The sequence below is a fragment of the Levilactobacillus enshiensis genome, from assembly GCF_007115095.1.
Classification (GTDB): Bacteria; Bacillota; Bacilli; order Lactobacillales; family Lactobacillaceae; genus Levilactobacillus; species Levilactobacillus enshiensis.
Genome location: NZ_SULH01000004.1, coordinates 1 through 57,671, shown reverse-complemented (window position 1 = coordinate 57,671; position 57,671 = coordinate 1). Strand labels below are relative to the sequence as shown.

The 57,671-nt window shown below is 49.3% G+C and carries 48 protein-coding genes and 1 pseudogene; 26 read left to right on the top strand and 23 right to left on the bottom strand.

Features of this window, described 5'->3' with window-relative positions:
• The first annotated feature begins 382 nt into the window (after positions 1-382).
• The 9 genes from FAY32_RS05265 (at position 383) to FAY32_RS05220 (ending at position 11,380) form a co-directional block, all read left to right on the top strand.
• The gene (locus FAY32_RS05265; protein ID WP_143462415.1) at positions 383-1,396 is read left to right on the top strand and encodes a glycosyltransferase family 2 protein; all 1,014 of its coding nucleotides are present in this window, start codon (positions 383-385) and stop codon (positions 1,394-1,396) included.
• A 13-nt stretch (positions 1,397-1,409) separates the two neighbouring features.
• Entirely contained in the window at positions 1,410-3,482 is a 2,073-nt protein-coding gene (locus FAY32_RS05260) for a glycosyltransferase family protein (RefSeq protein ID WP_143462414.1), read from the top strand.
• A gap of 228 nt (positions 3,483-3,710) precedes the next feature.
• Positions 3,711-4,571, top strand: coding sequence for a DUF3737 family protein (locus FAY32_RS05255; protein ID WP_143462413.1), 861 nt, complete (start codon positions 3,711-3,713; stop codon positions 4,569-4,571).
• A complete protein-coding gene (locus FAY32_RS05250; protein WP_143462412.1) occupies positions 4,568-5,737 on the top strand; it encodes a MalY/PatB family protein in 1,170 nt (389 codons plus the stop codon). Before FAY32_RS05255 ends, FAY32_RS05250 begins: the two co-directional genes overlap by 4 nt.
• A 568-nt stretch (positions 5,738-6,305) precedes the next feature.
• A complete protein-coding gene (locus tag FAY32_RS05240) occupies positions 6,306-7,259 on the top strand; it encodes a Dyp-type peroxidase (RefSeq protein ID WP_143462570.1) in 954 nt (317 codons plus the stop codon).
• A 375-nt stretch (positions 7,260-7,634) separates the two neighbouring features.
• Positions 7,635-8,864 carry an MFS transporter gene (locus FAY32_RS05235; protein ID WP_143462410.1) on the top strand — a complete coding sequence of 410 codons (1,230 nt, stop codon included), beginning with the start codon at positions 7,635-7,637 and terminating at the stop codon, positions 8,862-8,864.
• A 174-nt stretch (positions 8,865-9,038) separates the two neighbouring features.
• Complete coding sequence (locus FAY32_RS05230; RefSeq protein ID WP_143462409.1) at positions 9,039-10,412, top strand: DHA2 family efflux MFS transporter permease subunit; 1,374 nt, start codon at positions 9,039-9,041, stop codon at positions 10,410-10,412.
• A 349-nt stretch (positions 10,413-10,761) separates the two neighbouring features.
• Positions 10,762-11,049, top strand: coding sequence for a type II toxin-antitoxin system Phd/YefM family antitoxin (locus FAY32_RS05225; protein WP_143462408.1), 288 nt, complete (start codon positions 10,762-10,764; stop codon positions 11,047-11,049).
• Entirely contained in the window at positions 11,039-11,380 is a 342-nt protein-coding gene (locus FAY32_RS05220) for a type II toxin-antitoxin system YafQ family toxin (protein ID WP_143462407.1), read from the top strand. Before FAY32_RS05225 ends, FAY32_RS05220 begins: the two co-directional genes overlap by 11 nt.
• Before the next feature lie 118 nt (positions 11,381-11,498).
• On the opposite strand, the gene FAY32_RS05215 is transcribed toward FAY32_RS05220, so the two are convergent.
• From FAY32_RS05215 to FAY32_RS05205, 3 genes are all read right to left on the bottom strand, one after another.
• Entirely contained in the window at positions 11,499-12,749 is a 1,251-nt protein-coding gene (locus tag FAY32_RS05215) for an MFS transporter (RefSeq protein WP_143462406.1), read from the bottom strand.
• Between the two features lie 10 nt (positions 12,750-12,759).
• On the bottom strand, positions 12,760-13,188 hold the full coding sequence (locus FAY32_RS05210; RefSeq protein ID WP_143462405.1) for a hypothetical protein: 429 nt from the start codon (positions 13,186-13,188) through the stop codon (positions 12,760-12,762).
• A 299-nt stretch (positions 13,189-13,487) separates the two neighbouring features.
• Positions 13,488-13,964: a Rossmann-fold NAD(P)-binding domain-containing protein gene (locus FAY32_RS05205; protein WP_191988147.1), complete on the bottom strand. Its 477-nt coding sequence runs from the start codon at positions 13,962-13,964 to the stop codon at positions 13,488-13,490.
• Between the two features lie 556 nt (positions 13,965-14,520).
• Between FAY32_RS05205 and FAY32_RS05200 the strand changes: the two genes are divergently transcribed.
• The 5 genes from FAY32_RS05200 to FAY32_RS05180 all read left to right on the top strand — a co-directional run bounded on the left by FAY32_RS05200 (position 14,521) and on the right by FAY32_RS05180 (position 19,899).
• The gene (locus tag FAY32_RS05200) at positions 14,521-15,726 is read left to right on the top strand and encodes a betaine/proline/choline family ABC transporter ATP-binding protein (protein WP_143462404.1); all 1,206 of its coding nucleotides are present in this window, start codon (positions 14,521-14,523) and stop codon (positions 15,724-15,726) included.
• Positions 15,723-16,349 carry an ABC transporter permease gene (locus tag FAY32_RS05195; protein WP_143462403.1) on the top strand — a complete coding sequence of 209 codons (627 nt, stop codon included), beginning with the start codon at positions 15,723-15,725 and terminating at the stop codon, positions 16,347-16,349. Before FAY32_RS05200 ends, FAY32_RS05195 begins: the two co-directional genes overlap by 4 nt.
• Positions 16,350-16,361: 12 nt before the next feature.
• Entirely contained in the window at positions 16,362-17,291 is a 930-nt protein-coding gene (locus FAY32_RS05190) for an osmoprotectant ABC transporter substrate-binding protein (RefSeq protein WP_143462402.1), read from the top strand.
• A 55-nt stretch (positions 17,292-17,346) separates the two neighbouring features.
• Positions 17,347-17,955, top strand: a complete 609-nt coding sequence (locus FAY32_RS05185) for an ABC transporter permease (RefSeq protein WP_191988150.1) — start codon at positions 17,347-17,349, stop codon at positions 17,953-17,955.
• A gap of 591 nt (positions 17,956-18,546) precedes the next feature.
• The gene (locus tag FAY32_RS05180) at positions 18,547-19,899 is read left to right on the top strand and encodes a hypothetical protein (protein ID WP_143462400.1); all 1,353 of its coding nucleotides are present in this window, start codon (positions 18,547-18,549) and stop codon (positions 19,897-19,899) included.
• A 298-nt stretch (positions 19,900-20,197) separates the two neighbouring features.
• Here the strand turns inward: FAY32_RS05180 and FAY32_RS05175 are convergent, their stop codons facing one another.
• From FAY32_RS05175 to FAY32_RS05140, 8 genes are all read right to left on the bottom strand, one after another.
• Entirely contained in the window at positions 20,198-20,635 is a 438-nt protein-coding gene (locus tag FAY32_RS05175) for a hypothetical protein (RefSeq protein ID WP_143462399.1), read from the bottom strand.
• A 93-nt stretch (positions 20,636-20,728) separates the two neighbouring features.
• Positions 20,729-21,985: an MFS transporter gene (locus tag FAY32_RS05170; RefSeq protein ID WP_143462398.1), complete on the bottom strand. Its 1,257-nt coding sequence runs from the start codon at positions 21,983-21,985 to the stop codon at positions 20,729-20,731.
• A 16-nt stretch (positions 21,986-22,001) separates the two neighbouring features.
• The gene (locus FAY32_RS05165) at positions 22,002-23,207 is read right to left on the bottom strand and encodes an MFS transporter (RefSeq protein ID WP_143462397.1); all 1,206 of its coding nucleotides are present in this window, start codon (positions 23,205-23,207) and stop codon (positions 22,002-22,004) included.
• A gap of 157 nt (positions 23,208-23,364) precedes the next feature.
• Positions 23,365-24,015 carry a Crp/Fnr family transcriptional regulator gene (locus FAY32_RS05160; RefSeq protein ID WP_143462396.1) on the bottom strand — a complete coding sequence of 217 codons (651 nt, stop codon included), beginning with the start codon at positions 24,013-24,015 and terminating at the stop codon, positions 23,365-23,367.
• Positions 24,016-24,169: 154 nt separating this feature from the next.
• Positions 24,170-26,008: a hypothetical protein gene (locus FAY32_RS05155; RefSeq protein ID WP_158727545.1), complete on the bottom strand. Its 1,839-nt coding sequence runs from the start codon at positions 26,006-26,008 to the stop codon at positions 24,170-24,172.
• 6 nt (positions 26,009-26,014) lie between these two features.
• Entirely contained in the window at positions 26,015-26,527 is a 513-nt protein-coding gene (locus FAY32_RS05150) for a RodZ family helix-turn-helix domain-containing protein (protein WP_143462394.1), read from the bottom strand.
• Between the two features lie 35 nt (positions 26,528-26,562).
• A complete protein-coding gene (locus tag FAY32_RS05145; protein WP_143462393.1) occupies positions 26,563-27,633 on the bottom strand; it encodes a DUF916 and DUF3324 domain-containing protein in 1,071 nt (356 codons plus the stop codon).
• Between the two features lie 122 nt (positions 27,634-27,755).
• Complete coding sequence (locus FAY32_RS05140; protein ID WP_143462392.1) at positions 27,756-28,529, bottom strand: WxL domain-containing protein; 774 nt, start codon at positions 28,527-28,529, stop codon at positions 27,756-27,758.
• Between the two features lie 790 nt (positions 28,530-29,319).
• Here FAY32_RS05140 and FAY32_RS05135 point away from each other — a divergent pair.
• The 4 genes from FAY32_RS05135 to FAY32_RS05120 all read left to right on the top strand — a co-directional run bounded on the left by FAY32_RS05135 (position 29,320) and on the right by FAY32_RS05120 (position 31,053).
• On the top strand, positions 29,320-29,877 hold the full coding sequence (locus FAY32_RS05135) for a hypothetical protein (protein WP_143462391.1): 558 nt from the start codon (positions 29,320-29,322) through the stop codon (positions 29,875-29,877).
• A gap of 56 nt (positions 29,878-29,933) precedes the next feature.
• The gene (locus FAY32_RS05130; RefSeq protein WP_143462390.1) at positions 29,934-30,326 is read left to right on the top strand and encodes a tautomerase family protein; all 393 of its coding nucleotides are present in this window, start codon (positions 29,934-29,936) and stop codon (positions 30,324-30,326) included.
• 153 nt (positions 30,327-30,479) lie between these two features.
• On the top strand, positions 30,480-30,710 hold the full coding sequence (locus tag FAY32_RS05125) for an antitoxin of toxin-antitoxin stability system (RefSeq protein WP_143462389.1): 231 nt from the start codon (positions 30,480-30,482) through the stop codon (positions 30,708-30,710).
• Positions 30,703-31,053, top strand: coding sequence for a type II toxin-antitoxin system PemK/MazF family toxin (locus tag FAY32_RS05120; protein WP_191988146.1), 351 nt, complete (start codon positions 30,703-30,705; stop codon positions 31,051-31,053). The genes FAY32_RS05125 and FAY32_RS05120 overlap by 8 nt, the downstream gene beginning before the upstream one ends.
• Before the next feature lie 241 nt (positions 31,054-31,294).
• Here the strand turns inward: FAY32_RS05120 and FAY32_RS05110 are convergent, their stop codons facing one another.
• Together FAY32_RS05110 and FAY32_RS05105 are read right to left on the bottom strand one after the other, a co-directional pair.
• Positions 31,295-32,821 carry a hypothetical protein gene (locus tag FAY32_RS05110; protein ID WP_143462388.1) on the bottom strand — a complete coding sequence of 509 codons (1,527 nt, stop codon included), beginning with the start codon at positions 32,819-32,821 and terminating at the stop codon, positions 31,295-31,297.
• 221 nt (positions 32,822-33,042) lie between these two features.
• The gene (locus FAY32_RS05105) at positions 33,043-35,313 is read right to left on the bottom strand and encodes an ATP-binding cassette domain-containing protein (protein WP_143462387.1); all 2,271 of its coding nucleotides are present in this window, start codon (positions 35,311-35,313) and stop codon (positions 33,043-33,045) included.
• Positions 35,314-35,523: 210 nt separating this feature from the next.
• On the opposite strand from FAY32_RS05105, the gene FAY32_RS05100 reads away from it, so the two are divergent.
• The 3 genes from FAY32_RS05100 (at position 35,524) to FAY32_RS05090 (ending at position 38,090) form a co-directional block, all read left to right on the top strand.
• A complete protein-coding gene (locus FAY32_RS05100) occupies positions 35,524-36,054 on the top strand; it encodes a DUF1440 domain-containing protein (RefSeq protein ID WP_143462386.1) in 531 nt (176 codons plus the stop codon).
• A 76-nt stretch (positions 36,055-36,130) separates the two neighbouring features.
• Positions 36,131-37,447, top strand: a complete 1,317-nt coding sequence (locus FAY32_RS05095) for an MFS transporter (RefSeq protein WP_143462385.1) — start codon at positions 36,131-36,133, stop codon at positions 37,445-37,447.
• 31 nt (positions 37,448-37,478) lie between these two features.
• Positions 37,479-38,090 carry a sugar O-acetyltransferase gene (locus FAY32_RS05090; protein WP_143462384.1) on the top strand — a complete coding sequence of 204 codons (612 nt, stop codon included), beginning with the start codon at positions 37,479-37,481 and terminating at the stop codon, positions 38,088-38,090.
• Positions 38,091-38,656: 566 nt separating this feature from the next.
• Here the strand turns inward: FAY32_RS05090 and FAY32_RS05085 are convergent.
• Complete coding sequence (locus tag FAY32_RS05085) at positions 38,657-39,181, bottom strand: MarR family winged helix-turn-helix transcriptional regulator (RefSeq protein ID WP_143462383.1); 525 nt, start codon at positions 39,179-39,181, stop codon at positions 38,657-38,659.
• Between the two features lie 248 nt (positions 39,182-39,429).
• Here FAY32_RS05085 and FAY32_RS05080 point away from each other — a divergent pair, with 248 nt between their 5' ends.
• Positions 39,430-39,672 (top strand): hypothetical protein, encoded by a 243-nt coding sequence (locus FAY32_RS05080; RefSeq protein WP_143462568.1) that lies wholly within the window; start codon positions 39,430-39,432, stop codon positions 39,670-39,672.
• Positions 39,673-40,402: 730 nt separating this feature from the next.
• On the opposite strand, the gene FAY32_RS05075 is transcribed toward FAY32_RS05080, so the two are convergent.
• From FAY32_RS05075 to FAY32_RS05065, 3 genes are all read right to left on the bottom strand, one after another.
• Positions 40,403-41,905: a DUF4097 family beta strand repeat-containing protein gene (locus FAY32_RS05075; RefSeq protein ID WP_143462382.1), complete on the bottom strand. Its 1,503-nt coding sequence runs from the start codon at positions 41,903-41,905 to the stop codon at positions 40,403-40,405.
• Between the two features lie 2 nt (positions 41,906-41,907).
• Positions 41,908-42,261, bottom strand: a complete 354-nt coding sequence (locus FAY32_RS05070) for a PadR family transcriptional regulator (protein ID WP_143462381.1) — start codon at positions 42,259-42,261, stop codon at positions 41,908-41,910.
• Between the two features lie 755 nt (positions 42,262-43,016).
• Positions 43,017-43,904 carry an SDR family oxidoreductase gene (locus FAY32_RS05065; protein WP_143462380.1) on the bottom strand — a complete coding sequence of 296 codons (888 nt, stop codon included), beginning with the start codon at positions 43,902-43,904 and terminating at the stop codon, positions 43,017-43,019.
• Positions 43,905-44,025: 121 nt separating this feature from the next.
• On the opposite strand from FAY32_RS05065, the gene FAY32_RS05060 reads away from it, so the two are divergent.
• Entirely contained in the window at positions 44,026-44,637 is a 612-nt protein-coding gene (locus tag FAY32_RS05060; RefSeq protein ID WP_143462379.1) for a TetR/AcrR family transcriptional regulator, read from the top strand.
• A gap of 287 nt (positions 44,638-44,924) precedes the next feature.
• A pseudogene (locus FAY32_RS05055) lies at positions 44,925-45,686 on the top strand (transposase); the annotation flags it as partial.
• Between the two features lie 105 nt (positions 45,687-45,791).
• Here the strand turns inward: FAY32_RS05055 and FAY32_RS05050 are convergent.
• Positions 45,792-46,184 carry a cytidine deaminase gene (locus FAY32_RS05050; protein WP_143462378.1) on the bottom strand — a complete coding sequence of 131 codons (393 nt, stop codon included), beginning with the start codon at positions 46,182-46,184 and terminating at the stop codon, positions 45,792-45,794.
• Positions 46,185-46,400: 216 nt separating this feature from the next.
• On the opposite strand from FAY32_RS05050, the gene lepB reads away from it, so the two are divergent.
• Positions 46,401-46,985, top strand: coding sequence for a signal peptidase I (gene lepB, locus FAY32_RS05045; RefSeq protein WP_143462377.1), 585 nt, complete (start codon positions 46,401-46,403; stop codon positions 46,983-46,985).
• A gap of 147 nt (positions 46,986-47,132) precedes the next feature.
• Here the strand turns inward: lepB and FAY32_RS05040 are convergent, their stop codons facing one another.
• From FAY32_RS05040 to FAY32_RS05020, 5 genes are all read right to left on the bottom strand, one after another.
• Positions 47,133-47,405: a type II toxin-antitoxin system RelB/DinJ family antitoxin gene (locus tag FAY32_RS05040; protein ID WP_158727544.1), complete on the bottom strand. Its 273-nt coding sequence runs from the start codon at positions 47,403-47,405 to the stop codon at positions 47,133-47,135.
• A gap of 274 nt (positions 47,406-47,679) precedes the next feature.
• Positions 47,680-49,263, bottom strand: a complete 1,584-nt coding sequence (locus FAY32_RS05035; RefSeq protein WP_143462375.1) for an ATP-binding cassette domain-containing protein — start codon at positions 49,261-49,263, stop codon at positions 47,680-47,682.
• A gap of 302 nt (positions 49,264-49,565) precedes the next feature.
• Positions 49,566-51,260: an oleate hydratase gene (locus FAY32_RS05030; RefSeq protein WP_143462374.1), complete on the bottom strand. Its 1,695-nt coding sequence runs from the start codon at positions 51,258-51,260 to the stop codon at positions 49,566-49,568.
• A gap of 542 nt (positions 51,261-51,802) precedes the next feature.
• On the bottom strand, positions 51,803-52,681 hold the full coding sequence (locus FAY32_RS05025) for a hypothetical protein (protein WP_191988145.1): 879 nt from the start codon (positions 52,679-52,681) through the stop codon (positions 51,803-51,805).
• A gap of 312 nt (positions 52,682-52,993) precedes the next feature.
• On the bottom strand, positions 52,994-54,937 hold the full coding sequence (locus FAY32_RS05020; RefSeq protein WP_143462373.1) for an acyltransferase family protein: 1,944 nt from the start codon (positions 54,935-54,937) through the stop codon (positions 52,994-52,996).
• A gap of 661 nt (positions 54,938-55,598) precedes the next feature.
• Between FAY32_RS05020 and add the strand changes: the two genes are divergently transcribed.
• Positions 55,599-56,636 (top strand): adenosine deaminase, encoded by a 1,038-nt coding sequence (gene add, locus FAY32_RS05015; protein WP_143462372.1) that lies wholly within the window; start codon positions 55,599-55,601, stop codon positions 56,634-56,636.
• Positions 56,637-57,671: the final 1,035 nt, after the last annotated feature.

Below are 57,671 nucleotides of genomic sequence, written 5' to 3'. Positions count from 1 at the left end.
TAGTTTGTGTTAAGCAGTATATCTGAATACGTTTTCATTTGCACTCAATTTGCCTATTGGCATAGTTAATCCTGCTAAAGAATCCGTAAACTTTGAGACCTCTGACTACTTTTTGATTATCAGGTAGCTTATCATTCAAACTAAGGTGCCGTCTTTTCATGGGGAAAAGGATTGGACAACTAATTGACGGATGACTGCGCATCACGAACCGTTACAGGTGTTCGTCACAGATGACGCCGCCAGCCCTGACAATCGCGATGTATCTAAGTAATCGTCATCGTTAGTTAGCGGCTAACATCCGTTACTTTAATGACTGCCACCATCATTGGCACGTCACGCCAGCAATCGTCACTCATCTATATTTCTTTGGGGAGGAACAAAGATGCCGCAAACCAATCTACCAAGTCTAACTATCGTGTCCCCGTGCTATAACGAGGAACCGATGTTACCAACCAGCGCTCCGGTCCTACAAAATATTTTGGAACGCCTGATGCTCAGCCATCAAGTCGCTGACGACAGTAAAATTCTCTTTGTCGACGACGGCAGCCAAGATCAAACCTGGACACTCATTTGTGAACTTCAACACCACAATCCAATTTTTACCGGTCTCCAATTTAGTCGTAACTACGGTCAAGAAGCTGCGCTAATGGCGGGCATGCAAACGGCCTACCGCCACGCCGACCTCATCATTACCATTGACGCCGACCTTCAGGACGACCCCGCGTTGATTCCCGCCATGGTCACTCAGGCCAAACGCGGCAATGATATCGTCTACGGTGTTCGCAATGACCGCTCGACTGACTCCTGGTTTAAGCGCACCACGGCGAATGGGTTTTATTGGACCATGCGCCGCCTAGGCGTCAACTTAGTCCCGAATCATTCCGACTTCCGCTTGCTAACTAAACGCGTCGTGACGGCATTGATGCAATGCCACGAGGATAAACCCTTTCTGCGCGGTATCATCCCCCAGCTGGGCTTTCCCGCCACCAAACTCTACTACAAGCGTCAACCCCGACAGGCCGGCGTTTCCAAATACCCGCTACGACAGATGATTCGCTTTGCCTTAGATGGTATCCTGTCCTTCTCCATTGCCCCCATTCGGGCCGTTCTCTACGCTGGCATGACTATCTGTGGTGGGGCTTTTCTCATGCTGATTTGGATCATGGTTCAGCATTTTCGTGGTGCCGTGATCACTGGCTGGAGTTCTATTATGGCTTCACTGTGGTTCTTAGGCGGCTTCCAACTCATCGCTATCAGTATCATCGGCGAATATGTCGGTCGAACCTTCACCGAAGTCAAACACCGGCCTCGCTACATCATTCAAACGGATACCTATTCCGCCACTTTTCAATCCCGTACCACTGCTTTAAACGTTCACCAACACACAATGTCCTAAGGAGGTCTCGATCATGTCTAGTCGTCAGCACATCACCGCTACTCTATGTGGCTTAATTTGTCTTGCTTTGCTCTTTGCTGGCGGTCTGGCACTCTTCATGCCGGTGGATTTCCGTATCGACCACAATTGGCTAAGTCCTTTAGCCATCGCCCTGGGCACCGGCATCTATCTTGGTGTCTTGGGGTTAACCTTCCGAGCTCTTCACCGCATTTCCCCACGTCAGAGTCGGTGGGTCGCCGCGGGATTATGGGGGGTACTCCTCGTCGTTCAGTACTGGGTCGCCGTTTCCTGGATTGCCGCCCCTCGCGCCGACTTGTACTTCGTGCACCAACAAGCACTCAATCTCGTCCACGGCAGTACGACCTGGCCAGCCTACTTTCAAACGTACACGAATAACGTGTCGTTTACGATTTTCCTCAGTGGCCTCCTGCGACTAGACCATCTGATGACCGGGAGTTACGCCGGCACCTGGCTCAATCTGGTCCAGTTCATTTGGCTAGACTGTGGCTTTCTGGCAGTCTGGTTAGCCTTAAAGCGCCATAATCCAGCGCGGGCCAGCCTCTGGATCTGCATGTTACTGACGACCGTTCCACTATATGCTTACGCGCTAAATACCTATAGTGATACGTTCGTGCTTCCCCTACTTCTATTCGCGGTCGTCATCTTTGTCCAGCTCAAGCGCAGCACCCGCTGGCCAGCAACGACTGGTTGGGCGCTACTGTTAGGTATCACTATGACCGGTGCTTTTCTCCTTAAAGCCAATGAACTTGTCCTTATTATTGCAATTCTTCTATTGTTATGGCTGATTCCCTTGGCCCATCCCCAGCACTGGTTGGTTCGTCTCGGTACAACACTTCTCATGGCCGGTATTCTCTTCGCCGGTATTAGCGGTAATCACGCGCTCCAGCGAGCTAACGGTTATCAAGCCAATCCCGACAGCGCGCTACCTGCCACGAGCTGGATCGCTATGAGCTGGAATCCGGCGCGACACGGGGAATACGACCGTTTCGATGCCACTAAGATCATCCACCAACCGACCGCAACGGCGAAAAAGCAGACCGCTCAGCAACTCCTCGACGACCGGCTAGCCGCTCTCGGCCCCGCCGGCATCGTGGTCCACCTCTTCCGTAAGTCGCAACTGCTCTTGGCTACGGGAACCTTCGACGCCTTTCAAATCAACTCAGCCTTTGACCGGGCTCCCGGATGGTATCATCGTCATCGAAGCACGGCGGACTGGTTGTTTGCCAATTGGTGTCAGGTCGCCTACCTCGCCCTCATCCTGGTCAACCTAGGCTGGGGCGTTCAACAGTTCCGCCGGCGACACCTGTCATCGGCCTACCTATTAGGGGGTTTATTCATGCTGGGACTCATGGCCTTCCACATTATCTTCTGGGAAGCGGAAGAACGCTATGCCCTGCCGCTCCTCTTTCTGCTGATTGCTGGTTGCGCCGCGGGTTATCGCCAACCCCTCAATCTCTTACGTTGGTCGCGAAAACCGCTGACCTGGTTGCCACTGGCCATGGCCGGCGTCTTCACCTTATTGCTGGGCCTGATTGCCTGGCAAAACAGTACACTGACCACCCAGAACTGGGTTCAGCCAATCGACGTTATCAGTCAAAATGAGGGCCGTTATTATCAGAACCACAAGCTCACCCTTAAATTTCAGCAACAACTGACCCAACCCTTAAGTGCCCCCTTGGCCTTTAATCTACTTAACATCGATCGCGGCGAACAAATCACCGGACGCGTGACCCTTAAGAACGCTGCCGGTAAAATCATCTGGCAGTCCAGCGGCGACCGCACCAGCCTCAATCAGCGGATTCCGCTGCAACCGGCGGGTAACTATCACCTGACCATTCAAAATCGGAGCCACCAAAGTTTACGACTGGTCACCGCCCCCGCCAACTTCAAGCTCTTACCACAAGCACTAACGACTCATCCGCACCAATACCTCCGGCTCACCGTCCAGCAATACCGGGTCGGCCCCATTCTCACCCGGAACAAGTTCTGGCTTCTTTTCGCCACGATTTGGTTGGGCGGTCTCCTCATCATCGACCGTTTTTACTGGTATCGCCGCCAAATTTAAACAAATGACTTGCCTTAAGCCCACTCGAAGGTACTAGAATGTTTATTGTAGACTGATTTATGACGCGTTTAGCTATTCCGCTGGACCCACCACATTAGTCGTCTCATTCAAGAGCCTGTCTGGACATCGGCACGGGGCCTTCCTTTCTTTGGAACGCCCAGCCTTCACCGTCCACCAACAAGGCTTCCATTCTAGTCACTTAATCGGACAAAGGAGTCGAATTAAATTTTGAGCATTGAAATCAATCAACAAACTTTAACCGGAGAACGCGCCCTCTTTCAGGCCCACGACCTCCACATCACGAACAGTACCTTTGTCGACGGGGAGTCACCCCTGAAACACGGCAAGAACCTAGCCATTGATCACACCATCTTTAAGTGGAAGTACCCCCTGTGGTACACGCACCACGCCCAGCTCGACCACACCACGTGGCAACCAGACGCTCACGCTGGCATCTGGTACACCGATGATCTGACCATGGCCAATTCTCTGGTTCGGGCCACCAAGACGTTCCGGCACGCCAGCAACATTCGGCTTGACAACGTGACCTTTTCTGACGCCGGTGAGACCCTCTGGTGGTGTCACGACGTTGAATTAAATAACGTCACCGCCACCGGGGATTACTTTGGCATGAACAACGAAAATGTTGTTGCCCATAACCTGAAGGTGACCGGAAATTACGCCTTTGATGGCAGTAAAAATGTCGAAGTCCACGACTCCACATTCATTACGCACGATGCCTTCTGGAACTGCGACAACGTCACCATCTACGATTCGACCATTATCGGTGAATACCTTGCCTGGAATGCCAAGAACATTACCTTCGTTAACTGTTGGCTCGAAAGCGACCAGGGGTTGTGTTACGTCGACCACCTGACCATGAAGAATTGTTCGCTGATCAATACCGACCTCGCCTTTGAATATTGTCGTGACATCGACGCCACTATCAACACCGAAATTGACAGTGTGAAGAACCCCATCAATGGTCAGATTACCGCTCCGGCCATCGGCAAGGTCATTTTCGACGATGATCAAATCGATCCCGCCAACACCACCATTAAATTAACCAAGGAGGCACTCGGACGATGAGTTATAATTTTTCTGAAATGATCGACCGGCGACACACGAATTCCGTCAAATGGGACGTCAAGGACAACGAACTCCCCATGTGGGTCGCGGACATGGACTTTCGGACGGCACCGGGCATCGTTGACGCAATCAAACGCAAGGCCGATACGGGGATTTTCGGTTACGAAGAGGTCCCACAAGACTACTTTGAAGCCGTGCAACACTGGTATGCGACCGAACATGACTGGGCACCCAACACGGACTGGATGCGTTTTGTCACCGGCGTTGTTCCCGCCATCTCTTCGGCGGTCCGCCGCGTGAGTCATGTGGGTGACAACGTCTTAGTGCAAGCACCGGTCTACAACATCTTCTATAATTCCATCGTTAACAATGGCCGCCACGTGCTCTCAAGTGACCTCGTCTATCAAGATGGCCAATATACGGTCGATTGGGACGACCTCGCTGCTAAAATGGCTGAGCCACTGACGACCATGATGATTTTGTGTAACCCCCACAATCCCATCGGCCACGTTTGGCAACCAGCCGAGCTTCGCCGCATTGCCGACCTCGCCGCTGTCAACCACGTCACAGTCTTTAGCGATGAGATTCACGGCGACATCACCGATGCCGGGCACGGTTACACACCGTTCGCTTCTGTCAGTGAGACGGCCGCCCAGAATAGTGTCACCGCCGTCTCCCCTAGCAAGACGTTCAACGTTGCGGCCTTACACGCTGCAACGATCATCATCCCTAACGAAAATCTGCGAAACGTGGTCGATCGCGGTATCAATACCGATGAGCTAGCCGAACCCAACGCGTTTGCCATCGACGGTAGCATTGCGGCCTACACGACGGGCAGCGAGTGGGTTCACGAACTCAATGCCACCATCACGGCCAATAAGCAGACGTTGACGGCATTTATCGCGAAAAACTTACCTGCCTTGCACGTCATCACGGGCCACGCCACTTATCTGGTCTGGATCGATTGCCACAAATTGACGACGGATACCAAGACCCTATGCGCTGCGATTCGCCAAAATACGGGGCTCTTCATCTCGGCCGGTGAAGTCTACGGTGGTGACGGTCACGACTTTGTCCGTATCAACGTGGCCTGCCCGGCAGAACGGTTGCAGGACGGCTTAAACCGGTTGGCAACTGGGATTCACCAATTTGAAGAAAACAAGTAACCCGTCCTTCTTAGAAAGTGGCGTCGTTATGCTATAATTAAAGGTGATAAGCGAAGACTTTGATACGGAGGACGGCTAGTTGAAAACGATACTGAGAAACTGTCTAATCAGTTACACCATCATGTTCATTGGCTTAATCGCCTTACCGCTTCTCTGGCCGAACAGTTTTACTTTTAGCTGGGCCACGATGCTGTGGATTTTTGTTGGCTCACTAATTGGTTTTACCGCGATCTTCGTCTCCCAAAAAATCAAGCAACTTCATAAGACTAAGTAAACTCTAAAACCCGTGTTGGCCGTCGCGCCCACGGGTTTTTAATTGGCTTAAACTACCTCATCTTCAAATTTGGCGAACGGTAAGGCGGCAGTTTAGTCAGTATTGCGCACCCAGTACCTGTGATCACCAATACTATAGTTCCAGGTTTCAATCTTTAGTTGCCCAACCAAACGTTATTGATGAAGGCCTTTCCACCCTGACAGTCCGGGTAAACATGCTATACTAATAGAGATATCCAGTGTGTATTTTGTGGGGCTGTTGCCCTCACAATAATCAATGAGGAGGACTCTTATCATGACGATTAATCCAGCTGATGCACAAGACGTCTACCGCGACGCCGGCGACAACATTATGTTCACCACGTACCTAATTGACCGCGACCACATCGATACCGATCGTGACGCGCTGGCCGAGTTTGCTGACCGGTTAGCGGCCATTGAACGCAGTATGGCCATCCGCTATCCCGACGCCAACCTCCGCGTAGCCTTTGGTATCGGCTCAACGGCCTGGGACTTGCTTTTCCCCGACGCCAACAAGCCGCAAGAACTCGTGGACTTTACCGGAGTCAAGGGGCCGAAGTATACCGCACCAGCCACACCGGGTGACTTGTTCATGCACGTTCGCGCGAAAGACATGGCCGTCGTCTATGAGGTCATGGATCAGGCCCGTGAATTTCTGCGCGACTGGACGACCGTGGTCGATGAAACGCCGGGCTTCCGCTACTTTGAAGGCCGCGCCATCATTGGTTTTATCGACGGAACGGAGAATCCCGCCGGTCCCGACGCCACGCAGTACGCCCTGATTGGTGACGAAGACCCCGAGTTTGAGAATGGATCCTACGCCTTCGCTCAGAAATACACGCACAACATGGACGCCTGGAATCGCCTTAAAACTGAAGACCAAGAAAAATCGATTGGCCGCCATAAATTCAGTGACCGCGAACTCGACGACGACGAAAAGCTGCCAAATGCACACAACATCGCATCGCAGGATAACGCCGATGGCATCGAACATAAAATCGTGCGGATGAATGTGCCGTATGCCAAACCCGGACAAGGGATCGTTGGCACCTACTTCATTGGCTACGCCCGCCACTTCACGGTCACCCAACGCATGCTGGACAATATGTTCACCCAGAGTGACCGCCTGCTAGACTTCAGTACGCCCATCACCGGCGCGGCTTTCTTCATTCCTTCACGCCGTCTACTGGAGCGCATTGCCGACGGGGACTTGTTCCCACAGGCGTAATTGGGCAACCCTACCGAACTGCAAAAATCGTTCCGCGGATTTTGACCCCTAGCAACACCTAATCTATCCACTAAAAGCGCGTCCCGGCACATCACCAGGGGACGCGCTTTTTAATTGTCATCCCGTTCACTTGAAACTAGCCTATAATCACCGCTAGACCAATCAATCTAGCTATAATAAAAAACAATTTTTGCAATTGCCATTTTTCCTTTTCATTAAACGATTGCGAGCGCATACAACAAGTGTTAAGTATTGACGTTTCGCCGTCATGCGGGTAATGTAGTGGTCGTTACCATCACGGATAATGGTCAATTCGGCGGGCGTCACAAGCGGTGACTCCGCCGATTAATTCACAAAATAAGGAGTTGAACCACTTTGGATGAAGCTGAAAGAGAGAGCGGCCCATGGCGTCGTAATTTACGCGTGCTGTGGTTCTGTACGTTCGTGGCCGGCATGGCCTTCAGCGAAATCATGCCCTTTTTATCACTCTATATTAGTAGTTTAGGCGACTTCACCAAGTCGCAGGTCACCATGTACAGTGGCTTGGTCTACGCCGCTGACTTTTTCGTCAGCGCCATCGCGTCCCCACTCTGGGGCATGGTCGCCGATCGGAAGGGTCGTAAATTAATGCTTTTGCGATCCTCACTGGGAACAGCCTTTGCCATGGCCTTAATGGGCTTTGCCACCAGCGTCTGGCAATTGGTCGCGTTGCGGGCCCTCCAAGGGGTCTTCGCCGGTTTCATTTCTAACGCCCAGGCCTTGGTCGCCTCCCAGACGCCCCGCAAACACAGTGGTGCGTCACTCAGTACGCTGATGACTGGAGTGACCAGCGGCATGCTGCTGGGACCGGTCATCGGTGGGGTATTGGCCCAGGTCTTCTCCATTCGGCTGACCTTCTTCATTACCGCCGCCCTCCTCTTCTCTACATTTATCTTGAGTTGGGTCCTGGTTGAAGAAAAATTCAAGCCGGTAGCCCCCAAACCAGCAGGCGAACGCAGTCACAATCCATTGGCCGCCTTCCCCAATCCGAAATTGATTCTCGTCCTCCTATCTTCCACGTTGATCGTCCAGTTCGGGAACATTTCCATCTCACCCATTATCAGTCTGTACGTCAAGGAACTCATGCATAACGTCGGTCCCATCACCGTCGTTGCCGGCATCATCGCGGCTTTACCGGGGATCTCCAACATCTTCGCCTCGCCGCGGCTGGGGCGCTACGGTGATCAGCATGGGTCCGGCAAAGTCCTCATCTTCGGCTACGTTTTTGCCTTTCTGATGTACCTGCCCCAAGGGTTCGTCACCAGCGTCTGGATGCTCGGCGCTTTACGCTTCATGATTGGGATTTCTGACGGTGCCCTGTTCCCCGAAATCCAAACGCTCCTGACCAAGAACTCACCGGTCGAATTGACATCGACGGTCTTCAGTTGGAACCAGTCCTTCCAAGCCATTGGCAACATGCTGGGGTCCCTACTGGGTGGCTGGATTGCCGGGGTCTTCAATTACAACGCCGTCTTCTTCTCAACGGCACTGCTCATGTTGATCAACCTCGCCCTCATCTGGTGGCTAGTGCCCGAGATTCGTCGCACCAAAACGCAACCAGCATAATAGAAGATATTAATTCGCCTGCGGCTGCCAGATGGCACGCTATTTGTTTGCTAAAATAGCCCGCAGGCTTTACATATAAAGGGGTTCTCCCCCCACTGTTAGTGATTTCAAAATTCAGTGTTCATTTTTCAAAATCAATTGTCTCTAAACTCTCAAATAATAGAAGGCCCAACTATGTCTAAGGAAATCAAACAATCACTATTTATTATGGTATTCGGTACCTTCTTCGGAATCCTCTGCTCAACGCTCATGAACGTGGCATTGCCGACCTTTATGACGGTCTTTCACGTCAACTCGTCCACCGTTCAATGGATCAGCAATGGCTACATGCTGGTCAGCGCTATGATGATTCCTGTCAGTGCCTACCTCACCAAGAAATACACGTTCCGCGTCCTCTTCATCACTTTTTCCGTTATCTTTCTGGCGGGAACGTTTCTCGGCAGCATTGCGCAAAGTTTCTTCGTTCTGATTCTCGGCCGCATGATTCAAGCCATCGGCTCAGGGGTCATGATGCCACTGGTCAACATCATGGCGATTCGTTATGCTGAGCCCACGAAAAAAGGGGCCGTCATGGGGATCGTCGGCTTGGCCTTTAACTTCTCCCCAATTATCGGGCCGACGCTGTCCGGGGTCATTTTGACCTACCTGTCGTGGCGTTATCTTTTCATTCTGGTGCTCCCCTTTATCGTGATTGACATTGGCCTAGCACTCCGCTTTCTGCCCCGCGTACCGACCAACGAAACGCCGAAACTGGACGGTCTTGGGCTCATCCTGATTAGCTTGGGCTCACTAGGACTCCTATGGAGCTTCTCCAACGTGGGCCAGTACGCCCTGACGTCACCATTTGTCTTCGTGCCTTTCGCGGTGGGTCTCCTGTTCACCTTCCTCTTCATTCGCCAGCAACTACATACTGCGACCCCCCTGATTAACCTCCAAATCTTTAAGAACGTCCAATTTACCACGGCCACGAGTTTAAATGCCTTAATCGTTGCCACGATGTACGGTAATACTATCCTCCTCCCACTCCTCATCCAATCGATCATGCACCAAAGCCCCATCATTTCGGGATTGGCCATTCTCCCTGGCGCCTGTCTGACCGGGATCATGTCGCCAATCAGCGGCCGGCTATTTGACCGCTATCCGGTGCGGGTCATCGTGACGACGGGCCTGTTGATCGATTGCTTCGGGACCATGATGCAAGCCTTCATCGACGTGAATGCCTCGGTCGCCATGCTAACGGTCGGCCAAACGGTGCGTCAGTTGGGGTTGGTGCTCATCTTAATTCCGATTCAGACGCAGGCGTTGACCAAGTTGCCCAACCGGCTGATTGCTGATGGGGTCGCAACGTTTAATACCCTTCGCCAGATTGCTGGGTCGTTTGGGACCGCCATCATTATTGCCACGATCAACCTGGCAACGAAGTTCTTCAGCGCCCAAGCCAACGCGCCCCAAATCGGCATTCAATCCGGATTTACCATGTGCCTACTGTTCCTGTTGGTTGCCCTCGGCGTCTCGACCAAGCTGTTGACCGTTCGCGACGCAGCCTAGCGTTTGGCCGTCTTAAATTCCAACCTTGTTATCTTAGTAGAAAACCAAGCTTGTAGACTCGTGATTTACGAGGCTTCAAGTTGTGTCCGTACCGATCCAACTCATATCTGGCCGGTAAAGCGACCAGACCACCAAGTTGTCTACTTTTAAGGCCACTGCTGTTGGTAGAACCGGCATGAGCCGTATTTTGGAACTTTCAACCTTTTGTTAACGAACTAGATTGTCTCCAAACATCTCTTTGTTGCTGATGTCTGGGGATTTTTTATTCATTAGTGAGAAAACAAAAGCTTAAAAATTGATTTTCCGTACGTAATAACGTACTATATGTGTACGAAACGGGGTGTTGCTCATGGCTTTAGCGGCCACACAAAGTGCCTTTAGAACACACATGAAGGATTATTTAGATCAGATTAATGATGATGATGAAACCGTCTATGTTGCTAGATCGAACAATCGTGCCGTGGCGATTATTTCTCAGGAAAAAATGGCCTGGATGGAGCGTGCTTTAAAAGCTAAGGAAGGTTCCTTAGAGTACGCAGTTGCTAGAGATCAATTGATTCGTCGAAATGTCCTTCCTGACGATGAACTTGTTGACGCTAACGATAACTATTGGGGTCAATTTAAAAATGGAAAATAGGCTGAGATTTAGACCAAGAAAGACGTTCAATGCCGATTTAAAGCGCCTGGCTGCTTTAGATGCCAACATTGTCGACGAAGTTCGTACGGCTATTGAGATATTATTGGCAGGCGAGTCGCTCCCTGATGAATTTAACGATCATCCGTTACAAAGACGGTTATCCGGATACCGTGAATTTCATCTACGTGACACACCTTTGGGGAAGCAACCAACCGATAACAATGATATCTTAGTCGTTTATACAATTGATCAGCGTGCCTTAGTTCTCATAGGTATACGGATTGGCTCTCATGAAAGACTATTCCCAGCACAAAACAGGTCAACAAAGTGAACCAACTACTAATAGGCGTTGTCCGCTGTCCCCCAGAATTTTCGGGAACTCACTGACAACGCCTTTTTTTCGACCAGCCATTTTGCACAGTCATGATTTCCCCCTAAGTGGAAAGATCCTAGGCTTTATTTTTGGGAATACTAAAATTCAAGTCATGCCGGAACCGAATACTGATGGCCAGCAGGAATAACGTCACCACCGCAAAAACAATCGTTGGTGAAAATTTACCAAACAACACCCCAAATAAGAGAACCCCTAATGAAGTGGAAAGGCTCGCTGTTGTATTAACCGTAATATTGACGCGACCTTGTAACTTGTCTGGCGTATTTTTACGAATAAACGTCGCAAAGGGAATATTGATGCCGATGATTACCAGACCTACCAGCATCAAGATAATGATGTAAAAAACAACACTAATGTTCTTCGAAAAGATATTAAGAGAGACAAAGGAAAGAACGGCTAATAAGCCACAAAATAACAAACCAATATTGAATATTTTAGGCAATTTTTGGATGACCTTGTTAGAAAACGACAAGACCAGACTGCCAAGAATCATGCCAAAACTCGTAGCGGCTTGGATGATTCCGTACAGTGTATTGGGGATGTTTAAGATCTTGACCGTAATAAACGGTAGCCCAATTGAGATTGCTGAGAATGCAAGATCCATGATAACTATAAAAAAAAGAAGCGCTCGTAGCACTGTAGATGTCTTAATGTAAGTAAGTCCCTGTTTAAATGACTCCCAAACATGGGTATCGTCCTTTTCCTCGGGCTGGGTTGTGGTTGCAAAGTAATGAAACCGCAAAGCCATGATGAACAGCAACACCACGGTCTCCCCACCCAGTTCAATCAGTGAAAATGTCCTTAACGGCAAGTAACTGTAGAGAATTCCGCCTAAAATTGGTGCGGCCAGGGTTGTAATGGTACTTCCTAACTGTTCTAAAGAAACAAGCTTTTGTAAATCTTCGGGCATCACCATTTGGTTTGATGACGCCTTATATGACGTACTTTGAAAGCCATCACATACATTTAATAAGGTCACCAACAAAATAATAGAAAGTGCTGGCGTTCTCAGCGCCACCTTGATGTTAAAAACAAAAATAGCCATAATAACCACACTGGTTGCCTGTGCGGTTAGTGCGACCAGCTTACGTGGAAATTTATCAACTAGGTACCCGATCAATGGCGTAAGTAAAGTCTGCGCTGCCGGGCCCACAAACGCGACGACAGAAAATAATAGGGGTGACGCTGTCATCTTTAGCACGTAAAGTCCGAGCGCAAAAGAAAAGAATTCGCTTGTGGCGCTTCCAATGAAGAGGCTAACTGTCGCCATCGTCATTTGGAGCCTAGATATAGCACGATTAGACATTCACAAGACCTCACTTTCCCACATAATGGTTGTAAATACTATCGTTAGCATATAGCTTGCCAAATATTTTAATGGATTTAATGACTTTAAAGAGTCTATCCTCATCATGAATATTATTGAAGTGAAGCTGCCCAATGACGTAATAATTCGTAACGGATCTTTTTTGACTTAAACTGGCGAGAAACGCATCATCAATATCATAACGACCAATAAGAACTTCAAACCCATCAGCTGAGTGACCATCAATCATTATTTCCTGTGAATCTTCTGCTATAATCTTTTGGAGATCTGAATGATGATTATCGATTTCTTTTTTTGCCGCATAATGAAGAAAGTCTGTTCTCGAGGAAGAAATTCCCTTTTGAATAAGAATATCAATGTAGCCAACATCCACTGAGCTGAGATTCGCTGAGATTTTAATCGTATTTGGCTCTTTCATTTGCTCATCTTCTTTTAATCGGATTATAATCTCTCCCAAACTAAAAGTACACGCAAACATATCATATTACAAAAATAATACTGATAAATTCAGTCTTTCTTTATTGAATATAATTTCAAACCAAATTATAATAAATCCATCAAGTCAAGGAGCGCTCCGTTAGAACTTGATAGTCGTGATTTTGAACTTATTTTAAATACTAAACATCAAAGAACACGAAATAGGCGTTGTCAGTGAAGTCCAACTTACTTTGGACCCACCGACAACGCCTATTTTTTCTATTCTGCTAATTTTAAACGCTAACCCGCCAAGTCAGCTAACGGATCGTCGGCAGTAACTGTGGTAAAAACACGCGGCGTTTCCAGCGCCATCAACGTGCTGATGCCGGCAAAGCCCTCGACCAGGTCAAAGGTTACGCCAGATGCCATCAAGTTCCGGCGGGCATCCCGAATCTCACCCGGCAGTTCAACGATGTCATCGGTTCGACTCACAATTAATTGCCGGGCCCCGGCGGCACTAGCCGCTGTGGCCAGTGTCCGGGTCATTGCAGCCAAGTGAATCGTCGGCACTAGCGCCACGACCACATCCTGATCCAACATCGCTGCGGTCAGACCACCTTCGTCAATGGCTTCACCGGTCAGTGCGGTCACCGTCGTTGGCAACGTGACTGCACTCGGCGTGTACACCGTCAGGTCTAGCTGACTATTTTGGCTTAATTGGCGGACAAAGGTTTGGCTAGCGGCGTCCAGCGCCCCAGCGAGTAAGATTCGTTTCAAGGTCGTAACTCCCTTTCTTTTTTAGCTGATGTTTTAGATTATAGCGGGTTCTAGTTGGTCGAAGGCAACCCCTTTTTTTAAATAATTTCGATTAAAATAAATAAGGTTTTTCTTATCTGAAACACATTTTTTTGTGTTATTTTGAAAAAGGTGGCTAACCCGCATGCCGCTGGGCTTAAGTACCCCTCACGAATTCGTTTACACCCGAATATTATCAACATTGGCAATAGTTTTTCTTTGGAAAATCCACCCAATTCGTGTACAATGGGCATAATTACAGGCTGACATTCAAATACGACCGGTCTCCAGGATGCCCTTTTCTTTCAGGTGCTTCTCGGCACACCGATCGTTATTTTTATAGCGCGCAGGTCGTGATTCGTTCACGCTGTGCGATTTCTGTCTGGCCGTTGTGCCCCTCAACCAATCCGCATTCCGAGGTTGGTTGTTAATCAGTCGTAGCGTTGTGCTACGCCGGTAAGCCAGTCTTGAAACTTCTCAGGGCGACTGGCTTTCTCGCAGCTGCTTCAAAAACCGTAAACACACAGGAGGTTAATCAATGCTACTTTCAATGGAACATCTACGCAAAGAATATCCCAATGGTAAAATTGCCGTCGACGACTTTAACTTAGAGGTCGACAAGGGCGAATTCATCGCCTTCATCGGGACGTCTGGTTCCGGTAAGACCACGACCATGCGGATGATCAACCGCATGCTGAATCAGACCTCCGGCACCATCAAGATCGATGGCAAGGACATTTCCAAAATGGATCCCGTGAAACTGCGGCGCTCCATCGGTTACGTGATTCAAAACACCGGCTTGATGCCCCACATGACGATTCAAGAAAACATCGAAATCGTCCCTAAGCTCCTCGGCTGGTCCAAGGAAAAACGGGCCGAACAAGCCCACAAAATGATCGAACTGGCCCAATTGCCAGACGATATGCTGCAACGCTATCCCGGCGAACTCTCCGGTGGCCAACAGCAACGTATCGGGGTCGTGCGGGCCTTAGCCGCCGACCAACGTATCATTTTGATGGACGAACCCTTCGGTGCCTTGGACCCCATCACCCGGGAATCCTTGCAGGATCTGGTCAAACATTTACAAGAAGACCTCGGCAAGACCTTTATCTTTGTCACCCATGACATGGATGAAGCCCTGCACCTCGCCACGCGGGTCGTCATCATGAGCCACGGCAAGCAGGTTCAAGTCGACACCCCCGAAAATATTCTGCGTCACCCAGCCAACGAATTCGTCACCAACCTCATTGGTGAGGAACGGCTGATTCGGGCCCAACCCAACATCTTAACGGTTAGCCAGATCATGTTGAAGACGCCCGTGTCCATCACGCCAGACAAGACGTTAGACGATGCCATCGACCTGATGCATGACCGGCGAGTTGATACACTGCTGGTCACCGATGACAATGGCGTCCTCGAAGGCTTCGTTGACTTGGACGACATCAACCGGATTACGGATGGCACGACGCTCATCAGTCGCTTCACCAACCGGAAAGTCTTCTACGTGCAGGCCAACTCCCTGATTGGGGACACGGTCGACCGGATTCTGAAACAGGGGGTTAAAAACGTTCCCGTGGTCGACGCCAAGAAACACTTGGTCGGTATCGTTACCAGAACGGCCTTAGTCGACATCGTGTACGACGCGCTTCGTGGTGCACCAGAAGCCAATGAAGAGCCCGCCTCACCGATCAACGCCGACATTCACGCCGCCGCCAACCATGAAGGAGGCGACACCGCCCAATGACCCATTTCTTAGCCACATACGGCTGGCAACTCGTTGCCAAGACCGGCCAACATTTATACATCTCGGCCGCCGCACTGGCCCTTGGGGTCATCGTGGCCGTGCCGTTAGGAATTCTGTTGACCCGCATGAAACACGGCGCCAACTTCGTGATCACGCTCGCCGGGGTCCTACAAACGATCCCCGCGATGGCATTACTGGCGATGATGATTCCGATTTTCGGGATCGGCTCCACCCCCGCCATCGTCGCCCTCTTCATCTACTCCCTCCTGCCCATCCTGCGCAACACGTATCTTGGGATGCAGGGCGTCTCACCAACTGTGCGTGACGCAGCCAAGGGGATGGGGATGACCTGGTGGCAAATGATGGTCCGCGCCGAGATTCCACTGGCCGCGCCCGTCATCATGGCCGGTATCCGGCTGTCCGCAACCTACGTGATTGCTTGGGCCACGCTGGCGTCTTACATCGGTGCTGGTGGCCTAGGGGACTTTATCTTTAACGGTTTAAACCTCTACCGGTCCGACCTGATTCTCGGCGGCTCGATTCCCGTGATTCTCTTAGCCCTGCTGATCGACTATTTGCTGGGTAAAGTGGAACGGGCCGTCACGCCACGACCTTTACGATAGGAGGTTCGATTTATGCGAAAAAAATTACGCAACTGGCTCGCCGCATTTCTAGTCGCCGTCGTCCTCCTGCCTTTAGGTGGGTGCGCCCTGCCAGGCTTAGCTGGCGCCGGCAATAACAACGTCCGGATTGCCTCACAGAACACGACCGAGCAACAGATCATGGCTTACATGATCGCTGGTATGATCGGTCACTATACAAACTTACACACGTCGATCATTAACAACTTAGGGTCTGGAAATGTCAGCTTCAACGCCCTCAAGAACAACAACGCGGATATCAGTTCCATTCGATTCAACGGGACCGACCTGACCACCATCTTAAACGAAAAATTTGAACGGGACCCGGCCAAGGTCAACACGACCGTCACCCGCGAGTTTGAGAAACGCTACCAGATGACTTACTTCAAGTCCTACGGGTTCGCTGACACCTACGCGTGGATGGTCAAGCAAAGCTACGCGAAGAAGCACCATTTAAAGACCGTCAGCGACTTACAAAAGTTGGCACCCAACATGACCGTTGGTATCGACCAAATTTGGCAAAACCGGCAAGGAGACGGCTATCCCGCCTTCCAGAAGATGTACGGCTATAGCTTTGGCAAGGTCTTGCCGATGCAAACGGGGTTGCTCTACGATGCCTTAGCCGCCGATAAGATGGATGCCATTTTAGGCTATTCCACGGACGGTCGGGTCGGGAGCTACCATCTGCAGTTGCTCCAAGACGACAAGAACTTCTTCCCACCATACGATGCCAGCCCGGTCGCGACGGATGCCATTTTGAAACAGCATCCTGAGTTAAAAGGCGTCTTGAATCGGCTGGTCGGTAAGATTTCACTGAAGACCATGCAACACTTAAACTACCAAGTCGACGACCAACTTGAAGAACCACAGACGGTCGCGACGAATTTCTTGAAGCAACACCACTATTTCGAAGGGGGAAAGTAACGTGAAAGACTTAGGCTTATGGAGTCAACTAATCTACTACTTCTCCCACAACGGGATGTACGTGCTGAGTCAATTTAACCAAACGTTCCTCGTCTCCATCTACGGGGTGCTCCTAGGAGCCATCGTCGGCATTCCGCTGGGCATCTGGATTTCCCAGTACCGGCGCCTGTCACCCGTCATTATTGGCGCGGCCAACGTGATTCAGACAGTGCCATCTCTGGCGATGCTGTCCATTCTGATGCTGGGACTGGGACTCGGGCAAACGACCGTGGTGGTCACCGTCTTCCTGTACTCGCTGTTACCGATCATTAAGAACACCTACACTGGCATGCTCAGCGTCGATCCGGACGTTCTGGACGCTGGTAAAGGAATGGGGATGACCCGTTGGCAGGTCATGATGACGATTCGGATTCCCCTGTCACTCTCTGTGATCATCGCCGGGATTCGGAACGCACTGGTCATTGGTATTGGGATTACCGTGATTGGCTCGTTCATCGGGTCCGGTGGTCTAGGAGACATTATCATTCGGGGCACCAACGCCACGAATGGTGGTGCAATCATCCTAGCTGGTGCCTTGCCAACGGCGCTGATGGCGATTATTACTGACTTGGTCCTCTCCTTCATCGAAAAGCGCCTGACCCCCAAGACGTCTTCGGAGAACTGATGTGGTTATCCTGAACACCGTCTTCGGTAGTTAGAAACTCCACCCCGTGGGGACCGCTTCAAGCCTGTGGAGCGGTCTTGAAGCTCGTTTTGGAACCTCGGAAATCACGAGTTTCCAAAACGTCCCGTGCTGTAAGCTGACTCAAAACGTCAGCCAACACCACCGACACCGGGTTCCGTTCCTAACTACCTACGACTAGCGGCTTAACCCAGCGTTCCACGACAACTTGTGACTCATGTTATATCTGTCGTCATTTAATTATGTTTTCTTTATTACCAAAAAAGCTTAAAACAGCCGGTGGCGTCCTGATTGGACATTCACCGGCTGTTTTTTTGACTTTTTCTCTAGTAACGCCACTGTATGGCACTCCCCGATTGGATTAGTTTTCCCCCCTTACTTTAGCGGCCAGCCAGCGTAAACATGGTTAAGCCGTTACACAACCGTTACTGATTCCAATTCCACCATCGGATTTTCCAAGTGGCCTGCTTAACGAGCATCGACCACTTCTCAGGCCGTATCTTAGTCAACTTTCAGTCATCCCGCTCAATCTTTGCTATACTAGTACAAATGATTCACAGAGGAGATGATTAGGTGGACCGATTGAAACAAAGCGGCATCGACTTTTCCGTGGGTACCCTGAATTTTTTAGCCAACATCGGCATCATGTTGCCCTACGTGCTGATTCTAACGAAGTATCAGACCACCCACAGTGAAACGTTTTTGATTGCCCTGGTGGCTTTCTACATTTCGCGTGCCGCCAGTATTTTTTACACCAAACGACTTAATCTGAAATCGACAACGTACCTGCTTTTGAGTCTGGTGTTCGGAGCTCTGGGGAGTCTGACCTTTGCGTTGACCACCGATGTCGGCTGGCTCATCCTCGGGAGTTTTCTCTGGGGGTACAGTGCCGCTACTATCTGGCCATACTTTTTGACGGTCAAGCTTCATCTGAGCGCGACCACTGAATTTCGGATGAAGCGCTTGTATTGGGTGATCTTTGTCGGCTTGGCGCTGGTGATCGGTGTCGACCTGCTGGCAAAGCTAAGCTACACGCTGACCTTTGTTCTGTTAGCCCTGCTCTACCTCGCTGCGGTGCCCGGCGGCCTGTTACTGGACAACTTTACCAATGATTTCTATCAGAATCGACCGCACCACTTGCACGGCATCACGCAGACTTGGCGTTGGATCTTATCCCTGATCGGGTTTGCGGTCATCGCGGTGCTGACCACGTTACGCAAAGCAAACGTCAACATCCCCAGCGGCATCGTTCTGACCATTATTGGCGTGGCCCTGGTCATCCTGGCCATCGAGCTCTATAGCGACCGCCACGTCCTGCCCAACTATAAGGTCCGCCTCCTGAACCGGGGCTTTCTGGTCAGTCTGGTCCTCCTGTTCAACAGTTTTTTCGCCTATTTCTATCTGGGCAGTGGTGGCATGTACGCCGTCTTTGCCGCTTACCTGATTGGCTTTGAAACGGGCTACCCGGTCTTCCAAGCATTGGGCAAACACGATGAAGGTCGCGCTCTACGCCTCAGTCAAATTAGTCTGGTGGCCGGTCACGTGCTCCTATTGATTCCGTGGGTCGGCAGCTACCTGGTTGGCCTCCTGTTGATCACGCTGTATGTGGGCTACGACAACCCGACCATTAATCAAACACTCTATGGCGCCGCAGAAATTGACAGCGACACCGCCATCATCAATAAGTACCGGTTCTCCACGTATGGTGGGCTGCTCTGCCAACTGGCGATGTTCGGCTTGCTAGTCGCTGTCAGTGCCGTGACCCAGACGCACATTCTGGACTTCTTTAAACCTAGCGATGCCGGAAACTTCTGGCTGTATACGTTCACCATGAGTTGGCCGTTAGTGCTGATTTCACTGGGTATTTCGCTGGGTAATATTTGGCACGAACCCAAGACTAGCGATGTGGCTAACGACACCAATTAATTCCGTCCGTATAACGGTCACAATGTCAAAAATGACGCTCACTTTTAGTCGGCCACTTAAAAATTGCCGTTATTTCACCCGTGATGTCACCCTTTTTCTACCCACAATCTTTAATTGATGCTATACTGCACTCACGAATCACAAACCACCGGCCACATCTTACCAACGAAGATGTGGCCGGTGGTTTTTTAATGCCCATAATGCCCGATTACCACGAAGCAAGATTGCTTGACAGTCGTTAATTTCCGCCAAACAGTCCCTGCTTACGACCACAGTCCCCAATGTCCACCTCGTTAATTCACGCGAACACCTTCAGGAGACCATACACGCCGCCCAACCCGACCAGCAGAATCGGTGCCAACACGATACCAACCGCCATTAAGAGGATGCCTACGCTCAACCGGCTACCGGGGTCCCATGTGGCACTCGGAACCAAGTTAAAGTAAGACGCCCGCCGCCGTTGAGCCGGCTTGTCGAACTGAAACGCCAGCGTTTGATTCCACTTGGCCAACAGGATGCGGACTAACGGTAAAAACAGGAAGAAACTCACCGTAAAATACCACGATGTGGCGTCCCAATTGAACAGAAACCGGCCAACAATGAACCGGCAGTTCAGAATGATCAAACTAAGGTACGCCGGTAACCCCACAATGTAAGTGATTTCGTAGTTCGTCCACCGCGTGAAGCTCGGTGTGATCGTCACTAACGTTTGTAGCAAAGATTGCTTACGCCCCATCGCGTTAGCCCCCTTCTCGCCTAAAAGTAGTCTCAGTATACCTACCCCGCAGCGAAAGGGCTGCCTCACCACTTTGTTTTGATTGTGGGCTAACTAACCCAGTCGGCGTCGCAAAATTTCGGCGTACAGCAAACCACCCCCGATAGCAACCACCAGACCAAGCCACGCAATTGCTATCGTCCAGCCGTTCGCGAGAAAAGCAAAAACAATCGCGCCGCCCGGAACAGTCAATTGAATCACCGTGTAGAACACGCTTAGAATCGACCCAATTGACTCCTCCGGTAGTTCCGTTATCATTTCGGCCTGAATCCGTGGATTGAGCAGACCGATCAACACCCCATTTACCAAAATGCAAGCCACTAAGATTTCGCGGCTCTGTAACCACAACAGATTGGCGCTGATGACGCCACTCACGCCGATCACCAGCGATAGGTTTGCCGGAATCGACAGCCAGGCCACGCGTTTCATCGGCGTGAATGACCCCAGGATCATCCCTACCGATTCCACCAAATCGATCAGCGCCACGGTGTACCCGAAGTTGCCAAACAGCAGCTTTTTTTCTTGAATATAGGACAGGTTCAGCAGCGTACTCTGGCCGGAACCAATGAAGTTGACAATGGAGAAGGCCACCATGAACCCGGTAACGGTCGAAAACGTCTTTAGCAGTTTTAAATTTTTCATACTGGTCGTAAAGAAGTGACGAATCTCACCGCGAACCCCCAAAAAGGCCACGTGCTGCTGAAATTGGCTACTCTTTATCTGGCGAAAATGCTGCCGCGCACCCCACAAAATCAGGAAGGCTACGATAAATGAGGCCGCGTTGAGCAGGCCAAACAGCACGTAGTTGTAGTGCAAGGCCGCAATCAACCCAGCCCCGGCTAGCCCACCGACTAGACTAATCGTGGACCCCACCCCACTTTCAAAGCCCCGCGCTTCGGCCAAATCGTCCGCCGTCACCACGTCTTTGATCACGGCAAGAGACACAAACGAACTGTAACTCCCAGCAAAGTCGCTAACGATGTTGATGAGTAGCAGGAAGGTAAACACCCACCAGCTGGGATGAAAGGCAATCAACCCACTGAGGCCTAAAAATAACGCCGCTTGACCGCATTTAACGACCATCATACTGTGAAAATGATGGTTCGTCTCGTCCGCCAAGTACCCCGCAATGATATCTAACAAGAAGGGCAGTGTTGCCACGATGGAAGCAATACTAACGGCCAACTTGGCGTTAGACATCCCCCGGGCATAAATCACGAAAACAATATTGAATAGCGTCGACCCCAGCATACTGATAAACGAGGCCAGCGTCAGTATGCGATAGCGTCTGTTGTGTAGAAAGACCGTCATCCCGGTCAGCTCCTCTTTACACGAAGGTGGTGCGACGGATAACGGCTAAAAAGTACAGCCCGTTCAGAACCGTGGCACCCCCATAAATCAGTTGCGGCCAAATGACCGCCCAGTGGGTGACCATCACCCCACCGAGCACTGAACCGATCGGAATCATGGCGGAAATCAAACTCTCATTGATGGTCGAGATGCGCCCCAAGACCGCGGCGGGAAAGGCCGACTGAACGTAGGCAATGAAATTGATATTCATCATGCTGACGAACAGCGCACTCATCGAAATCAGGAAGACCGCCACAACGCCCTGCCGACTGACGGTTAATAGTAACCGACAACCACCGCCTAGAATCAGGCAACCACCCGCAAAGGTCATCAACTGGTTACCAGTAAGCGTCAATTTTTGCACCAATAACGCGCCCACTAATCCCCCCACAGAGATGCCGGTCAGTAGCGCCCCGTAGCCCCACGCCTGACCGCTCAAGTAAACACGCGCGAACCGCGGCAAAGCGGCATCAGCGGCCCCATAGAACAGGTTGAGTGTCGCAAATGGAATCAAGACCTTTAACATGAAGGGGTGCCGCGCGAGCGTTTGCCAGCCAACTCTTAGCGACCGGCCATAGGGTTCTTCGACCGTTGTTGGCGAACCGGCCGGTCTGAGCCGTAACAGCTTAAAGACTAATAGCGCGACACCAAAGACTGGCACTGCCAATAGGAGCGTCTGTTGTACGGACAGAAACGATAGGAGACCCAGCACGGCACCGTTAAGCATTAGGTCCAACACCTGATAGCTCATTTGAAACAGGCCGTTGACGTGGAGGAGGTCGGCGCCATTGGCAAGTAGTGGCAGGAGCTTGTCCTCTGTCGGGTAGATCAGCGCGGAGCTAACGGTCGACAGCAGGAGAAAAACCAGCAGAAAGACTCCTAGAAAGCCACCATTTAGTCTTAGCGCCATGCCACTAACCAGCACTAGCGCTAAAATGATCTGACTGGCGGTTGCGCCCACTAACACACGTTTCACGCGCACCCGGTCTAAAATGGGTCCCAGCAAAAATGAGAGGGCGTCCACCCCAGACGTGATAACAAAGACCGCCGTGACGAACAACGCCGACTGATAGCGCGTATTAAAGTACCACAGCACAGACATGTAAATCAGGCTGTCGCCAATGTTGGTGAGTATCCGGCCAGCTAGAAGCTGGCGAATCGTTGGTGTATTGGTCGCTGTCATGGGGAACCCTCGCTATCTGAAACGGCTGAATTAAGCGTATTATATCATAATTTTCTCATCGTTTTTTAATTTACAAGATTCTTTCGCTGGTCTTTCTACTTAAACTAACGAACTGACCACGAAAAAAGCACTGCCGGCCATCCAGCAGTGCACTCATTTAGACTTCTAGTAGCGTAATCATCTTTCCATCGATTGCCAACAACCCGTCCGCTGCCAGCTGAGCCAACTGGCGGCTCAATGTCTCCGGTGTAATTCCCAAGAAGCTGGCGAGTTCCTTCTTCTTCACGGGCAATTCAAACTCACTAGCATGGCGTTCGCGACCAATCTGTTGCAGATACGCCAGGACCCGGTTCTTTGATTTCAAATTACCAGTCAGGGCACTCACAGATTCCAAGGCCGTTAACCGGTCCCCCAGCAGGTTCAGTAGGTTAAAGGCAATCTTGGGGTACGTATGCAACAACCGTTGGAAGTCATCCCGACCGATTGAACAGACTCGGGCATCCGTGACGGCCTCCGCGTAGTTGGCGTGGTTGCGGTGAGTGAACAACGCCGCCTCGCTGTCGATTGCTCCACTTCGCAACATGTACAAGACCTTCTCCTTACCATTTTCGTTGAGCTGGTAGACCTTCACGCATCCCTGATCAATGATCAGCATGCGGTCCAATGGCTGCATCGGGTCGTAGAGTAACGTTCCCTTTTTCACCGGCTGCTGATGCACGGAAATACGAGCTAACTCCTGAATGGCGGTGGCGTCCAGTTCCCGGAAAATCGCGGCAGACTGCACACATTTAATTGGCGAATGGGTCATGATGCGGCCCCCCTTTCTTGATAAATATCAAGTTTAGTATACCGCAATTGCCGGGGTTTGCTGCCCAATATGGCCTAAAAATAGGCTGCCACATTCTCACTGTAATTTACAGCGGGAATGTGACAACCTATTTAATATTAACTACACTTTTCGATTAACCGAATCCATTGTAAACGGGAACGCTACTGGAGCTAGTCTCTGTTCCAGTACCACCGCTTTCAGATTCATCACCGCTAGCACCGCCACTTTCAGAACCAGAGCCTGAATCAACATCTGAACTAATATCTGTTCCTACAGAACCTGGCGCGTTTGCCAATAGCCAGTAAATGGTGCCCTGATACTGCGTCGACGTACTCCCCGAATAGATACTTGGTAAGGCATCAAGATACATACCGTTGGTTGGATTATCAAGCGTTTGCGTCGTGGTTGACCACCCAGCCGCTGTGTTCATGGGGTAGGAAATACTCCGATCACGTTGACCGGCCGCCACCAAGACGGCACTCGACATGGGTTCCTTGTTACCATTAGCATCGACATAAACCATGTGGCCGTTTAACTTTCGGCCAGATTCCGATGTCAAATCGGTGGCCTGCGCCATGACGTACCAGGAAGTTCCAGAGGCTTGGGTATCATCAATCGAAACATCCGGCTTGGTCGTTGGTGCAAATAGCGTTTCTTTAGAAGGAACGGCAACGGAACCGAAGTCCATGATGGGGCTAATAGAGTGGAAGCTTAAGGCGCCAACCGTTCGAGTAAGCGTAATATCCGCTGTGTGATCCGTTGTATAGCCATCAGAATTAGTCGCACCAATCTTAATCGTCAGGCTACCATTCATTGCTAAATTCGACAGCTTAGTTGCCAGACTCGTTTGATCAGACTTCAATGTAACATCGTTCAAATCATATTGATTTCCCAAGTACGAGACAGCCACACCAGCTTTGTTTGCAATCCACTTTAAAATATCACTATCATTTTCCTTCTCCAGATCCTCTAAAGTATCAGGATCAATATTTAAACTCTTGGCCGCAGGAGTAATATCCAAAGCGTGAACAACGTTACCTGCGGCCCCGACATGATCACCCATGTCATTATATTCAACAACCCCGAACGATCCATATTTTGTATCTCGGTCCATTATATTATCAAGATAGTCATCAAAATCAACTTCAAAGGTACCATTTGAAGCAACTACACCACCAGGAACGTATTTCAATTGACCATTTTTAGTTATCACTGCAACAATCTGCAGTCCTGGATAACCAACCCCCGTGACTTTTTTATCTGTTCCCCGAACAAACTTAATATTACCAGCGGTCTGTTGCGCCATAGTGGCATTAATGTACATTTTAGAGTCAAGCAAAGTATCATTGCCACCCCATAATTTTTCAAGAGCGGCATCCTCATTAATCCTAGCATAGGCCAAATAATCCGTCTTCGTTGAATTCGTATAGGTCACTGAAACTCCAATCGAAAGTGGCAACAAGTGATAGAGCTGAGATAAATTGACATCAATCTCACAGTAGCTAGATGGAACCGTAAAACTAAAAGTTGGCGTTGAACCCACTAAATTAGTTCCTTCAGCAATTGGTTTAGCATTACCTGCAACTGATGTCGCGTCAGTATCTGACAGCATCGCCACCGGCTTAACACTTGCAATCTTGCTAGTTGCACCGGCAGGCATACTAAAACGTCCATTCAATAAGACATAAATTTTAGTCGTTTTATTAGTAATTCGACCTGTACTAGAAAGATTGTTAGCCGCAATTGGTGCTTGTAGCGTTGGCCGCGTTGTAACCGACCAATTAGGCTGAACACTCCCCATGTACATAGCGCTACCATTCGCTCCAGCGGTGTAATAAGCACTAGCTGTATTAACTGCCTTAGCGCCGGCCGGAAGTGTCGCCGCATTCGCCGTACCTTCACCAACCAACCCAACGCCCAACATCACGGCGAGGAGTAAGCCAAGTTGCATTATGAATTTACGGAACTTCATCTTGACTCACTCCCTCTCCCTTAGCAGGCGTGCTTGGTGATAAACAATCAATCCTAGAATCAAAACCATCAACAGTAGAATCCCTACTAAATCTGCTAAAATACTTTGCACTTCACCCGTTTGGGGTAACCGGCCAGCGGCCAATGCAGCTACGGCTGACTTCACTGCCGAAGCACCAGAACCACCCTTTTGGGGAGCTGTTGCCACCGTGCTAACGGGAGCTGCTGTATCAGCGGACCCGCCATTTTTAGGCGTTGCCGTCTTCGTGACCTTTGTCCCATCCGGAATGGCATCGTTAATGGCGTCTCCGTCACTGCCATCCTTAACGGTCGGTGTTGCTGGATCGACTGTGTCAGGGTTACTGCCCGTGCTAACCTGAGACCCATTTCCAATGAACGTAATGCCCACACTGGTCGACTTATTGCCAGCCGTCTGAGCATTAGCGAGTGTTGACGTTCCCATGACGACTCCCAAGATCAGTGCGAACACTAATACCAATTGCTTGAGTTTTCCTTTCATGAGCAACGCCCCCCTCTCCATAACGACTTAATTCGTTATTTTTCTTCGTCTTCATCCTCGTCATCATCTTCATCACGACGTCGACGCCGGATTAAGTAGATAATCAGTAAAATCAAAAGAACCAATAACAACATACCTAACGCACCTAAAGCGACTAATAACCAAATGCTAATACCGGAATTTTCAACGGCATCCTTGTTGACGCGGTTGGCTTGCGCTGCGGTAACCGTAAAGTTACGGTCAAACACCCACTTATGATCCGTATTTTGAACGACCATGTGTAAGTGGTAATGCCCCGCTTTCATTGGCGTGTCTCCATACAACATGGCGTACTTAAACGTCGTGTTAGGCGCCATCTGCACGTTTTCTTTCTTAACGTGCTTCACAACGCTACCGCCGTCACGATTAGTCACCGTGGTATCCATCTTGAGCTTGGGAATGATGACCGCCGTCGTATTCCGTAAGTCGGCAATAACCCCTCGGTGATAGTTGCCCAATCCTGCGGCGACCTTACCTAAACTCATTGATGGGTTGGGAACTTGTCCCATGGTGTACTTCATCCCGATAACGTAAGAATACTTATTGGTCATGTTGCTGGAACCTTTGACCGTCCCGGTGACCTTAGAATCCTTCCGTTCGAAATACCAGCCGCCTAAGATGACCCCATTAAAGTTGGTCTTCGGAATCTTAACCGTTGCCGTCACGATTTTGGACCCATTAGCAGGAATCGTAATCGTCTGTTTCCCTTGAATCTTACTAATGTCACTCATCTTGTAACGCAGGGTCGAGTCAAACTCTTTTTCCGGCTTCACGTACTCAATGGCACCATTCGTACTGGTCCAAGCGGTATGAATGGCTGACTTGACTGTGACATCCTGATTAGAAATATTAAACACTTTGACGCGCAACGTTTCCGTCTGTCCCGACTTCATCCGCAAATCAAAGAACGAATTCTTCTTATTAATCTGGTTCTTAGGAATCTGTGCTGAAACGTTGAACCCAATGTCACCGGCTGAAGCAGCATTCGCGACTAATGGCACGCCACCCCCGATAATGGCACCAACAACTAACAAAAATATGAGCTGAATCTTCTTAAATCCGCGCATCCTACACCCCTACTTACCCTAGTTAAGTTATTTATAAAACTTGTAATACCTTAATGGTACTACTATGTAATCGAAAAAGGTGCTCATTTTTTAGATATGAACACCTTTGCCGTCTTTAAATATTAAGCACCTGGTGTGTCGGTTAAAGTCCAGTTCAGGTTGCCCGTGTAGGTTCCGGCCTTAACGTTGGCTGGAATTGACCCTAATGTAATGTTTGATGGGTCAAGTTGGAAAGCAGTGGTTAACATCCCACTATCCTTGGCAGCGGAGTAAATCACATTGGTTGTCCCATCGGTTGCAGCGGTTGTGTCGGTTGCGGCAATACCATCCGTTTTAGTGCTGACATCGGATCCCGTAACACCGCTACCAGCCTCAGAAGAGTTGGTAATCTTAGCATTGCTGGCTTTCAAGCCTAACGTTGCCCCTTTCAGAACAACACCATCTTTATTAACCATCTGGTCGGCACTGACACTGACAGTCCAACCAGCGTTAGAACCACGCGTATCTTGAACTTCGGTAACCAGGTTCGTGTTGTCAGTCTTAGCGCCATCTTTTTCTACTTGTACGGAAGCGGCGTTGGTAACCGTTGGGTTGTAAGTCTTGGCATTGGCCGTTGTCGGAATAGCTTCACCCTTAACGTTACCGAATTGCATCTTAGGTGAAACGTATAGGAAGGTTAAGTCACCACTTGGATCAGTAACACCACCATGGTCACCACCTGGAACCTTAGTCCCTGGATTGTCTGGGTCGGCTGGATCAGTGGTTGCATCTGGCTTGTTAAATGTAATGGAGTTAGAAGTTGTTCCGTGTTGCCCATCCGCATTGGCAACTACTGGCGCAACGGAACCTAATAACAATGCCCCGGCTAATAATAAACTACTTACTGTTTTATTCATGATTCATGCACCCCTCTTGTATGATTTCTGTAACAGCTAAGCTTTTCAACGATAGTCTTTACTGTGGTTCTTAACTAATTGTCACTCCCATAGTAGTGGTGGAATTAATTTCAAATCTCAGTGGTAAGTGTTTAGACCCTCAATGTCCGTTACACTTACTTAACTATGTAACAACATCATTATATGGCCAAATAGTTAATCTGTAAAGCCTTTTCAACGAAAAAATAAAAGTTTTTTTAAAGGAATCTTAAGGCCGTACAAACGCCGTCATGACAGCATTCTTGGCGGATTGTTTTTGTATAATAACTGATAATTCAACGATTAGCACGTTAAAGTTCGTCATAAAAACGATTGGTCGGACCATTCTTACCGTAAGTGCCGTCATGACAGTATTTATGGTCCCTAATGGGTCGTTTTATCATTCACTCTATGTTGCTTCTATAGAATCCCCTATGAACTAAAATAACAGAATATAACGAAATTATGTGGAAATTTTGCTATCAATTGATAACTGATCTGGATGATAAAAATCGTTCAAACACCATACGGTTATTGGGTTTGTCGCATTCCCTTACCAATCAGCTTTCCTAACACTCGTTCGCCACACATCCTTATTTTAGAGAATCTCACACTCGTCAAAATAACGATTGAGTAGTCCGATTTTAATTGCTTTTTTACTCCTAGTTTTTAACCACTTATTTCTGCTTTTTATCTTTTTCTTGATAATTATCAATTTTTTATTTGTAAATACGGTTTAAACTATGTTCATCTATTTAAGGAGGAAATCCATATGAAAATTTATCAAGCAACCATCGTGCCACTCAACGCTGAAAAAATTGGCACTGCTGCCCATGGCACCGCGTTCTTTGTCATCAACGGTGATCAACTCACCATTAACATCGAGATGTTTGACACACCAGCCAACGCCCAACACTGGGAACACTTCCACGGTTTCCCTGACGGCCAAGATGCCGCCATCGCCACTAGCGCTCAAGATGTCAATGGCGACGGCTTCGTTGACCTCCCTGAGACTGGCGCCGTTTCCGGAACGACCATGGTGCCCTTCGACGCTGCGCCCCACGAGATGAACATCCCTAACGACAGCTATCCCGTGGCCGACGCAAACGGCTACTTCGCCTACACTAAGGTTGTTCCCCTAGCCGCACTCGATGCCCAATTCAAACAAACCTTTAACGATAGCGACCTAGCTTTAGACAAGCGGGTCATCTACATCCACGGCGTCACGGACGACATCACATTACCGGATACCGTTGCCGGAGCAGTGGGTCACTATTCGACTCACGTGACTTTACCTATCGCGGTTGGTAAAATCAAAGCGATCAACTAATTGTCGTCTCAGTTGCGAATCACAACAGTTTGCCCTTTACCATGGGAGGAAAAAATATGCCATTAATGCGCGTAGATATGTACAAAGGCCGCAGCAAAGCCGAAATCAAGAATATCTTGGACATTGCTTACCAAGTGGCGACCGAGGAACTCCATTTACTTCCCCGCGACCGTTACCAAATCGTGACACAACACGATCCTGAAGAAATGATCATTCTCGACGTCGGACTAGGTCTCGACCGAACCAAGGATGTCATGGTCTTCAGCCTGACCTCCAGTCCCCGCGAGGAAGCCGATAAGGAACGTTTCTACGCCCGACTGGTCAAGGAGTTACAAGCTCATGCGAACATTTCGCCGGCAGATGTCATGGTCAACATCACGACTAACACCAAAGCCGACTGGAGTTTTGGCAACGGTGAAGCCCAGTTTATGAATGGCAAATTACAATAAACCCGAAAATGACTAGTCCGACAAAAAATCGAACTAGCCATTTTTATTTGCAATTAAAAAACACCTGTAACTAGTTTTACTTTTAGAAGCAAAACATTTCAAAAAAAGCGTGCCATAATATATACTCATATATATTAAGAGGAGGACTTTAATATGTCAGTAAAAACACGTAAAGTCGGCGGTTCAAAGGTCTTGACTGTCCCAAGCAACATAAAAACAGCACCTGAGTACGATGTTTATCAGGGAGCTGATGGTCAAATCATCTACACCCCCAAAACACCCAATCCATTTTTAGATCCCCAATATGTGTCCACTCATGATTTCTCACAAAAGGAAGCATTCGGTGATCATGCCGTTGGCTCTGAGGTCATTGACGATGAGTGACTACCTACCAGATGTCCAAGATATCGTTTGGCTTGATTTTAATCCATCGCTTGGCCACGAAATTAAAAAGAGACGTCCAGCACTGGTCTTGAGTCATCAAGGCTACAGTCAATTAACAAACCTGGTCGTCGTTTGTCCAATCACGCATGCCGCGAATAATGCACTTCAATCAGCTGGTTTTATGATTCGCATTCCTGATGAAATTTCAAACGTTGACGGTTACATTAATCCACTGCAATTTCAAGCACTAGACTTTAGAAGTCGGAATATCAAATATATTGCGAAACTTGATACACCTACGTATCTCAATGTTCGCAAAAGAGTATTCTTTGTTATCGACTAAAGATAACCTACTTGGCGTAAGACTCTAATCACAGGCTGTTTGATTTACCTTAGCGTTTACGACGATGTCTTTGGCCCAATCGCCACAGACATCATGGTCAACATCACGACTAACACCAAAGCCGACTGGAGTTTTGGCAACAGTGAAGCTCAGTTTATGAATGGAAAATTAAAGTAACCTGTCACAAAAGAGCGGTTCACTTCGACCTAGACTTGTCGTTGTGAACCGCTCTTTTACTTTCTTATTTTTTCAATAACTGCGCCACGAGTCGCTGGGTCGCCGCCGTGCGCTGTTCCTGTTGGTCGCGCACGGTCAAATAATAGTGGGCCAACGCTGACAGCGTCACGTCCGCATCAGTCGGCGGTAGCGCGTATAACCGGTGGAACTGCGCCGTGACCTGTTCGAAGTCCATTTTCGGCGTGACCAATTGACGCAACTGCTGCGGCGTCACGTGGTTCTTCCGTGCCGGCACCAAACCAGACGCCGGTTGCTGATTGAGGCGGCGTTGGAAGGCCTGTGTCAATGCAGCTGGCCACTGTGGTAACGTCTGTCCCTGAGTCAAACGTTCCTTGACCGTCAATAAGTCTGCATACACGCTCACCGAAATCTGGCGGCCTTCCCAGCTCTTCTGGAGGGGAACTAGCCCCTGCTTACGTTGTGCCGGTGTCAGGTCAAACCCAATCGCCACGTTAAACACATCGTCATACCAGTCACGTTGTCGCTGGGCCGCAAGATGGCGGCTCAGCCGGTTCAAATCCGCCACCAGATAACGGGGCACGATTTGTAACCGAGCGGCCTTGATCTCACCACGTTGCGCAAATTCCGTGGCCATCACGCCGAGCTGATACGAATTGACTAGTTTTTGCAGGCGCCGTGGCATGGTCAGCTTTGCCAATTCAGACTTAAACGCCGCCAACGGCAGATGCTGGACGATCAGTGTTGCTACCGCCGTCAAATAGGTTTGGTAGTCGGCGGATGCCCGCAACTGCTTTTCAGCCGCCGTTTGGGCCGCATCCGCTGCCGCCCAAGCCGCTTGTTCATCGTGTTCAGCTACCTGTTGGGCCTGTCGTTGACGCTGTTGTTGCTGTTCCGCTAATGCCGCCGTTGCTTGACGGTCAGCCGTCTGTAAATCCGTGTACTCGTTCAAATAGGGCGAGAGTTGTTTATCGGGAACTACTGCTGCGCTGTGCTTCAAATAGCCAGTCACGGTGCTACGGGTTCCCTTTTGGACCCACCGGTGGCGCGGTTGCTGTTGCTTAGGCAGGTTGGGCAACGCCTCTGGGTCCCACATGATTTCTGGAACCTGGGGGTACTGCGCCGTCAGGTCATCGTACTGGGCTACCGCGTGGATATTATCCTCCGTGGTAATCGTCATCAGGTACTGCATTTCATCGCTCATGAACTTCTTGACGCACTCCGAGCCGACCACGATTTTGTGGCCATCCTGGCGCAACACCACGTGGTACTCATAGCGTACCGGTTTGTGGCACAACGCGCAGTGCCGCCAATCTGTCCGCTGATTGCTGGGATTGATCACGTATGGCGAATCCGCCAACAGTTTCCACGCCTCACTTCCCTGGACCAGCCAGTCCACCCGCTGGTCCAACAGCGCCTGTCTCGCTGAGCGCGGCAAAAAGTCACTGGTATCCTTGATGGTCGGGTGATCGCGTAATAGCGGCATCAACCGCGTCAAATCAGGTAGTTTGAGCGCCCGTTGACTGAGCTGGAGAAACCGATTCTCGGCGGGGGTCAGAATTGTGATCGGCATGGGTAACTTCCTTTCTGGAAAAATTCAGTGGTTTTAGTGTACCATAATTCGGCCTCAAAGCGAACGTGTGTTTTGCAACTGCATTTATTTCTTAACAACGGTTATATCTGCGAAGGCGCAATCTTTCAAGCGCTAATAGCTGTTTTCAATTTTTAGCCATTTAGAGAAAAATCACCAGCCCCGTCGACCTACCGACTTCACTGGTGATTTTTCACGACCACTTAATTTTCATTGATCCACTGCTTCAACGCCACCCCGGTTCGTGAATCGGCAGCGGTAATGGCTTCGCGTGGCGTGCCGCTGTACTGAATCCGGCCGCCGTAACGACCCGCGTCTGGGCCCACGTCGATCAACCAGTCCGCCTGACTGATGACGGCCAAGTTGTGCTCAATGATGATCAGCGAATTTCCCGCCGCGACCAACGAATTGAAGAGGGTCATTAAGCGTGCCGTATCCTTTAAATGCAGCCCTGCCGTTGGTTCGTCTAGCAGGTAGATCGTTCCCTGCTTGCCCAATTCCACCGCCAGTTTCAGTCGCTGGAGTTCGCCACCCGACAGCGTCGTCAACGGTTGTGCCAACGTCAAATAGCCCAGCCCCACGCGGTCCAGATTGGCCAACTTGGCGGCTAGCTTGGGCGTGGCTTGGAAAAAGTCTGCAGCGGCCTTGACCGACAGTTGGAGGACCGCCGCAATGTTCTTGCCCTGATAACTGTACTGGAGGGCCTCCTCACTGTACCGTTTGCCCTGACACAGCTCACAGGTCTGAACAACGGGGTCCATGAACGCCATGTTGGTAATCGTGACGCCCTTCCCCTTGCACCGCGGACAGGCACCTTTGCCGTTGTAACTGAACCAACTGGTCCCCACGCGGCCGTTCGCCTGGCTAAATAATTTTCGAATATCGTCCAAGATCCCCAAGTAGGTGGCCGGCGTCGAGCGAATATTGATGCCCACTGGCGTCTGGGCCAAGTCGATATAGTCTTCGTGGAGCTGTGCCTTCAACGCCGTCACCAGCGAGGACTTCCCCGACCCGGCGACCCCTGAGATTACGGTCATCACACCCAAGGGCACATCGACGCTAACATCTTGTAAATTGTTCTGGTTCACGTGGCGTAGCGCCAATTTACCAGTCGGCTGACGCTCGGCGCCCCAATGATGTGCCTTGCGTAGCCAGGTCCCCGTCAGTGTCTCTGACGCCAATAGCTCCGGCACCGTTCCCGTAAACGTGACGGTACCGCCACCCTGTCCAGCCTGCGGGCCCATTTCGACCACGTAGTCGGCAAAGGTGATCATCGCGGGGTTATGCTCCACCACTAAAATGGTATTGCCCTTCTCTTTTAGCTTGGTCAATGCCTGCTTGATCAACTGAATGTCGTGCGGATGCAAGCCCACACTGGGTTCATCTAAAATGTAGACCATGTCGACCAACGCACTCGTCAGGTATTTGGCAATCTTGATTCGCTGGGCCTCCCCACCAGACAGTGAACTGGTTCCCCGGTCAAGCGTCAGATATCCCAGGCCGATGTCGACCAGCGACTGAATCTTGGTGCTGAGCTCGCGAACCACATCGGTCGCGAGCGGTTCAGTGATAGCCTGTAAAAACGCCAAGACGTGGCGTAGGTCCATCGCGCTGACTTCGGCAATGTTGTGCCCATTGATGTGATTGGTCAGCACTTCTGGCTTCAGCCGCGTGCCATGACAAACGGGGCACGGTTTGCGGGTCACAATCTCAGCGATGGCCTCGCGGTGGTGTTCCGCTTCCTTTTTCCCGATCACCGACCGCCGAATCCGCGGAACAACCCCCTCATACAGTGCCGTGCGGGGGAACCCTTTGCCCGGATGCTTCAAGTTCTGTTGTGGTGCGTGCATCAAGAGGTCGTACTCCTCCGCCGTGTAAGCCTTAATGGGTTTGTCGTTATCGAACAGCCCACTCGTCGCGTACCGCCGCCAACGCCAGGTATTCGGCCCGAAGCTAACAAAGGTAATCGCACCTTGATTCAGCGACTTCTCAGGGTCGATCAATTTACTCTCGTCGATATCATCCACGTACCCTAATCCCTGACAGGCCGGACACATCCCCTGTGGCAAGTTAAACGAAAAGCTGTCGGAGTACCCAATAAATGGCTTGCCAATTCGTGAAAACAACAGGCGCAACAACGAATAGATCCCAGTGTACGTTGCCAGCGTCGACCGCGCGTTCTTACCCAATCGCTGCTGTTCAATCACGATAGCGACCGGCAAGTGTTCGATGTCCTGGACGTGGGGTTGCCCGAATTTTGGTAAATATTGTTGGGTAAAACTGGGGAACGTCTCGTTCAATTCTCGCCGCGACGCCGCCGCAATCGTATCGAATACTAACGATGACTTTCCCGACCCCGACAGGCCGACAAACACCGTCGTCTGGTACTTGGGCACCCGTAAGTTCACGTGTTTTAGATTGTTTTGCGTGGCATCCTTGATGTCAATATAACCCGCTTTAAAAGTTGGTTGCATCCCGTTGCTCCTCTCCTTATTTTATCGCTACTGCTACGTTCCCCACCTTACCATATTCTAAAATTTTCCGCTCAGCCCGCAGTGACGTTTTTCTGCCAGACTGTGAGTGGACCAGCCTTCTGTGCACGAGATTACAAGCTAATTTTCACCCAAAAAGATAAGAGACGCCTATACTTTAAGTCGTGATTACTATTGAAGGAGGAATTCCTAATGTCCTTATTTAAATCTAAAAAACGTCATCCCCTCGACTTAAAGGCAGCCGTCATTGCTGGCGGGGCCGCTGGCATCGTTTCTGGCTTAGTTAAGTTAGGGTGGGAAAATGTGCTGCCACCACGGACAGCAGCCCGCGATGCGACCAATCCCCCGCAGACTCTGCTGGAACAGTTCGGTGTGCCCGCCAAGGTGACGCATGCCAGTTACCATTACTCCGGCCACGAGTTGCCATGGGTCAGCTACGTGATTCACTTTGGCTTCTCAACCACCTTCGCCGTTCTCTACCAAATTATTGGCGAAAAGCTGCCCTTCGTTAAGAAGGATGCCGGCACCTGGTTCGGCCTCGCCATCTGGGTCGCCTTTCACCTCGGCATCATGCCACTGATGGGCACCGTGCCCGCTCCCGAAAATCAGCCAAAGGAAGAACACCTCTCTGAATCTCTCGGCCACATCGTGTGGATGGTCACCAACGATTTAGTTGGCGCCGAAGTCTACCGTCGCTTAGTCGCGGAGAAAAATAAACAGTAACGTTACAGGCCAACCCTTCCAGCTCGTCGGTTGGCCCTTTATGTCCTCACATTTTCTTTCTTAGGAGGCTTGCCCTTTGAATCAACCTTGGCAAACAAAATGGCCAGAACGCCTCAGCTACGGTCTCAGCGATGCAGCCGACAACCTGGTCTTTCAGATGATGACCACCTACCTGCTCTTCTTTTACACCGACGTTTACGGTCTGTCCGCCAGTGCCGCCGCCATTCTCTTCATCGTGGCGCGCCTTGCTGACGTGGTCGAAAGTCTCATCATCGGGCTCATGATCGACCGCACGCATTCTAAATGGGGCAAGAGTCGACCATTCTTTCTCTGGTACGCGCTCCCCTACGTGCTCTTCGCCGTCCTGACCTTTGTCACCCCACCATTTAGCGGGACTGGCAAACTCATCTGGGCCTATGTGACCTACCTGGGGCTAGGATTCTTCTACACCGCCGTCAACCTGCCCATCACGTCGATTCTACCGACCATGACCCAAAATACGCAGGAATTGACCCTGCTCGGTGTGATTCGTCAATTCGGTGGCAGCTCCGTACAGATCATCGTGGCCATCTTCACCCTGCCACTGGTCGCCTTTTTCGGTCACGGCAGTCAGCAACGCGGGTTTCTGTTGACCATCGTCTTGTTCGGTTTGATTTCCCTCGCGCTCATCTGGAATACCTTTTTCCACGTCCGTGAACGCTTTACTAATCCCGACCAGTCCCACCAATCCTGGCACGCGGTCGGCACCATGCTCCGCAAGAATCAGCCGTGGCTGGTCATTTCCGTCGTCATCTTACTGTACTGGCTGACCACCGCGATTAAAAATCAGACCACGATTTACTATTTTAAATACCTACAGCACAGCGAAGCGCTGGTGCCATGGGCCAACAGCTTCACCTTTGCCGCACTGATTGGCGTCTTACTTATCGTGCACGCTGCCGACCATTGGGGCAAGAAGCGTACCATGCTGGGCGGAATCGCGCTCGCCGCTTTAGGACAGCTGATTCTAACCATTGGGGTCTTACTGAACCACCTCGTTGTTTTGTTTGCCGGTATCCTGATCAACTCAATCGGCAATGGTCTCATCATTGGCCTCGTGTCCATCATGATCGCCGATACGATTCGCTACGGGATGGCCATGGGCATTCAGGCCGAGGGGATTCTGGCCTCGACCGATGACTTCGGCGTCAACGTTGGTCTGGGCCTCGGTGGTCTGGTGACTGCGGGTCTCTTCCACTTCTCAGGCTACGTTGCCAACCACGCCCAAAACACGGCAACCCAGCACATGATCGTCCTCAACTACGCCTGGCTCCCCTTAATCCTCTACGTCGTCATGTTTGCCATTTTACTGTTGTATAATGAGCGTAGACTAATGGTTGCGATTGACGCCTGATGCCAGCCGCAACTCGAAAGGATTGCTAACTATGGAAAAAGACAAACTGCACACGGTTGATCTCTACCTTCCTGGCGATGACAGCATTGCCCGCGAACAGGAGAAATGCTTAGACAAGCTCTACGACTTTAACCAAACGCGTCCCACGGAAGGGGCCAAACGTCAAGCCATGCTCAAGGAGATGTTCGCTAGCATCGGCCCCGACTGCTACATCGAACCCCCATTTCACAGTAACTTCGGTGGCCACCACGTCCACTTCGGCGCCCACATCTACGCCAACTTTAACCTCACCATGGTCGATGACACCTACATCTACGTGGGTGATCACACCATGTTCGGCCCCAACGTGACCATCGCCACGGCTGGTCACCCCATCCTGCCGGAACTCCGGGAACAGGAATATCAGTACAATGCGCCGGTTCATATCGGTAAAAACTGTTGGTTCGGTGCTGGCGTCATTGTCCTGCCTGGTGTGACGATTGGCAACAATGTCGTTATCGGCGCCGGGAGTACGGTCACCAAGGACTTACCAGATAACGTTGTTGCCGTGGGCACGCCTTGTCACGTCATGCGTGCTGTCAACGACCACGACCGCGAGTTCTATTTCAAGGACCACCGGATCAACCCTGAGCTGTTGAAGTAGCTCGTGTTAAATCTCATCTGGTCCTTGTCAACCGCCTTACCGGGCAGTCAAAATAGGCTGGAACGCTGTGAACACGATTTTGAGCCCAAAGTTCAGGTCTCAAAACTCGGTTTTGTCTAACCTGAGCAGACCACTCAGCTAAGACAATGCCACGGCTGAGCCTATTTTGACTGCCCTCCCGGCTGATATTGGCATTACGTGAACCATTTGATTCTAACCATTAATCAATTAGGCGCTAGAATTGTCCGAATGTTGTGGCCAATTCTAGCGCCCTTTTCGTCACCGCATTCCGGTCCCAATTCGACTCACTCACAGTTGCCTAGGCTGTGAGCAATTATGACAGTCAGATATCGTTATCTCAGCAATGCTTTGACGACTCATAATTGTTAAAAGTCAGAGGACCGTTTCCCAGATTATAGATACTCCCCGCAGACGTCGAAATTACTGGCGACGATTAATCCTAACGAACTATCATGAAGCGATTCCGCTAGTTGCCTCCCAAAAAAGTGCAGAAAAAAAGACGACCGGTCAGTTCACCGCATCGTCGTCTCAGAAATGTCATTTAATTAGCCCCGGTGACTCCGGTTGGAGTTCCGACGCTTGTCGTGCAAGCTGTCAAAACCAACAAAGCCAGCTGCAATGGCGCGTTCGTTTGCGCGATGCAGCACTTCAATAAAGTGTTCAGCTTCGTCCTTGCCGAAGAAGCCTAACCACCGATGGAACCGTTCGTCTGTAGCCTGAGCCAAGTTCCGTTGTACCCGACTGCCCGCAGCGGTCAAGGTAATGTATTTCACCCGCCGGTCATTAGGATCAACTTTTTGCATCACATAGTTTTCTTTCAGCAAAACATTAACCTGCCGCGCAATCGCACTCTTGGAGACGCCCTCTAACTTAGCTAACTCAACTAAGGTCTGGCCGTTTTTGCTCCGAGCCACGTTGTCCATCACCATGTAGGCTTCAAAAGTCAGATTGTACTTCTGAGTGGGAATGGAAACGAAGTCGCCGATGTACTTGAAAATATGCATGTACAAATCGTCAAATTCTTTTTTCAGTTGGGCTTCCGTTACAGCCTCATTAGTCGTTTCAGTCATTATCAGTCCATTACTCCTTCTAAGATAGCGGTAGACACTACCTTTTTCTCTTAAGAATTGCACAGCTACGGGACTTAATTGTAGCCGATAATTATTGCCACGTCACCAACCAATATTTCTAAAGTGGCTAACCCTACGACTATTTCACTATTCAATTAAATAACTGGGTAAAATGAAATTTCAGGTTTGCAAAAACGAACATCCGTTCTATAATGGAATTAATCTTTTCCGAGGACGTGATGAGTCTTATGCAACTTTCTAGCCAACAAATTCGGCCCCTTCTGCGAGCCGCTTACCAAAATAATCAAGTAACTTCACTAATATTTCATGACGTGACGTACACGGGAACCGTTGACTACCTCACCGACTCGACCGTTTACTTAGGCCTCACAGCAGGGAGATCACGTCAAATACCACTGACACAAATCACACAGATCGACTTACACCAATCGCAACCTTGGTGGCACCTCTACGAACAAAATGCCAAGTAGCTTCCCCTAGTATCACCTCTCCTGCAATAAAAAGAAACCCTTTTCGCGAAATTGTTGCTTTTTTCTTTACAATTAGCAACAAACGTTACGTTTATTGAACCCATTCGGCTTTTTTCCGTGCATGTTACCCGGAGAAAAGCCCTTTTTAGTTAGTCCTAGTCTACCCTGATTATACCGCACTCCCAGACACCCGCTGTACCCCATTTTGGGTGAACTGGTAACAATCAGAAAATTATACAGATTGATTGATTGAGGGGATAAGAGTGTAAATATGCGTGTCATTTTCATTAATAATCATCTAAACATGTAATTATCCGCAAACGTTACTGTCATCGGTCATGGTCAGCCTAAACTTATAGTCATAGCATAGCATGTCAGCCCCCATTTTCACCAAATAACAACCACCCTCACGCTTTCCATTCAAAGTTACCTTACCAACGTCAAAATAACTAGGTACCTTGTCAAAACAAGCTTTCATTTTTCACGTGAGCGTTGTAACTACTGGTAAATCGAGGCCTTTATTGACTCGATTTTATTTGCAACCAGATAGTTAGTTCACCTTACTAACCGCATAACGTTTTTCGGTTTTAATCATCGGCAACCAGCAAAAACCGCCGACCACCCAACCAGGTGATCGACGGTTTTACGACTATTTAAGGATTTTACGAGTTGACTGACGTGAAGGGGTCACGTCAGCGTACCGGAATTGCCACCATTTCAGCTGGAGGAGTTAGCTGATATGGACACTCCCGTTCTTGGTCTGGGCAATCACGTTGGCTTCCGGCTGGTCACCAACTTGGCCGATTTTGTGGTGTTTGTCACTCAACGTTAACGTGGCTTCTTCGGGCACCTCAACGCGACTGTCATCGTTCTTAGCATCGAACGTGTAATCCGTCATGATCGGCATCTGAACCGTCACGCTACTGTTACTGCTCTTCGCGGTAATATCGCCAGTCAGTTGATTGACCTGCACGTTGATACTCCCGTTTTTGGACTGGAAGACACCACTACCGTTCAAGTTTTGGGCCCGCACCGAGCCATCTGCGGTATAGCCTTCGACCCGGCCCGTGACGTTCTCAAACTTGACGGACCCGTTGCGGCTATTGACGATGGTATTGCCCACGTAGTCGCTTAATTTAACGCTCCCATTCATGGATTCAATCGCACTGGCCCCAGTCGTTTGTTTTAGCTTGACGCTACCGTTTCGACTGTACAAGTTAAATTTGTCCGCACTGCTCTGGTCGACTCTGACGGAGCCATTCGCTGAATTCATGTTCAAGAGCTGAACGTGGTCGTCGAATGCCCGCATGCTCCCATTCGTTGCCTTAGCATCCACAATCAGCGGTGTGTTAAGGTCACTGACTTCTAGACTACCGTTGCCAACATGGACGCTGACTTTGCCCTTTAGTTGTGCTGGTAGGAAAATCTCGGCGCGCATGTGGACTGGCCAGAGATGTGGCCGATCGCCCTGTCTGATATTAAGCTCACTACCGCGATGCGTCGAACGCAGGTAAAAGCGACTGTTGTCACGACTCATATACTCGTTGACCACGATGTTATCACCAGCAGCCGGGCCAATTTTAACCGCAGCGTCGCGGTAGTCAATGTTCAAGAGATTCAGGTCGGTTGGTGCAAAGGACTGGGTGTTGACCAACCGTAAAGACTCCACATAAGTCCGGCGGGGCCGTTCACCATTGATCCGGACATCATCGCCCTTTACATCAACAATACCATTCGCAACGGTGACGTGGTCCCCATCGACCTTGACCAAGCCGCCAAGGTCAACCTTGTCGTTGTCACCATCAACGATGACGTGGTCGCCCCAGCTGATTTTGTCGCCGACGATTTTCAACTTACCGATTCGGACCCGGTCTTCTCCGTTCTCTTCGTCGATGTGAATCGTGGTATCGTGGTCAGCGTCAGTGCTATCATCCGTCTGACCGTTGGCCCGCTCCTGCTTCTCATCAGCTTCAGTCTCAGCATCGGCATCAGCCGCCTGTTGATCACTATTTTCTGCCGCAACGTCCTTGAGCAACGTATCGATGTCACCCAATTGGTCCATGGCCTCGTCCAACGCGGCATCCGCGGCCATTCCCTGATTCATTTTTTCCGTAACGGCCTCGGTCAGGTCGCCCACCAATTCTTCTTTAAGCTCTGTCAATGCCCGTGATGGCTGATATTGACTGAAAAGTTGATCCAGACGGGTGCGCACGTCCATCGTAATATTATCCATGCCTAGTCCTCCTCGGTAGTAATCTTTCCGGTGATCAAATCATCAATAATTGGCTTAGCAAATTGCCAGGCCGCCGTATTCTCTGCGAGTAACTCGCGGCCGGCTGCCGTCACGTGATAGTACTTGCGGCGTGACCCCTGCGTTTCATCGCCCCAGTAGTCGGTCAACGCCCCGTTCTTTTCCAGTCGGCGAAAGACGGTGTACAGCGTGGCTTCGTTCAACTCATAGTGTCCTGCGCTGAGTTCCTTCACCCGCTTGGCCACTTGGTACCCATAGCTATCCCCCTGTTGCAGGATATTCAAGATGATGGTATCCGTATGGCCCCGGATTAGATCTTTGGAAATAATCTCAGCCATGCTGCCACTTCCTTTCTTTTTCGATGGTCTTAATGTATCACATACTACTGTGTGTGTCAAAGTAATTTGTTCAAAGTAGTATTCTAACGTGTTAGGTACGTTAACTCACTTAAGCTAACTGACAACATCACTGCCACCAGGCCACATTTCCCACCACGACAAAAAGGACCTGCGGCATAACTCAAAAGAGGTTGTGACATAAGCCTCCAAAACAAAAGCTGGTTACGGAAAATCTGAGGATTTTCCGTAACCAGCTTTTGGTATAACTAAAATAAAAAGAGCATCGGTCGCACCCGACACCCGCCAAAATTATCCTGAGAGGGCGTTCGATGCATAAAATAGTAGATGCCTCATTTTAAAAAATTAACAGGTGGGTACTTGTCGTTAATAGCTGTACGGATTAATGCCAAGAGCGCCAAGCTTCCAATCAAGAGATTTATAAACCAAGCATATTGAAATGGCGATTCTATAAAAGCATCTTTAAGTTTGAAGGCGAATAAAATCAGAGCCCAAAACTTAACTGACTTAAACATATTACGATCTCACTTCAAGTCAAATACTGAAACGTGCTGACGTTATTAGTTTTCTTCTGCCGCTGCATTTTATGAAGCACGTGGTCGACTAATCAATAGGTGTTCACTACGTTATAAATACCACAAATTTTAAAAGTTTGTCAGATAAACACAGAACAGCCCACCTGATGATTAGCTAACTTTACATTGATCGTAATAGTGTCATCTGGGTCTTACGCCTTCTTAAACTTGCTGATAAGCCTGCGCTAGTTCTTGGGCAAACGTGGTCAATTTTGTTGGTCCGAGTACTGGCTGATGCGCGCGATAATCCGCATAGAAGTCATGGTCGCGCTGATAGGCGCCCGTCTTTACATATTCTTGTGAAAAATTGACGGGTAGACCTGCCGCCGTCATGTTGGCGAGCAAGGTGGTATCGTCAACGTGAACGGCTTTGAGATCAGGCATGGTGAGTGCTGCCCCAAGAATGGCGGCCACTTGGTTGTAAGTCTGTTCATCGCTAGCAACGTATTGACTCGTCACGCCGGGTTGTGGCGTGAGTAGCGCCGCCAAGACGACTGGCACAATATCTGCTGGTGCGACCCAAGATTGGGTTTTCGCCAGGTCGGCGTTGGTATAGATGGCGTGGTCGCGTTTGATACTGGTCAATGCCCCGTACAAGTTATAGTACATCCCGGTTGGGCGAATGAAGGACAGATTAACGTTAGGAAGTGCCGCGGTGAGGACACCTTCGATAATTTGATAAATATGAAGGGAGCCGACTTCTGGTCCTAAGTTAGCACCAACACTACTGAGGTTGACCACGTGCTGAACTCCGGCCGCCGTGACTGCGTTGGCATAAATGGTCGCCTGTTTTCTGCCTGCTGCAAAAATATTGGCGCCATCTGTTGCCGCGGTAATCATGAGGTACACGGCGTCGGCGCCCTTGAAAGTTTGTGTCAAGAAGACTTCATCGGCAATACTGCCAATAGCAGGTGTTGCACCTAAAGTAGTAATTTCTGCGGCGCGCTGGGGGTTATGACTGATCACGGTGACGTCGTGACCAGCAGCAACTAATTGTTCAGCGACGGGACGACTAATGTGACCTAATGATCCGGTTAAAATAATTTTCATCAATAAGGACTTCCTTTTAAAGTATAAGTCTATCTTTTAAACTGGAATCCATTATAAAAGATAGACTTATACTTTGTCAACTGATAAACTAAAGAAAAGATATTGAGGGGAGCAAAACGCCATGAAATTAAAGGATGAAGATAAGTATAATCGGTTGATAAAAGCGGCAATTGACCTCTTGGCGGAGGCTGGACTCGCCAATTTTTCAACCACCAAGGTAGCTAAAAGAGCCGGGATTCCGCAATCAAACGTCTATATTTATTTTGAGAATAAACAAGCGTTACTAGCGGCTGTTTTTCAAGTGACGGTGCACGAACAAAGTCTAGCCGTAGTGAAAGGTATCGATGACGAGGCACCGATGACTCGCCAATTAGTGGCCAGTATTCAGACGCTGTACCGGTTTGCTCGTGCGCAACCAGCGACAGTAGCGGCCCTACAAGTACTCTTAGATGATGTTCAGTTAAAGCATCAGCTGCATGTAAAGGTGGATGATGAGGCCAATCAGCGGATTCAAGCTATGTTGCGTGCTGGTAGAGAGCAGCAGGTCTTACGAACGACAGATGTGAATTTCCTGCGTTATTTTCTCTCTCGACCAGTCTTTCACTATGCGGCGGGTGTTCAACAGCAGCTCTATCCCGATACGCCAGACGCTTTGGCGGATTTAACCAAAATGATTATGGGGGCAGTTTTACAGCCGGCAGTTTACCAAACGTGGCTGATTAATTTGGCATAACGAAAAGGGAAGCGTCATGCGCGTAAGCTGTTTGACGGTGCGCGCTTTGATATAGTGGTGTAAATAAAAGTTGAGGCTGTGACATAAGTCTCTAAAATAAAGTGGTGCTAGGAAAATCTTCGGATTTTCCTAGCACCACTTTTGATATAATAGAAAATAAAAAAGAGTATCGGTGGCCGCCGATACTCCGCGAAATTATCCCCGAAAGGACATTCAATATGCAAGATTATTATAACATGAATCAAACCACTTTGAGTATTGCATTAGACTACATTCCAGAAGAAAATCATCAATTATTTCAAAATCCAACTGACACGCGGACACTCAAACAATTTACACAACATTTGAAACACCACGATACCTTAGGATCAACCATCGTAGCCGATGCCGGTTACGGTTCAGAAAGTAACTATCGATACTTAGAGGACGATCTAAGCAGTCATGTAGCGCTAATTCCATACGGAACGATGCTTAAAGAAAACAGTCGTAAATGGAAAAGTGATGATCGAAAGGTCATGAACTGGGATTACTGTGAGCAAGACGACTATTTTATTGACCCCAAGGGAATTCGATTTAACTTCAAGACCTATCGGCAACGAACCGATAAGTATGGGTTCACACGTGACTTTAAAAAATATGTCGCTGAAAGATACGACGAGAACCATAACCTAATTGCCGCAGCATTGACTCCAAAAGGTAGTCTACGAAGAATTTCAGTAAATGAGGCTTGGGAATACTTTAAGGCTAAACAACGAGAGCTACTTTCAGCTCCCAAAACTGGCAATATCTATGGACAACGGAAGATTGATGTTGAGCCAATTTTTGGGAAGATGAAGGCTTCTTTGCGTTTCAATCGGTTCTCGGTACGAGGACTTGAGAAGGTCAAAAAAGAGGCTGGACTCGTCATAATGGCCCTAAACATCATGAAACTGGTTACGTTAGGGACCAGTTCTAAGAACAGAAGACAAAGACAAATGAGACAAGAAATCAAAGTTCGGTTTCTTGTCTCATTTGTCTGTATAGAGGCTAGTTATGTCACAGCCTCTTTTATTTTTTGCCATTATCGTGTCGAAACGTGCGCCACCAAGCAGTTTGTTGCGCTTAACCGCCTGATGTCCCACTTTCCACATAAAAAATTCAAACGCTGTAACGTTTTACTTCAATTCAGTAAAGGCACCCGGAAGAATTCCTTCCACCGTGGTTTCGGTAAAGGCACCCTTTTGGTTGGTCAGATAAATTGGTGCGTCGGCGTCGAAAAATTCGGCGATGACTTGGCGACAAATACCACAAGGGGCGATGGGACCGTCCGTGTTCCCAGTCACTAACAGGGCTGTGAAGTGTTTCTCACCCGCAGCAATGCCTGAGAATATCGCCGTTCTTTCCGCACAATTTGTTGCCCCGTACGACGCATTTTCGATGTTACAGCCACCATAGATTTTGCCGCTAGCACCGACTGCTGCCGCGCCAACGTGGAAATGAGAGTAAGGCGTGTAAGCTTTGTCGAGCATTGCCGTTGCAACTGCCAGTAATTCTTTTTGATCTGCCATGTTGTTTCCTCCTCGTATTACCTGTTGTGAACTGTTCTGCTTCTTTATTGTTACATATTTTCATTGAAAGCGCTACCTTTTGCACAAACTTTCTCGTCATTTTGCTTAAGATTTCGCTAAACGAGCTAAGAATGAGATGGGCTATGCTAAAATACAGGCTATATGCTTGCCGTTAAACGGCGAGGTCAACTTTAATTTGGGGGAATTCAATTCGTCATGAAAATTTTACGTAGCATCTTAAGTTGGGTCGTGCCTATTCTGGTGGCCCTGGTAGTCGTCCTGGTCGTGCGCACCTATTTGTTCGAAGTCGTTAAGGTCTCCGGTGGGTCCATGGAACCTAACCTGGCCGACAAGGAACGCATGGGTGTGATCAAACCGCTTAAATTAAAGCGTCTCAGCGTCATCGTTTTTGATGCTTACGGGGAAGATCCGACCGCCGCACCGAATACCAACTACGTTAAACGGGTGATTGGTCTGCCTGGCGACAAGGTCGTTAGCAAGAACGGTTACATTTACGTCAACAATCGCCCCATCAAGCAATCCTTCATCAGTCAGGCGGAACGCACAACGGGAACTGGCAACTGGACGTTAGGGAGCCTTGCCAAAGCTGGTAATTGGAAATACCAGGGCAATACCGTTCCCGCCAACCACTACTTTGTGCTGGGCGATCACCGGAGCATTTCCGAGGACGGTCGCGCTTGGGGCTACGTTGCCGCTGACAAGGTCATGGGCGTGGTTAAAATCCCATTTTGGCAAGGGACTAAGACCCACCGCGTCAATGTCAATGACATGGCGAGTTAACAAAGATTTACTTAGCTAAAAAGGATTAAGCATTAGCTAACCCCACACTAGCTGATACTTAACCTTTTTTTGGTTTCTAATGAAGCTTGAGAATATCATGTGTTCCGGTATCCAGTAGTAGCAAAATTAGATCATCTTAACCTTCATTTAGTCCCCCAAATTATCTAAATAATGGTAAAAGTCCTGTTCAGTATCAAAAGTTGTAACATCACCCTTTGCTGCTTCCTTCAGAGCTTGTGAGAGGCGTTGGCCATAAACTGAAGGTTGGAACGGAAGTGCTTGATCACGAATTGACTGAGCCAAAAACATATTAATAGCTGTGCCCAAGTCCAATCCCATCTCATTAAAAACCTTCTGTGCCGCTTCTTTTCTATCGCGATCAATCCGAATGCTAATCCTATCTTTTTCTACATTTTGCACGATTACACCGCCCATCTATTTTTACCACTATATCACCAGTTGGCACTCAATTATAGAATTTCACTCTGCTCTTTTCATAATTTCATATCTTAGTAAACCCCTTTTAAATGTGTTATATACAGCATTAATCTATCTTAAAAGTTAAATTCAATTGCTAAATATTCGGTGCCAATTGAGCCATGATTGGTTAATACTTCGTACCTTGTTTCTATTAATCTAGGTACAAAGTTGGCGCTATCCTCATTCTGACCTTTTGCATGCTATTAGCGGGCGGTCACAGTCTAACGACCTGCTCAAACCGTGCCAAATAAGCTTCATCCCAGTTATGAGTCACAACTAGTACCGTTCGGCCCCTCAGGCCAAAAATCAGTCGCTGAATGATGGCTGACGTGACGGGGTCTTGCCCACTATCCGGCTCATCGATAATCAGCACCGGTGCCGCGACTAACAATGCTCTAGCAAGGGATATTCGTTGTCGTTCCCCACCGGATAGCTGGGCATTTCCAGCCGTGATCACGCGCTGACGAATGGCAAACAAGCCTAAGCGACGTAGGATCTCGTCGACCACAGGACTCTGAATGGCGCCAAAGAGAGTGACGTTGTCAAGGACGGTGCCCCTAAAGATCATCGGTGCCTGATCAATGTACACCACGTGTCGATACAACTCAGTCTGCTCAATGTCTTTCACAGCAACGCCGCCAATCGTAACCGTTCCCTGATATCCCGTCAGCTGTCCCGCGATGATCTTCATCAACGTGCTTTTCCCACAACCACTGGGACCGATAATGGCCGTCTTTTGTTGATAGTCAAACGTCATATTGCGTTTGGTAAAGACGGGCGACTCTGACCCATAACGATAACTGAGATTTTTAACCACAATTTTTCCCACCCTAAAATGGCGCGATGCCGCTGGGGACGTAACCGCTAGATATGGCTGCATCCGCTGTTGCAACGGCTGCGTTGCTGACATCTTCAGGTTAGCCACATTTAGACCATTGCTGGCTGGCACGATATAGTTCAGTAATTGCATCGTGATGGTTAAATCACCAACTGTAATCTGCCTGTTCAGAATAAATAAGGCAGCCACTAACATACACCCAATCTGTGCCCCCATTGTCAGCAACGTCGACAACTGGCTGATTCGTACATCCCACAACGTTGCGTTGCGTCGCTGCTCTTCCAACTGACCATCAGCCTGCGTGAGTTGCCGCGTAAAAATCGGCGTGGCAGAAAACGCCTTGATGGTCGTCAGTCCGTTTAAAATCCCCGTCCAGAGTGTCATGTGCGCCGCAATCTCTCGATTAAGAACGCCCTTGTAGCGCCCAAATCGCCGCCGAATCAAGGGATTGACCAAGAACGGGATTGCTGAAATGAGACCAAAGAGACCAAACAGCGGCACACTGACCCACAACAGGGCTAACGAACACAGCGTCACTTGTAGAATGTTGCCGATTCGACTCAGCCGACTGCCAAAATAATCCGTCGCTAGCGTGGGCACCACCGTTTCTACCACGTTAAAGGCGTCTGAAGTCGACACACCGGCTTGTCGGCAATCGTGCTGGAAGACGTTGCGGTAAATTTTAGCCTTTAACCGTTGTTGTACGCGCTGCATGATTGCCAGCCGCGTGGCGGTCACACTGACGGAAAATACATAGATCAACCCTAAGGCCGCTAGTGCAAGCGCACCAACCCCTAGTACCCGTGTCATCTGACCGGCAATGGCCAAGTTGATAAACCACCCCATTGCGTAAGATAGTCCAATCTTACTGAACGTATTGGCTACCGAATAGCCACCCAACAACCACATTGCGCCTCGCTGCCCAGTCAACTCAGAACATAACGCCTGTTTCTCAGTCATCCCATCCGCCTCGATTCAGTCGTTAGTTTAGCATGGCGAATTCTCCACACCCCATCGCTTGCTCGACTAACTCCCCCTTCTTTTCAAACTGACAGTCTACAGTCCTTTTCTGACCCCCACCAAGCTGCTAAACGGTACACTCACACTATAGTGGTTCGCCAGTTTCAACCTCGCAAAAAAAAGACAGCCCACTCGTCATCGAGTTGGTTGTCTTTTTGGTCGGGGGTAAAGGTGCCCACAGTGAATGCGTCATGTCGCAAGGAAGACGAGTCGCACACTGGCTCTACCCCGAAATTTAAAAGTTAGCTAAACATCCGTTTCGTGGCCTTCAACAAGGTCTTCGGATCCTTATCGTAACGTGGTGTATCAACTAAGTTGTCCATGGAAATACCGGTAAAGTGGTAAGCCGCAATTTCCCCAGAACGAACCGCACTTTGTTCCGTGAAGATCATCTGGTAAGGTTGTTCCGCAAATTCACCGGTGAAGGCTAAGTTGGTGGAATGTGCTGGAATAACTTCTGGCCGGTCTGACTTGGCCCGGTTGTTGAACAATGCTGAAGCATATGGCATGTAAACCGGGATATTGTTGATGATGCTGTCCAGAATTTCTGGTTCTTTGTCCTTAATATTGTTTGGACCTGGATCGACCTTGGACAGTTGCCCAATCAATTCCTGAGCCATTTCCTTACCAGTCATCTTGATGTACTGTTTGTGGACGAACTCACCGGTCCGACGTGGGTACAGGAAGTAGCCCCAGATAACGGATTCGTTAGGTTTTTGGGTCGTAAAGTGTGGTTGGTGGTGCACCACGATCGACATGTTAATGTCCTTTTGACCCAATGGCGTGATTGGCGTCGTGGACAAGAAGGAGTTCAACGCGTTCCCAGGAACCTGCGTGGTAATCCGCGTAATTTCGTTTAGCAACAGGTGGTTCTTCGTGGTCAAGGTGAAGCTGACCCATTCGGAATTCTTCCGGTCGTTAAAGAACTTATCTGGCGTCCCTAAGTTGTAGAACCGTTCCGTGGCTTTCTTCCACAAGGCCGCACTGATGCCGTATTCCATATTTTCTCTAGCTGGCGTGTTGTAGTCACCCATCGTCGCCGAGTCGGTGATGGAGCCGTTGGTAAAGATGACTGCGGTGTCGTCATCAATGTCCACTAACTCTTCGCTCTCAGTCTCCAAGTTCTTGACGTGTAAGCCCGTAACGGTAATCTCGTCTTGCAGTGGGCTGTCGGCAAATTCCCAATCCGTGACGATCCGGTTGTCGAGGAAGGTGACCCCTTGATCCTTTAAGTAGTTGATCAGTGGGAGCATGATACTTTCAAACTGGTTGTAACGGGTCCGGTTAACCCCGACTAAGTGTTCAATTTGCGTAAATTCATAAATCATTTGGTGCATGTAGCGCCGTAATTCTTGAACGGAGCTTTGGATGCGGAAGGCAAAGGTCGTTTCCCACATGTACCAGAAATTAGTTTGGAACATGTGTGGATCGTCCTTGAAGTATTCGGCAATTGTAATGTTGTCGAGCTTAGTTTCTTCCTCATCAGGCATCAGAACTAACTTGGAGAGTAAGACCCGGTCCTTATTGTTAAGGCCTAACTTCCCACCATCAATGATTCCCTTGCCGCCTTGCAACAGCCGTGCCTTGTCGTAGGTCCGGTGATGCGAGTCGAAATCGTGGGTATCTTCGGCGGCCGTCATCCCCTCTTCGGTTGCAGACGGAATTCGGTCGAGTAAGTCCATTAAATCAACGTATGTCCGGTAGTTCAGCATCCGGCCACCACGAGCAACGTACCCTGTTTGGTTATCCAGCGGATGGTTCTTGTTCCAATATTCGTCACCGAATTCATTGGTATCGCCACCATCGTTAGCACCGTGCATATCAACGCCGTAGAACGTAATTTGTTCACCGCGCCAATGGGCTTCTTGAATCAGGTAAACCGCTGCGGCCATGTTTGCTAAACCAGCACCGATCATTACTGCTTTTGTTTTAACCATATCAAAAACACCTCCGTAGATTCTTCGTGCCTTTACGACTCCATTATGCTTGCTTTGTCATGCATTGTAAAGCGTTTACTTTTAGACCTTATCAAGTTCTAAGAAACGTTAAGAAACCTTAATCTGACAGCCATTACGACAGGTCGTGTTCCGTTTACACGTGGTCGTAAATATTGTAAATTGTGACCCGAAAATCGGGGTAACTTTTGGGCATTAGCTATCGTTTGGAAGCCAATTGATAACGATAATTATTGTCAGTCTCGGCGTTGTCTGGGAACACCCTGTAAGCCGACCGAAAAAACAGACCACCACCTAGTTTTAGACCAAATCAAGAGAGTGGGACAAGATGCGGTTAGTCAATGAGCATGAACGATGCTTCGATAGCCGAATAATTCCGGGCTTGGATTGTTTGTCTATCGGGGTTAAGCGGAGTTGACTGCCTTTGGTTCCACGTTTCAGCCATAGACGTTCGGAACGCAAAAAGAGTCCGGGAATTTTGTCCCGGACTCACTCTGGAAACGTATTTGTCTTGAACTAATTGCCTAGAACTTGCCGGCAACTAATTGTGATGCCAGAACCCAGCCCTTGTTCGTGATCAAGAGGTACTGAACGTTCTTCTTGCCTTGCTTAACCGTAATCTTCTTAGTTGCGTAGTAAGTCTTACCAGCGGCTAAAGTGCCCTTCTTAGTCAACGTTACTTTAGGTTGGTCAGCGGCAAACTTGCCGGAGAAGTAAGCTGGCTTCGTGCCCTTGAAATGGAAAGCGGTCTTCTTGAGTTGAACAGACTTAGCTAAAGTAAAGGTCGTGCCTTTAGCAGCAGCCTTCTTAGGGGTTGCTTTCTTGGCAGTTGCTTTTTTGGCAGTTGCTTTTTTGGCGACAGCCTTCTTCGGCGTTGCTTTCTTAGCAACCGTCTTCTTGGCAGTTGCTTTCTTCGCAGTCGTCTTCTTAGCGGTTGCCGTTACCTTAGCCCCAGCTGTAGTGGCATCTGCCATCTTAACACCGGCCTTGTTGCCATCAGCCGCTTTGAACATGCCGGCGGTCAATTTGGACAATTTAACCCAACCGGACGTCTTGCCACTCGTGACAAAGACTAAAGTTTCCTTCTTTGCCTTGTTCGTGACTACCATTTTCTTCGTTGCATAGTAGGTCTTTTCGCCAGCTAACGTCCCCTTCTTAGTTAAGCTGACAGTAGACTTGTCTGCTGCAAACAAGGCGCTAAATAATTCTGGTTTCCCACTTTTAACGTGGTAAGCTGCCTTTTTGACGGCTTTGCTGCTGGCCAACGTGTAGGTGGTCTTCTTGGCAGCCGCCTTGGTGGCCGCGAAAGCAGTAACTTCGGCATTAGCGGGAGCAATAGCCCCTAAACCCAATGGTAATACCATAGCTGCTGCCGCCGCGATCATTGCAACCTTTTTCATCATAACAATTACCCCCCAGTAGATTGTATTCCTGAATTCATCTTGAATTCATTGTCATAATACCACGTCGCCCTTTTTTAGCTAGTCAATACCCCTTGAATTTAGCAGTTTCACCGAAAAAAATGTGGTTGATGTGTAAATTCAGCCAACTTACATTGTGGGGCCTTATTAGTGAAGAAACAAAAAAGCCGTGAACCCTGATATATCAAGGGTTACACGACTATTGAAACGATTTTGTTATATTAGCTAGCAGCGCCGTTGCCCCTATCTAAGGGTCGTCAGTTCACTAACGTCGGTAAAGCTGACGCTTAGAAACTAGCCATTGACCTTCGCGATGGTTTTGGCAATCAGCGACGTGAAGTACTGGTTCCCGGTATTGTTCGGGTGAACGTGATCATCAACAAACCAACTCGGGTGATTCTTCGCTGTCGTGTACCAATCAATGACGTGAACGTTCTTGTACTTATCCGCCGTCTTTTGAATCCGGTTGTTGACGGAATTCTGCCATTCACGCGTTGGGACGTGGGCCGTGACCCAGAAGATCTGGTGATCCGCACCGATAGCGTGAATAATCTGATCAGACTGCGCTGGCGTGATGTACCCGTTAGTCCCGATGTTGATCAGGACGTTCTTGGCTAACTGACCACGTTGGGCCATGCTCGAAATGACACCCGGAACATCTGCCGCTTGCCGACCAACTGCCCCATTAACGATGGCGCCGGGGAAGACATCCTGTAAGTCACCGGAATCATCCAGCAACACGGAATCCCCAATGGCGGTCAGCGCGGTTTGTTTGCTAGACTGCAGTTCATCAGCAGTCAAGAAGTAGAACTTCGCAGTCTTCTGGTCCGCCTTCGACATCTTAGAGAAGGCTACGGCTTTGTCGTGTTTCTGCTTTTTCTCTGATGCCGCCTTGGCTAATGCCTTTTGTTTCTTAATGGCTGCTTCGTTTTTCTTCTTCGTCGCAGCTGAACGAGCCGTAATCGTCTTCTGTAGGGCGGTTGGCTTCGCCGCAGCCGGTTGTTGGACAAAGCCCACAGCCGTTAAGCCAAACAGTAGTGCCGCAACCACGCCTAACGTATTGGCTAGTCGATGCGCCCGCGGTTGATGCAAGTAACGCATGACATCGTTGGTCAACTGACCGTAGTGGTAATGCCGCATTGGATTTTCAATCCAGCGATAACTGGCTTCCGTGACCACCATGATCAGCGCTACTTCCACCAAAGAGTTCAACAACGGGTGATTGCCAATGTTGACCCGTGATTCATAGAAGATCATGACGGGAAATTGGTACAGGTAAATCCCATAGCTTCGTTTGCCAATGTAAGTAAATGCCCGGTTGGTTAAGATCCGGTTCATATCACTCCCTGGATGGGCGACCGTGCCGACTAACACAGCGGATAGTGCTGTGAACCAGAACATCCCCCCACGGTACGTACTTGCAGCCTGACCGTTCATCGTGAAGAACATGTGAATCAGCAGGAGTAAGGCGACTATGCCCACCGCATCCAATAACAAGCGGTGGTTACGCGACACATTGGCATTCAACTTATGTGCCGGCCAAACGAACGCCATGCTAGCCCCCAGTAAGATGGCAAACATCCGCGTATCGGTCCCATAGTAGACCCGGTTGGTATTGGCGGGATCGTACATCATGGCCATCCCCAACGCCGACAGAACCGCGACCGTCAACAGAATTGCGAGGATGCGTGACCGTTTACGAACAAATAAGAGCAGTAAAATAACGACAACTGGCCAGACCAAGTAGAACTGACCTTCGATCGACAGTGACCAGAGGTGCGTAAATGGCGACTCCCCACTAAAGCGGTTAAAGTACGACTGGCCATGATTGATCTCAAACCAGTTATAACCATAAATCAGGTTGGTCATGACCGTCGAACGAATATTGACCAACAAGTCGCGCTGAAACAAAGTGATATAGGCAGTCGTTCCCAACAGCATCGTGACCAGTGCCGGGTACAGTCGTTTCAGCCGCCGTCCATAGAAACCCAGAACGTCAATTGAATTGTTGGTATCCCACTCTTGAATCAAGAGATACGTGATCAGATACCCCGAAACCACGAAGAAAATCGGAACCCCTAAATAGCCCCCTTGCAGCGTTGACGGTGCTAAATGGTAAATAATGACTCCCAAAACGGCCAACGTCCGAATGCCATCGAACCCGCTGATATACCGCCGTTTCCCCGCGCGCTGGTTACGTAACAGTGTCCGCGTAAGCCGCGTGTTTGTTTGATTCATATGAAATTGCTCCTTCTCTTAAAAAACCAGTAACAGTGCTAACTGGTGATACTCCCCCAACGGTTGTACGCCTGGTTATTTACATCCTAATAAATTCATTTACTTCTTTTGTACTAAGTATTGCTGCGTTATTTTTAGGTTGTCGGCACTTGCCGACTCGATTTGACATTAAATTTTAATAAATCATAGGCAACTGATAGTTGGTGGCCTTGATATTCATGATGGTAATCCACCTGCCTAGGAAAGGCCCTGTGAATTTAATCCATTGGCCGCCCGAAATTTTCACCTACCGCAGTGTAAACGGCCTGATGATTAGACTAATCATATAATGTTTGGCTCCGCGAAACAACGTTTTTCACTCAAATTTCTCATTTGTAAAATTTGCAATCAGATTGTTAACTCACGCGTCGCTATTTGACCGGTATTGTAAGGGATTTCAAGCAAATAAACTATTTTATTAAACCGGATTAATTAGTTTAACTAACATTTATAAACGGAAAGCACGAAATCATGTGTCAACCTTGCCGCTCATCGCAATAACTGACGTCAACCCAAATTCGGCTTCTCGTTCAATCTGGTTGGTTAATTTAGCATGTCAAGGCTAGATAGAAAACGCTTTCATGGTATACTGTAAGGAAGTTAGTGAAGGAGGAGTTCAGCAATGTCCCAAGTCAAACCTTTTACCGAAACCGCAGTTCGTCAATATCCCAAGGTTGAATTACACTGTCATTTGGATGGATCCATCTCACTTGCCGCCCTGCGCAAAATGGCGGCCGTCACTGGTGCGACATTGCCAGCCGACGATGCCGACTTGCGCCAGCTGGTGACGGCGCCACTCGATACCGTCAGTCTGATTGATTACTTAAAACGATTCCAAGTGGTGACCGACCTCATGCAAACGCCGGAACAACTACGAATCGCCGGCTATGACATGGTCCAGACCGCAGCGGAAGACGGCATCATTTACTTAGAAACCCGCTTTGCTCCAGCCATTTTTACCGCCAAGGGCCTGTCGATCAAAGAAGCCTTAGCCGCTACCTTAGAGGGACTACATGAAGGGACCCAGCACTTCGGCATTCCTGTCAACGCCATCGTCTGCGCTATGCGCGATCGGCCCACAGCCGAATGTATTGAGGTCTTCCAAACGGCCGCCGAATTTGCCGACCAGGGCGTGGTGGGCTTAGACTTTGCCGGCGATGAGTTCAACCACCCAGCGCTCGACTTATCCGAAGCCGTCAAGGCCGGTCTCGCCACTGGCTTACCATTTACCCTCCACGCGGGCGAAGCGGGCCCCGTCGACAACGTGGCCGTCTCTCTGACCATGGGAGCCAAACGAATCGGCCACGGAGTTCACATGAGCGGCTTTCCAGCCACCATTCAACAGGCCAAGCGCGCCGGTGCCACCATCGAGATGTGCCCAACCAGTAACGTGCAGACCAAGGCCGTAGCAGGTTACGAGAACTTTCCGCTCTCCGAGTTTCTCAGTGCCGGTCTAAAGGTGACCATCAACACGGACGATCGGACCGTTTCCAACGTGACGCTGACGGATGAGTTCGTCACGCTTCACGAAAAGTTCGGGTTGAATTGGTCCCTCATGGAACAACTCACCCTAAACGCCATCGATGGCGCCTTCATTGATGAAGCAGCAAAAAATAAGTTGCGCGAAAAAGTTCGTGCCGCTAGTGAAATAACGGATTAAAGATTGAACGTTAAAAATAGTGGTAATTCCTAATGTCACAGGTAACTGCCGCCTTACCGTTCACCAAACTTGAACCGGAACGCGGTAGGCAGTCGTACCGTTAAATTAGCCTAAATTGGGCGCACTCCGGCTGCCAGGGATTCCACCTGCTGTGGGGACGCTTCAGACTGGCAGAACACCAGTCTTCTCGCTCGATTTGAAGCCACGAAGACCACGTGTCTCCAAAGTCGCCCGTGCTGTAAGCTGGCTGAAAAAGCGCCAGCTAACACCACTCTCACGGCCGGCTCCATCCCTGGCCTCCTCCGGCGCTGATTGTGTTTTATCACGACAATGGCTGTAGTCCACAGCTACCTGGTATTTGGAGATTCAATGGATAACGACCGTTACGGTTATTCTCAGAGTTGTCTGAGAAAACAATGTAAGCCGAGAGGTCGACAGATATGAGCTCAGGTGCGTCTTTCTACTTAGTCAGTAAGTACACTTCTTACTGGCTTAGTAGAAAACCAAGATTGTAGACTCGTAGTTTTTGAGGCTTCGAGTTGTGTTCGCACCACTCCAGCTCATAGTTGCCGGCCGTTAAGGCGAAGGGACCACCAAGTTACCTAGTTTTAGTCCCATTGTTGTCAGAACAGGCATGGTCGGTACTTTATTGGCCCGTAACTGGCGTGATAGTTATCACTTTAGGTAGCCGTGAGTGAGCCAAATTTGAACCCAGCCGTGGGATTTTTCAAGTGATCTGCTTGAAAAATGGCGTCTTTGAGACAGTGACTTTCTGGCTCAAAGCGAGGTCAAAGACCGCTTCTCAGGCTTTGACCGTCCTCCCCACCGCGTTCCGGTTCAAGTTTGGCGAACGGTAAGGCGGGAGTTTAGTCAATATTGCCGGAAAGCGTAAGTCTGGGACATAACTTAAAAATCAGCTGTTTCAGAAGAATATTCTGCTATAGTCCCCTTAAGGTTGACAGATGAAAAACAATAATTCATCTATTAATCTTAAGGGGATTTTATTATGCCTAGAACCAGATTCACACCTGAGGA

Bases quoted from the DNA above. Each gene is read 5' to 3' on its own strand.
- FAY32_RS05125 (WP_143462389.1), top strand. From the start codon at position 30,480: ATGTCAGTAAAAACACGTAAAGTCGGCGGTTCAAAGGTCTTGACTGTC.
- FAY32_RS05120 (WP_191988146.1), top strand. From the start codon at position 30,703: ATGAGTGACTACCTACCAGATGTCCAAGATATCGTTTGGCTTGATTTT.
- FAY32_RS05265 (WP_143462415.1), top strand. From the start codon at position 383: ATGCCGCAAACCAATCTACCAAGTCTAACTATCGTGTCCCCGTGCTAT.
- FAY32_RS05160 (WP_143462396.1), bottom strand. From the start codon at position 24,015: ATGACCCATTCGCCAATTAAATGTGTGCAGTCTGCCGCGATTTTCCGG.
- FAY32_RS05140 (WP_143462392.1), bottom strand. From the start codon at position 28,529: ATGAATAAAACAGTAAGTAGTTTATTATTAGCCGGGGCATTGTTATTA.
- FAY32_RS05225 (WP_143462408.1), top strand. From the start codon at position 10,762: ATGGCTTTAGCGGCCACACAAAGTGCCTTTAGAACACACATGAAGGAT.
- FAY32_RS05070 (WP_143462381.1), bottom strand. From the start codon at position 42,261: ATGGCTGAGATTATTTCCAAAGATCTAATCCGGGGCCATACGGATACC.
- FAY32_RS05065 (WP_143462380.1), bottom strand. From the start codon at position 43,904: ATGAAAATTATTTTAACCGGATCATTAGGTCACATTAGTCGTCCCGTC.
- FAY32_RS05220 (WP_143462407.1), top strand. From the start codon at position 11,039: ATGGAAAATAGGCTGAGATTTAGACCAAGAAAGACGTTCAATGCCGAT.
- FAY32_RS05145 (WP_143462393.1), bottom strand. From the start codon at position 27,633: ATGCGCGGATTTAAGAAGATTCAGCTCATATTTTTGTTAGTTGTTGGT.
- FAY32_RS05215 (WP_143462406.1), bottom strand. From the start codon at position 12,749: ATGTCTAATCGTGCTATATCTAGGCTCCAAATGACGATGGCGACAGTT.
- FAY32_RS05080 (WP_143462568.1), top strand. From the start codon at position 39,430: ATGCAACTTTCTAGCCAACAAATTCGGCCCCTTCTGCGAGCCGCTTAC.
- add (WP_143462372.1), top strand. From the start codon at position 55,599: ATGTCCCAAGTCAAACCTTTTACCGAAACCGCAGTTCGTCAATATCCC.
- FAY32_RS05190 (WP_143462402.1), top strand. From the start codon at position 16,362: ATGCGAAAAAAATTACGCAACTGGCTCGCCGCATTTCTAGTCGCCGTC.
- FAY32_RS05025 (WP_191988145.1), bottom strand. From the start codon at position 52,681: ATGATGAAAAAGGTTGCAATGATCGCGGCGGCAGCAGCTATGGTATTA.
- FAY32_RS05020 (WP_143462373.1), bottom strand. From the start codon at position 54,937: ATGAATCAAACAAACACGCGGCTTACGCGGACACTGTTACGTAACCAG.
- FAY32_RS05155 (WP_158727545.1), bottom strand. From the start codon at position 26,008: ATGAAGTTCCGTAAATTCATAATGCAACTTGGCTTACTCCTCGCCGTG.
- FAY32_RS05130 (WP_143462390.1), top strand. From the start codon at position 29,934: ATGCCATTAATGCGCGTAGATATGTACAAAGGCCGCAGCAAAGCCGAA.
- FAY32_RS05105 (WP_143462387.1), bottom strand. From the start codon at position 35,313: ATGCAACCAACTTTTAAAGCGGGTTATATTGACATCAAGGATGCCACG.
- FAY32_RS05135 (WP_143462391.1), top strand. From the start codon at position 29,320: ATGAAAATTTATCAAGCAACCATCGTGCCACTCAACGCTGAAAAAATT.
- FAY32_RS05170 (WP_143462398.1), bottom strand. From the start codon at position 21,985: ATGACGGTCTTTCTACACAACAGACGCTATCGCATACTGACGCTGGCC.
- FAY32_RS05035 (WP_143462375.1), bottom strand. From the start codon at position 49,263: ATGACTGAGAAACAGGCGTTATGTTCTGAGTTGACTGGGCAGCGAGGC.
- FAY32_RS05165 (WP_143462397.1), bottom strand. From the start codon at position 23,207: ATGACAGCGACCAATACACCAACGATTCGCCAGCTTCTAGCTGGCCGG.
- FAY32_RS05240 (WP_143462570.1), top strand. From the start codon at position 6,306: ATGACGATTAATCCAGCTGATGCACAAGACGTCTACCGCGACGCCGGC.
- FAY32_RS05250 (WP_143462412.1), top strand. From the start codon at position 4,568: ATGAGTTATAATTTTTCTGAAATGATCGACCGGCGACACACGAATTCC.
- FAY32_RS05195 (WP_143462403.1), top strand. From the start codon at position 15,723: ATGACCCATTTCTTAGCCACATACGGCTGGCAACTCGTTGCCAAGACC.
- FAY32_RS05110 (WP_143462388.1), bottom strand. From the start codon at position 32,821: ATGCCGATCACAATTCTGACCCCCGCCGAGAATCGGTTTCTCCAGCTC.
- FAY32_RS05185 (WP_191988150.1), top strand. From the start codon at position 17,347: ATGTACGTGCTGAGTCAATTTAACCAAACGTTCCTCGTCTCCATCTAC.
- FAY32_RS05175 (WP_143462399.1), bottom strand. From the start codon at position 20,635: ATGGGGCGTAAGCAATCTTTGCTACAAACGTTAGTGACGATCACACCG.
- FAY32_RS05200 (WP_143462404.1), top strand. From the start codon at position 14,521: ATGCTACTTTCAATGGAACATCTACGCAAAGAATATCCCAATGGTAAA.
- FAY32_RS05090 (WP_143462384.1), top strand. From the start codon at position 37,479: ATGGAAAAAGACAAACTGCACACGGTTGATCTCTACCTTCCTGGCGAT.
- FAY32_RS05050 (WP_143462378.1), bottom strand. From the start codon at position 46,184: ATGGCAGATCAAAAAGAATTACTGGCAGTTGCAACGGCAATGCTCGAC.
- FAY32_RS05260 (WP_143462414.1), top strand. From the start codon at position 1,410: ATGTCTAGTCGTCAGCACATCACCGCTACTCTATGTGGCTTAATTTGT.
- FAY32_RS05210 (WP_143462405.1), bottom strand. From the start codon at position 13,188: ATGAAAGAGCCAAATACGATTAAAATCTCAGCGAATCTCAGCTCAGTG.
- FAY32_RS05230 (WP_143462409.1), top strand. From the start codon at position 9,039: ATGTCTAAGGAAATCAAACAATCACTATTTATTATGGTATTCGGTACC.
- FAY32_RS05100 (WP_143462386.1), top strand. From the start codon at position 35,524: ATGTCCTTATTTAAATCTAAAAAACGTCATCCCCTCGACTTAAAGGCA.
- FAY32_RS05075 (WP_143462382.1), bottom strand. From the start codon at position 41,905: ATGGATAATATTACGATGGACGTGCGCACCCGTCTGGATCAACTTTTC.
- FAY32_RS05060 (WP_143462379.1), top strand. From the start codon at position 44,026: ATGAAATTAAAGGATGAAGATAAGTATAATCGGTTGATAAAAGCGGCA.
- FAY32_RS05030 (WP_143462374.1), bottom strand. From the start codon at position 51,260: ATGGTTAAAACAAAAGCAGTAATGATCGGTGCTGGTTTAGCAAACATG.
- lepB (WP_143462377.1), top strand. From the start codon at position 46,401: ATGAAAATTTTACGTAGCATCTTAAGTTGGGTCGTGCCTATTCTGGTG.
- FAY32_RS05150 (WP_143462394.1), bottom strand. From the start codon at position 26,527: ATGAAAGGAAAACTCAAGCAATTGGTATTAGTGTTCGCACTGATCTTG.
- FAY32_RS05085 (WP_143462383.1), bottom strand. From the start codon at position 39,181: ATGACTGAAACGACTAATGAGGCTGTAACGGAAGCCCAACTGAAAAAA.